Consider the following 57,671-nt stretch of genomic DNA (forward strand, 5'->3'; position numbering starts at 1 on the left):
GGGCCTCGTGACCGACCCAGAGGCGGGACGATACACCATCCTCACCGATATCCAGGGAATCGAGGACGCCCTCGGTGACATGGACTTCAAAGTCGCTGGAACACGTGATGGGATCACCGCCATCCAAATGGACATCAAGGTGATGGGTATTACCCCCGAGATCATGCGTGATGCCCTGGAACAGGCGCGCCGAGGACGACTCTTCATCCTCGACAAGATGTGTGAGGTCATCGATGCTCCGCGTCCCGAGATGTCGCCATATGCTCCGCGTGTCCTCCGCATCAAGATCAAGCCAGAGCAGATCGGCGAGGTCATCGGCCCGGGCGGTCGCGTCATCCGTGCAATCCAGGAACAGACCGGCAGCAAGATCTCGATCGAAGAAGACGGAACGGTCTTCATTACCGCGATGAACGAAGACAGCGCGCGGCGAGCAGTGCGAGAAATCGAGCGCCTCACGCGGATTCCGGAGGTTGGAGAGATCTTCTATGGACGCGTGGTCACCATTATCCCCTCCGGCGCCTTCGTCGAGATCCTGCCGGGCAAAGACGGTTTCCTCCATATCTCGGAGATCGCTCCTGGTCGTATCCGCTCTGTTGAGGACGTGCTGAAAGTTGGCCAAGAGATCAACGTGATGGTTATCGGTGTCCGGCCGGATGGCAAAATCAACCTTTCCCGAAAAGCGCTCCTCGAGAAGGAGGCCGTGGAGCGCGCTTCGGCCGCACCACCCACTGATAGTCACGGCAACCAGCGCCCGCCACAGCGTCCCAGCGCACCACTGCAGCAGCCCGAGCGCCGGCCTCCCCCACCTCCGCGCAAACCGGAGCAGCGGGGCCCCAGTCGACCGCAACGGCCTCAGGCCCAAGGATCAAGCAGGCCACCAGGCCAATATCGGATCGGTGATCGGCTCAAGCAAATCCTCCACGAGGACGAACCACATTGAACAAGCAGGTACGACAGCTCACGGTCGATCTTTCCTCAGGTCGACCGTGAGCTCTCTGCCGTCATGTACTCACTCGTTCCCGCTCAACACAACTTTGCTCGGTTGAGCGCAGCACCCGCTGTTGTATCCACAGGAGCGCGAGAGCTCCGAGAAACACCCCGAACCAGAGTGTTCCTATCCGGATGAGCACAGTTGCCGTTGCAGCCACCGCTGTAGAAACATCCGGGCGCAAGAAGACGAGGAGCCCCGTAATCCCCGCCTCGGCCGCTCCCAGCCCCCCTGGCAAGAGCGATAGAGCGCCCGCAATTGACGCTGTCGACAGCACGAAGGTCGCGAGAGCGAGAAGTTCCGCTTCTGGTCGTAGTCCCAATCCGACCAGGATGAGAAAGAGGCCGATACACTCGAGAGACCATGAGAACACACTCAGCCCGCTGACCAGGACGAGCCTCCGCCAGGAGACAATCGCACGCGCCGCGTCGTAGACAGCCTCAACAGTATCAGCCCTCTTTCGGATCACCGGTGCCCGCCCTGCGAACCGTAGAAGCGGTCGCACCACGCGTTCCTCTTGCAGGAGCCAAAGACCAAGGAGAACCATCACCGCGAGGATACTCAGCGGTTCCCATCCCCACCCTGATCCAACCGCAGCGCTTGCCAGCCCGAGCACCAACATTGCAATTCCATCGGTGAGCCGTTCCGCAGCAACAACCGGAACAAGCGGTGCCATGGCTCCACCGCCGAGACGTGACACAAGATATGCCTTGAGCCACTCACCAACTTTCCCCGGCGTAATCGACATGGCGAATCCGGAGAGAAAAACCGCAAGGCTCCAACGCCACGGAAAGTCTGTCACCCCAACCCAGCGCAGATACAACTGCCACTTGAGGAAACGGCATGCGTAATTCCCGACTGTTAGAAGCAAGACGACGGGGAGCATTTCCCAAGTGAATCCAGCCAGTGTCGGCAAGACCGTACGCACATCAGCCACGACGGCGAGCGCCGCTATGACAACGATGCCGAGCCCCAGCCCTACGAGCAAGCGCCGCCAGAGTGCTGCACCATGCATCGCCCCCGTGGCGACTGGCCCTGGGTTCACCTCTCTGTCAGACATCTGTGCTACCCTTGCCGAACGGTGTCGAAGACGACTGCGATCGGAGCAGACGATGCACAACGAACTCCGCGCCAAGTATGACCGATTGCTGGAGCGACTTCGCAGTCTCGGTTCGGTCGTGGTCGCATTCAGCGCTGGTGTCGATTCCACTTTCCTCCTGTATGCTTCACGACAAGCCCTTGGTGACCACGTAATCGCCGCGACTGGACTCTCGGAAACCTATCCCGAAGAAGAAATTGCAGAAGCTCGCCAGCTTGCAAGGGAACTCGGCGTCCGACACGTCATGGTACGGACCGAAGAACTAACGAATCCTCGATATACGATGAATTCCCATCAGCGCTGCTTCTTCTGCAAGAATGAGCTTTACGGCAAGTTACGAGAACTCGCCCGCGCCGAGGGATACGCCGCCATCGTCGACGGCACGAACGCCGACGATCTCCGCGACTATCGGCCAGGATTGCGTGCTGCGCAGCAACTTGGCGTACTTCACCCGCTTGCGGAAGTCGGCCTTACCAAACAGGAAATCCGTGAACTCAGCCGGATCTTCGGGCTTCGGACATGGAACAAGCCGGCTTATGCCTGTCTCTCCTCTCGCTTTCCGTACGGTACCCAGATCACCGTGGAGAAGCTGCGGCAAGTCGCCGCGGCGGAGCGCGCATTACGGGAACTCGGCTTCCGCGCTTTCCGGGTCCGTCATCATGAACAAATCGCTCGTCTTGAGCTCCAGCCAGAAGATCTACCGCGGGCAATCGAACGTCGGCAGGAGATTGTCGCCCGCCTGCGTGCCCTGGGATATGAGTTCATCACCCTAGATCTCGAGGGTTATCGTTCGGGAAGCTTCAATCGCACGTTGCCGAAGCCACTTCTGGTTCAGACAGGGGAGAGGGATCGCACGCTGTGACCTTCACGTCCGTTGACCACCCGGATGGCAGTGTCGAGTTCAGGGTTACCGTTCAGCCTCGTGCGAGCCGCTCGGAAATCGCCGGGATACGTGACGATACGCTCCTTGTCCGTGTGGCCGCTCCACCAATCGACGGCGAGGCAAACGCCGCTCTCTTACGGACGCTTGCCAACGCCCTGGATATTCCGATCCGACGCATTGTGATCGTTGCTGGTGAGCATCAGCGCCGCAAACGTCTCCGCATTACTGGATTTACCAGCGCGGAACTGCTCGCGCGGCTTGCGCAATTTCGCATGCAGCGCGCCTAGCGGTTGCGCCGGAAGAATCGCCGCACCAGCCACCAGGATGCTGATAAAACAAGCGTGACCAGCACCACCGCACGCATCACCTGGCTTGAGCGTGGTTGCGGCCGTCCACGCCCTACTCCACGTGGTGGCTGATACCACAGCATGAGCCACCACAGCTGCGCGACTTCACGCATCGCGCGCAAAATGACGCGGAGACTGCCACCGGACGGCTCACCGCTCAGTCGTGGATAGTGCCGAACCCCAACCTCAACAATTGTCGCCCCGGCTCGCTGTGCTTTCGCTAGGAGCTCCGTATTGACCAGCGCGCCATTCATCCGGAGATCGATCGCGCGTACAAGGTCACCCCGAAGAACCTTGAAGGCGCAGTCGATGTCACGGACCGCAATACCGAAGAGCAACCGCATGGCAACGTTGAAAATAGCGGCATAGACGAGCCGCTGCCACGGATCGCGCCGCCGCACCCGATAGCCGGCCACAATGTCCGCATGTGGAACAAACGGAGCAAGGTGCGCCAAGTCAGCCGGATCAAACTGCTGATCCGCATCCATGAACATGATTAAGTCGCCTTGGGCTGCCGCAAAACCCGAACGCAGTGCTGCACCGTATCCGCGGTTCACCCCGTGATGGACAACACGCACCCGAGGATCGTCCCGCGCCAACCGCTCGGCAATCTCACCAGTTCGGTCGCGGCTCCCATCGTCGACGATGACGATCTCGAACGCTTCGACGAGGGAAGGCAGTACCTCGAGCGACCGTTGCACCACTGCTTCAAGGTTCTCGGCTTCGTTGTAGGCAGGTAAAACCAGCGAGAGGCTGCCGCGGATCGGCAGCACTCCCGCTCCCTGGTCTTTCGCCGCTCCACCTTTCACTTTGGCATCTCCTGCAAAGCCCGATAGGCTGGGCGCGGACTCCAATCAGCCGCCACGACTGACCACGGATACTTCTCATCGCTCGGCTGGGCAATCGTGCTGAAGTTCAGATTCCATACCAACAGGACTCCAGCCCATGGCCACTGTGTTCGGGCAATCTGGAACGCCCGCACGAGATACTGGGCTTGCTGTTGCTCACTAATGAAGTTCCCATATTCGTAGCCTGGCGCCTGATTCGCCGTCGACCACCCAAACTCGGTCAGCCAGACCTGCTTGGCCGCGTCGCCATTCTCGATCATCACCTGCCGCAACTGCTCAGCTCGGCGGAAATAGAAGCTGGGATGATCAAGCCATCCTGGTCCCGGTCCAGGCCGCTCCGGCCAGAGCGCGTCCGGCGGATTCAGTGTTCCGCCTGGATGCGTTGCGAGGTGATCAAAATACTGCTTAATCTCGCCATTCTTGTAAGCATACGCTTGTCGGAGATACTCGACGTCATCGATCGCAATGGAAGGATCCATCACGCCTGTCGGTGTGAGTCCTCCGAATAAGACGATCGCCTTGGGATCACCCCGCTTCACTCCCTGATAGCCCGCCTTGAGGAGTGCAACGTAGCGTCCCACATCGACATGCCCACCAGTCTCGTACGCCAGGTTCTGCTCGTTCCAGATTTCCCAAGCCTGAACTTTCCCGGCATAACGCCGAGCCAGGAACTCCATGAGCTTACCGAATGGCGCTGGATCGGCCGGAATGCCTCCGTTTGGGTCAGCCCAGGTCGGCGCTTTGACCACGCTCACAACCACCTTGATCCCGTTCTTGCTCGTTGTATCGAGGATCCGATCCAACGCATGTGTATCGTACCGCCCTGGCCGAGGTTCAATGTCACGCCAGATCGCCTGGATACGTACCCAGGAGAATCCCGCGCCCTTCACCAGATCCATCGTCCGCTGGTTAAACCCATCCCCGTCGTTATCACCCCGCCAGGCGATATTGAATCCGTACCCGACATGCGGACCGTATTGTCTCTTCCGGATTGGGTCATACGGCGGTAGCCCGGAATCCTGCCGGGCAAGCGCCTCCGGCGGAGCTCCACGTGCCTGCAGGTACTCGCGGCCGAGCAGCCCCAAGAGGACCTCGTACGGCGTTCCCCTATTCTCCGGATGGTACTCGAACCGCGCCCGCTCGAAGTACTGGACCGCATAGACCTTTCCATCACCCGCTGGGGGCGCTGGATTCGGTTCAGAAAACTCCTCAGAGAGGGGCAACCCAAACACACGCCAGCCTCCAAACCGGTCCCAATAGTTCTTGAATCCATAGGCCAGCGAGTGTTGCGTCTCGGGGAAATATCTTCGCTCGCGGGTGTCCGGGAACCAGGCTATGGGCCGAAACGGCTCCTCATTCTCTCGGCCACTCACGCGCCAGGCACCAACCCGGACGAGCTGCACTTCGTCTTCGGTCCCCGCCTTCTCCGGGTGATACTCGAACACCGCCCGTTCGAAGTACTGCCTCCAGAATCCGTCCTGCTGGAACACGCCGGTGATCGGATAGCCGAAAATGAAGAGACCACCATTCGTCTCCCAAAAACGTCGGAACGGCCCCTGCACCCAGAATCCTGTTTCGGGAAAGTACCGCGGCATCTCGAGGTCCGCCGGCGCGCTCGGCGCTGCTGCTCGTGCGACATTGGAAGTTGTTCCCATCGGCAGCAAGCTGAACACGAGCCAGCCGACAACAAGAAGTCGCAGAAACTTCACCGGACCCCCTTCCCTTGGCCCGCACACCACACGGCGGTAGCGCGCTCATCGCCCCCGCGCCAATCGACCAGACAGGAGAGCGGTCTCCCTGGTCAACCGCTCCCCTCCATCCTCGATTGTCCTCATCCTAGCATCCGGCCACAGTTGGGCACACCTACCGATCATCCCCCTTCGGTAGCGCTTCACGGCTTGCTACTGACAAAACTGACCATCTCGTCCCAATCTCCAAAGTAGCGCCAGCCCAGTCGGAGAAGTTCCTTCACGGCACCAGTACCAGTCGGACGTCGCCGAGCTCAATCACATCACCATACCGTAAGCCGGTCGGCGCAGTCACGGGTCGTCCGTTCACTCGCGTGCCGTTTGTACTCTTTAGATCAGTGATCCACCAGCGACCATGTTCCCAGGTGAGCTGTGCGTGCTCGGTCGAGACGAATGCATCATCCAACCGGATCGTACAGGACGGATGCCGCCCAATGACCGTCACCGGGTCGAGCGGGAGCCGTGTCCCCGGCCGCAGTCCACTGGCACCAGGCGACTGCACAATCAGGTGACCCGGGGGACCGCCCGCTTCACCTGTCGTCCCCGCTATCGCGGCAAGTTCCCGGATGGTGATACGGGCAATCAGGAAAATAAAAAAGTAGAGGAGGAATGCGAAAACGAGACGCAAGAGGAGGACAAACCACTCGAACGGAAGTTGAATCAGCCACTCCATCGGCGTCGACTCAAGCTCCTGCTGTCGTGAACTCGAGCGCGACTGTACCGAGCGTGAGCCGGTCACCGTTGGAGAGCGGGGCTCGCTCCACCGCTCGGCCGTTCACCAGCGTTCCGTTGGTTGAGCCCTGATCGATCACCTCGAAATGTCCTTCGACAAACTCTATCCGCGCATGCCGCCGTGACACGTCCAACACTTCCAGCACAATATCGTTGTCCAGCGCACGTCCGATCGTGGTGACCTTCTTTCGAATCAGGAATGTCTGGCCAGCCAGCGGCCCTTCGAGGACACGCAAGAATGCCCGCGGCACGTTACCGGTATCATGCAGGACCCGATACACCTCAGTCCGCTGCCAAACTTGTCGGCTCGCAAACTCGTCGTACGGTAATGGAGCGATCTGCGCCTCCACTTGGACCTGGCGCCGCGGCACTGATGGATCACCAATCAGTCGCACGCGGACTTGATCCACGAACCCGTAGTCACGCTCCTCCGCGACATCGAGGAGCCACTCCTCGAGCTGGAGCGAGAGCGAGTCAGCGAAGTCTGCAAATTGAACAAAGTCTTCGGGATGCAACCGCACAAGGTAATCGTTGGGCACAATTGGGCCTTCAGGTGTTGCCAGCTGTTGCGAATCCATCGCGCGCTCAAGTCGCCGGGCGATCTCGGCCGGCTGCACCGTTGTCCGAAAAATGCGACCAACCGCTCCCTCCATCAACCGCTCGACGAAGTCCTCAAATCGTTGCAGTTTGCCCAACATTTCGCAGCCTCGTCGCTCCTTCGCGAGTATACGCCTCGTTCAGCCTGAGCTCTCCTCTTGACGTCGCCACGCGTGAGGCACCCGCGCCTGCTGCGTATCAGCAAGGAGACCGCCGTGTGCCAGTTGCGCAAAGAGCGCACGATCCAGGCGCTCGTCTGCCAGTGCATAAGGGAGCGCAAGGTCGAAGACCGAAATGCGCCCATACATTTCGCAGCTTGCCAAACCGAATACCGGCAGCGTATCAAGATAGGCAACCCAAAACATCGTCCCTGGATCCACTGGTGCTCCACGCACCGTCATCCGAGCTCCCAGCCGACGGAGCGCCCGCAGGAACGGATCATCCGGATCGAGCATGATCGAGCCGGCGGTCAGGACAAACTCCGTCCCGGTCTGCCGCCATGCGGTGATCCGCTCGGCGATCGTTGTAGGTTCGTCATGTGCCAGGCGTTCAAATCGCTCGAGTACTGCCCCAAGGCGCTGGAGCTTTTCACTGAGTGCACGCACCGCGACATCGACTGCAGCTGGACGGACGCGCTCACCTGCGAGTAACGCCACACGCCGCCGCCGGAACGGTGCCACTCGGACAACTGGCTGGTTTTCCAAGACCGCGAGTGCGCGTCCCAGCGCCCGCTCGGGCACAAAGAGCGCCGGTGCTTTCGCGATCGCGATGACCTCTCCGACATCGGCGACTCGTCCGTCCAAAACGGTTGCAACAAGCGCACGCCCGGTCCGTACCAGTCGCTCCAGTCGCCGTGTATCGACGCGGACAAGCCCGAGCTGCGCAGCCCGGACGTTCACTTGCCCCTGATGCGGTGCATCCAAAATCGTTCCCGGACCGGCGATCCTTTCAGCAATACGCTGTGAAGCCACATGCTGCTCGAGTTCACCCTCGTCTGGAGCCGCGATTGGCAAACGCGTACCCTCTGGAAAGACTCGCTGGTCCAGAACTTCCGTGAGCGGAACTCCGCGCCGGAACTGTTGACGCCCGTCCGCCTGGACAACGACGTCACGCCGGAGCACCGCTCCTTCCGGAATCGGATGGTCCCCTATGCGATACCATGTGCGGCGCATCAGTACGACCCCTCTCGCACATCACAAGAGCAAGCATAGCTGATTCCTCAACCGGTACACTCAGCAGCGCACGCGACGGGATCCCTGTCGCTCCAAGACCGCAGCGAAGGGAAAGCTTCCATGACGACGACGTTCGGCCACCGCCGCCCGATGTTGTCGCCGTCGATCTTGAACGCCGACTTCGCGCGGCTCGGCGAGATCGTCCGAGAGCTCGAGGAAGCCGGGGCGGACGCGATCCATCTCGACGTGATGGACGGCCGGTTCGTTCCGAATATCAGCTTTGGGCTCCCTGTTGTCACGGCTCTCCGGCAGGTGACGACGCTACCACTCGACGTGCATCTGATGATCGTCGAGCCTGAGCGCTACCTTGCTGCCTTCGCCGAGGCTGGAGCCACGGCGATTACCGTCCACGTGGAAGCAAGCATCCATCTCCACCGCACCGTGCACATGATCCACGAACTGGGTGTGCTCGCTGGGGTCGCCTTGAATCCGGCAACTCCTCTGGCAGCCATCGAGGAGATTCTCCCGTTCGTGGATTTGGTCCTCGTGATGACGGTCGATCCCGGCTTCGGTGGCCAATCACTCATCCCTGCCGTCCTCCGCAAGCTCGAAAGACTCCGCCGGATAGTCGACGAAGCCGGGTTACACTGCCTGCTGTCGGTCGATGGCGGTGTCAAACTCTCCAACATCGAAGCGGTCGTTCGTGCTGGTGCTGACGTTGTGGTGACCGGCTCTGCCCTGTTTCAGAGCGATCAAACACCTGGCCAGGAACTCCAGCGTTTCCGCGACGCACTGCAACAAGCGTTGTCTGGCTAACGGTTGGGTTGGTTCGTACAGACTGTTCATCCGAGTGATGATGAGCAGGACGGATTGTTCGGCTCACCAACGTACCAGTAGCCAAGTTGGAACAACAGGGCATCGACCGTCACTGATTAGGAATGGTTTGCCAGCAAGCAAAGCACCAAGGAGGGTCCGCTTGGGTAGCGCGTTGGATCAGAGGACCTCACGCGGGTAACGAGTCAGCGAGGAAGCGAAGAAGCACTCGTCGCCCGCTCTCTCACCGAGGACTTGTCGTCCAAAGCAGTGACGTGCTATACTGTCCCCTGCTGGTGGAACAACCACCAGTAGCAGCAACGAATCACGTGCGCCCGTAGCTCAGTGGATAGAGCGTTAGGTTGCGGACCTAAAGGTCGGGGGTTCGAGTCCCTCCGGGCGTACCGATATCGGTTCTTCGTCTCTGCACCTTCTACCACGCCGAGGGGTGTCCGAGTGGTTGAAGGTGCCGCTCTCGAAAAGCGGTAGGCGTGACGAGCGCCTCGTGGGTTCGAATCCCACCCCCTCGGCCCGCAGTACTTGGCTTACTCGCGGACCACTGTGGTGGGTCCGCTCGTTCTTTTTTCACCCCTCTCCGTCACCTTGAGTACCCACGGGCCAAAATCGGCTCCGGCCACCGGTTTCTCAGGCGCTCCCGAATCCGTGCGAGCCAGTGCACTGCTCACACCGACAGGGCAACGCGCAGGCTGCCCAGCCCCGGCTCAACAGAAGAGCTCTCCTGCGCCAGGACCGCTCGCTACGACTTTGCTTCCACAATGCCTCGAGTGACCGCATGTTCCTGCGTTTCCGTCTCCACCGAGTAGCTCACCTTGGGAAACGAGACCGTGGCTGCCCTCGCAGCAGCGACTCTTCTCACGGGCACCCGCCGTGACCATCATCCGGCTTCTCTTCTTCCAGGGAAAGGTACAGGAGAGCTGTACGCGCCACACGTGCGATGTCTTGAAACTGCACCGACCGAAGCCGGACAGCCCGCTAAGGCGCCGAAGCATTCTGCACCACCTCGTTTTCTTGATCACTGAGTAGCTGGCAGAGGGCCGCGCTCCCTTTCAGAGACTGCAGGCGTCAGCGTCGGGATTCGGATCACACGGATCCCACGGATCGGTGCCAAGGTAATATTCGGCACCGTCCTCTATTCCGTCCCAATCGGTGTCGACGAGGGTCGGATCACTGCCGTATTGCCAGATCTCGAATCCGTCGAGCAGGCCGTCGCCATCAGTGTCAGGATTGTGTGGGTCGGAGCCGAAACTGAGTTCCTCATCGTCCACGAAGCCGTCACCATCACTGTCTACACTCCCTTGCGGTGGTGAGGGGGCCCGACTATCGCTGGAAACTGGCAACACTTCAAAGGTCACTTCGTGGTACACAACGCTATGGTTGCCTGCATCGACCCAGCGCACCCTCCAGGTTCCTACCAGCGCCGCCGTTCCACCATACTCGCAGAGGTCGAACTGCGTCTGTGTTGCGCGGTCCGCCTCGACAGTAATCGGCCCCAACTCCGCAACATCGTCGGCCGGATTGATCACCTGCACGATCATCCGCCAGCTCTGTCCCGGCCGCCCGGTCGAATTGCGAATCCCCACCTCGACAACATTTCGCGCACCCGTGAAGCAATCCTGTGGCTGGATCGGCTGACTTGGCCAGGACGCAGCCCAAGCGGGCGGCACTGGCGCCGGCGTGGGTCGTTGCGCAGGCGCGGTTGGCGAACCAACTGGCGTCGCCTGCTGTTCCGCAAGCGGCGTCGACTCCGGGCGAGATGTGCTGGCAGCACGCCACCGTTGCACGTCTTGCGTGGTGACGGTCAGAGTGGCCTCGGCCACGACACGACGTTGGGAAGCTTCCATCCAACGCACCCGCCAGGTTCCCGCCTGGAGTCGTTCCCCTGCGACACGCGGTAGGTTCACTGGTGCCGGCAACCACTGTTGCTCCTGAGCCTGATAGCGTCCGATCTCGATTTCTTCACCGTTCGGATCGATCAAAACGAGCACAAATTCCTGGGTTGGACCGCCCCACCACAGTCCAACCACGACGACACCCGACTGGGAAAGTTGCGCACTTGCCTGTGCCATCGATGCGCCCACACTGGAGGTGGCGGTCACGGTTCCCTCATTCGTCATTGTCCGCGTTGCCTCATCACTCCTGGCACTGTCATTGCCGCGTGCAACGCACCCAACCACGATGAGTGCTGGGAGAAGGAGCAACAGCCAAAGTACCCGCTTGGCCGATCGCCGCCACATAGCCTCCTATCCCGCCCTTCGCAACGCAGGTGGTGGATTAACCAGCCGTAGCGTAAAAACTGACCGATACGGCTGTCAAGCGCTTGTCCGATGCGAGGAATGCGCTCCGTCAGCGGAGACAGGCATCCCAGCCGCCCCTCTCGTGCAATACCAGTCCAGAAAAGCCTGAGCACCTTGCAAGGTGGTCTTCACTCGTCTGGCGACCAAGCGTACTCTGTTCCGGACCCACCGTATCTCTGTCAGGTAGGTATCGCTCAAACGGGTTCCAAACTCTCCCGGACAGATTCAGGGGACAAACGTGGCCAAAAGCTCGTTGTCATCCCGCAGCATTTTCGCTGTCGGGACCAGCTTCGCACCCGATACCTTCATCGAAGCAACCTCTCGCGTCCACAGTCGGTGACACCACGAAACAGAGTTTCCAGGTGGAAGCCCTTGATACGAACAACCTTTGCCCATCTGTGCTTCTTGAGCAACTTGGTTGTTGCTCTCGTCCAGTCGCTCGCACCGAGTGTCCAGACGAGCGTTTGACCAACCGCTGCCGTCCCTTTTCGCCGGAGCAGTCTTACATCAGTGTCAGGCCGACTGTGGTTGTCATAGGAGAGCTAGCGAGCGGCGTGCTTCACGTTGCCGGGGAGTCGCTTCTCCGAGTAGACTCTGTTAGTGGCGCACATCGCCAAGGACTCGCACGGAAGGGTCGCATAGTGGTCGAGTGCGCACGGCTGGAAACCGTGTGGGGGCGGAAGCCCCTCGTGGGTTCGAATCCCACCCCTTCCGCCGAACGACTTTCCTGATAGAGACGGCATGGGCCAGGATAATCCGGCCCGCCATAGTCTTTTGGAGCGATGCACCGCCTCAGTAAGCTCGCGCCCAGATGACTTGGTAGCGCCCCAAAGCTCCGCACACGAGGCACGGCTCGTACTCTGTCGGCTGCTCGAACGGGATGCAACGGATCGTCGCCTTGGTCTCCGCCTTCACCCGCGCTTCACACTCGGCGCTCCCGCACCAGAAGGCGCGATTGAATCCAGCATTACTCGCCACACGCTCTTTGAGCCGTTCGTAGTCCCGCACATCTTCGGTATGGCGCTCCAGCATTTCGCGTGCTGCGCGGTAGAGACTTGCCTGAACTGCATCCAGTTCCCGTTGCACCGCATCGACAACGTTCGCCACCGGCACCGTCTGTCTCTGCCCGAGCACATCGCGCCGAACCAGCGTGACCTGATCATTGGCCACATCGCGTGGCCCGATCTCGAGGCGGATCGGCACGCCTTTGAGGTCCCAGTCGTTGAACTTCCAACCGGGCGTCTTGTCGTCACGCAAATCCGCATGGACACGCACGGCTCGCTGGAGCGTCGTCCGCACTCGCTCGACCGCTTCCTCGACCTGCCGGCGCTCCTCGTCCTTCCGCCAGATCGGCACGATGACGACTTGGATCGGAGCGACACGCGGCGGGAGCTTGAGCCCACGATCATCCCCGTGCACCATCACCATCGCACCGATCGTGCGGTGGGAGAGCCCCCAGCTGGTATTGAAGGCAAATCGGCGCTTTCCCTCACGATCCAAGAACGTGATCTCAAAGACTCTCCCAAAGTGGTCACCGAGATTGTGCGAGGTCGCTGACTGCAACGCCCAGTGCTTGCCACCCATCATGGCCTCGATGGTGTAGGTGCGCAGTGCCCCGGCGAATTTCTCCGACTCGGTCTTCTGTCCCGGAATCACCGGGATCGCAAGCTCAGTCTCTACAAAGTCCCGGTAGACCTCGAGCATAAGCCGTGCACGCTCCTCCGCCTCTTCGAGCGTTGCGTGCACGGTATGCCCTTCCTGCCAAAGGAATTCGAGTGTCCGCAAAAATGCCCGTGGGCGCTCCTCCCAGCGAACGACGCTGCACCATTGGTTAATCAGAATGGGAAGATCGCGATACGACTGCACCCAGCGTGCGAACATGGGGCAGATGATCGACTCGGAGGTTGGCCGTACCGCCAACGGCTCTTCCAGTTCCTTGTCGCCCCCCTTTGTGACCCACGCAACCTCCGGCGCGAAGCCCTGGATGTGCTGGGCCTCACGCTCGAGATAACTCTTCGGGATGAAAAGCGGGAAATACGCGTTCTGGACACCGGTTGCTTTGATCCGCCGGTCGAGCTCCGCCTGCATGTTTTCCCAAAGCGCAAAGCCGTACGGGCGGATGACCCGTGTGCCGCGCACTGGGGACTCGTCCGCGAGCTCAGCCTTCTGAATCACCTCGACGTACCAGCGGTCGAAATCATCTTCCTGCTCGATGAGTTCCTCAACGTATTTCCGCTCCGTCGTCATCGTTCGTTCTCCCTCGCGCGGGAACCACACCGCACAGTCCTGCACCGCACTCGCGTAGAATGCGCTGGGGCTTCGTCGGGGCACACCGTCTCGGCCTCGACGCAGAGTATACCTATGCGTTGGCGAGACGCGGGCGCGCAGGGAGCGCACCATGACCACGAGAATCCGTCGTATCGGAGTACTCACTGGCGGCGGCGATGCACCAGGGCTGAATGCAGCCATCCGTGCCGTGGTCAAGACAGCGATTCTCCGCTATGGGTGGCAGGTTGTCGGCTTTGCTGACGGTTACGAGGGCGCAATCCTCGGCCGCGCACGCGAGCTCGGCCTTGATGACGTACGAGGGCTCCTCGTGCGCGGTGGCACGATCCTCGGCGCCTCCAACCGTGCTAACCCTTTCCACTTTCAGCATCCCGAACTTGGTGACGCCGAGCCACGTGACCACAGCAGAACGCTCCTCGCCACACTCGAGCAGTGGAACATCGACGCCCTCGTGGTCATCGGCGGTGAAGGAAGCCTCACGATTGCCTATCGACTGCACGAGCTCGGGCTCCGCGTCGTCGGAGTACCCAAAACGATCGACAACGATGTGCGCGGCACCACCGCAACCATTGGATTTGACACCGCAGTCTGCACAGCTACGGAAGCCATCGATCGGCTTCATACCACGGCCGAGAGTCACCACCGTGTCATGCTTGTCGAACTCATGGGGCGCGATGCCGGCTGGATCGCGCTCCACGCCGGTGTCGCGGGTGGTGCAGATGTCATCCTGCTGCCGGAGCTCCCCTTTTCCCCAGAACGGATTGTCGCCGTTGTCGAAGCGAGACGGAAGCGTGGACGCCACTTCACGATCGTCGCTGTCGCGGAAGGAGCCAAACCGATTGGTGGCGAAGCTGTCTACGAGCGGCTCGGCCCGCTCCCCTATCAGCGCAAGTACGGCGGTCTTTCCGTCGTCCTACAACAGCAGCTGAGCACCCTCCTCCCCACGGAAGTGCGCGCAGTTGTCCTTGGTCACCTGCAACGCGGCGGCACTCCGACACCTCGTGACCGCACACTTGCCACTGCACTCGGCGCTGCCGCGGTCGAGACCCTCGCTCTCGGTGACCACGGAGTGATGGTGGCCGTCCGAGGACACCCAAGTGGTCAGGCAACCTGGGGCATCGTCCGCGTACCGTTGGCTGAAGTCGCCCGCGGTCCACGCCTGGTCCCGCTCAACCATCCACTGCTGGCTACAGCGCGCGATATCGGGATCAGCTTCGCTCAGCCGGACGAGGAGCAGGCGCATGGCTGAAGCTTCACTCCCTGTTGGCAAGCTACCAGCAGAGCTCCTCGCCGTCTTTCTTGGGCGCTTACCCCGCGATCCAAGTGTCGTCGTTGGTCCTGGCATTGGCCGCGACGCAGCGGTGGTACGGGCCGGCAGCGAGCTCCTCGTCCTCAAAAGTGACCCGATTACCTTCGCAACCGATGCCATCGGGTGGTACGCACTGAACGTCAATGCCAACGACGTGGCCTGCCTTGGGGCAACACCCCGCTGGTTCCTGGCGAGTGTTCTGCTCCCGGACGGTGCAACACCGTCACTTGCCCAGCGTGTCCTGGACGACCTTGCACGCGCCGCCCAGCACCTTGGGGTGGCACTTGTTGGTGGGCATACGGAGATCACTGCTGGTCTCGACCGCCCCATTGTCGCTGGGACGATGATCGGTCTTTTGAGCGAGAATCAATTGCTCACCCCAGAGCGTGCGCAATCAGGTGATGCCGTCCTCCTGGTGCGGGGGATTGCGATTGAGGGGACGGCGCTTCTCGCCCGTGAGTGTGCGGAAACGCTGCGCCAGATCCTTGACCCGGAGTTCATCTCCCGTTGCCAGCGCTTCTTGTATGAACCGGGCATCAGCGTCGTCGCTGCTGCCCAGTTGCTCCAGCGGACACTCGGTCCGGCCCTGCGATACCTGCATGACCCAACCGAGGGTGGGCTGGCCACCGGATTGCATGAGGTTGCCATCGCCTGCGGCACCGGCCTGGTTGTCGAAGAGCGTGCCATCTTCGTCTACCCAGAGACCCAGACGCTCTGCACTGCGCTCGGCCTCGATCCCTTCGGCCTCATCGCCTCTGGCGCACTTCTCGCAGTCGTCTCACCAGAAAGCAGCACGCTTGCTCTGGAGACCCTCCGCCAGGCTGGTATCCCCGCGACGCAGCTTGGTTGGCTCGACCCCGATCCCTCGCGCCGCGTTCTTCTCAGCGCCAAGGGCGAACGCCCGCTTCCTACATTTGCCGTCGATGAAGTGGCTCGTCTCTTCGCGAGCGGCGGTTGTTCCTAGGGCTCCTTCGGCATCGCCTGGAGCGCACGATACGCTGGACGCGGCGACCAGTCCGCATTCAAGACTGACCAAGGTCCCTTCTCGTCCTCGGGATCGACGATCGTCGAGAAGTTCAGGTTCCAGACAAACATGCCGGTCACCCAAGGCCAGCGTGTCCGTGCGATCTCAAAGGCGCGCACAAGATATTCCGCCTGCTGCTCCTCGCTCACGTACTGGCCGTACTCGTAGCCCGGCGCTGGATTTGCCGTCGTCCACCCAAACTCGGTAATCCAGATCGGCCGCGTATCGCCGTGCCGCTCCATCACTGCCCGCAGCTGCTCGACGCGCCGGAAGTAAAAGCTCGGGTGGTCCCGCCACCCTGGACCGGGGCCCGGATTGTCTGGCCAAAGCGTGTCTGGCGGGTTGAGCGTCGCGTTGGCGTGCGCACCGAGCACATCAAAGTAGCGCGTGCAGGCTCCACCTTCGAACGCATAAAACGCTTCGAGGTAGGCAACGTCGTCCATGGCGATGTTCGGATCGTTGACACCAGTTGGCGTAAGCCCCCCGAACACAACGAGTGCATCGGGATCCCCTGCCTTGACTCCCTCGTATCCTGCACGCAGCAGGGCACAGTACGGTTCGACCCGCACTGGACCGTGGAGCTCGTGCGCCAGGTTTTGTTCGTTCCAAATCTCCCAGGCGTGAATCCGGCCACGATAGCGTGAGGCTAAGCGGTACATCGCCTCACGGAACGTCGCCGGATCTTTCACAATCCCCCCTGCAGGATCGCGGGCCCACTCCGGTGCAGCAACCACTGAGGCGAGGATGGAGAGTCCAGCATCTTCGTACACCGGCAGCACCCGATCCAAAGGCCGAAAGTCCCACTCACCCGGCCGCGGCTCAAGCGACTCCCAGCGCACCTGGAATCGGATCCACCGAAATCCCGCCTGCCGTACCATGTCGGCTGTTCTCTGGTTGAAAGCGGCACCATCCTCATCCCCTCGCCAGGCAACGTTGAAACCAAAGACGAACGTCTCAGCCCCAGAGACTGCTCCCGAGGGCGTGCTCATTACCGCCGGTTCCTGGGGAGCCTGAGACGGCGCACTGTGGCCTGAACGCATCTCCCGCACCGCGGTTGGCGTCGGGTAAATGACAGGCCCGCGGCAGGCGATGACCCAACTGATCACCGCAAGAAGAAGCCCCACCCACTTGAGCCTGTGCACTCCACCCCCTCACCATTGCTCTGAGATCTTACTCGCCGACGCTTCCCGCACCAGGTTCTGTCCCTTGCGCGCCGCAAGACCGGCGCACCATAAGGTTCGGTGTTACCCACCCGACCGCCACCTCGTTGGGTGCTAGCCGTCCGCTGAAAGAGTCCAAAAGAAGCTGCGCCGCCTGGCGTCCGATCGCCCGTCTCGGACAGTGAACGGTCGTCAAACCCAAGAGTTCGGCGATCTCACTCTCGTGGTAGCCGACTCCCGCGAGATCCCTGGGTACGTCAAGCCCCAACTGCCGTACAGCACGTAACACGCTTCCGGCGTGTGTCTCACGCCCGACAACGATCGCGGTCGGTGGAACGGGTAACTGCATTAAGGAGTGCAATCCCGTGATACCACCCTCGACCCTGAATGGGGTCACGCGTTCATATTCCGCTCTTCGCTCAGGGCCAAGTTCCTGGAGTGCTTGTCGATCGCCCAGTAGTCGCCGACTTCTCTGTTTGTCAGCAAAGGGATCGCCAGGTCGATCGATCGCGGCCATCCTTCGGTGGCCCGAGCGGGCCACATGCGTTACCGCCAAACGCGCCCCTTCTACATGATCGACCACAATCAGCGACAGCGGGACTGCCGGATCGCCATCGGCGACGACTGCCGACCAACGCTCGCGTTCCAGTCGAGCGAGCCTGAGCGGTCTCACAACCAGGGAGGCAAGGAGGACCCCGTCGACCAGATCGCGTCGTACCGATGCGATGGTTCGAGATCCGTCCGCGGGACGCTCGAGCGTGCGCAGAATAAAGGCGTCGTTTGTCTCCAGGAGAGCCTCTTCGATGCCACACAAAATTTGCACAGAGAAGCAGCGTGTCCAGAGCGGGAGAACAACGAGCAATGCATCTGTCCGGCGCCGCAAGAGTGCCCGCGCGGCTCGCAGCGGCTCATCGCCAAGCTCCGCCATCACGGCATGCACCCACTCGCGTGTCGCTGCCGCCACTGCCGGATCCCCGTTAGGCAGTCGCGAAACGGTCGCGACTCCCACATCTGCCAGGCCGGCCACGTCGCGGATAGTCACCTGACTCGAGCCGCTACGCTTTGCCATGACCGGCTCCTGGTATCAGGAAACTTCCGAAACGTTTTACTTGACGAAGTCCGCCCCGACGTGTATAGTGGAAGGGGTTCTGCTCGTCAAGCGTGGCGAGTTGAACCAGTTGATCTGTTGCAAACGTCCTCCCTCCCCTGCCACACCCATCCCCCACCTCACCGTGCGGGCGTCGGCCGGAGCCGGCGCCCGCTAGTGTATCCTCATAGTAAGGATCGGCCGTACGGTGGAGTCGATGATGGTTGGAAGACACGAATACCAGGAGCTCACTGTCCTCGAAGCGGAAGCAATCGGCGAACCTGGCCAGCGTCGCTTCCGCTTGATTGCCGGAGTAGGCCTCGACCTCGTCTCGCTGTGGATGGAGAAGGAGCAACTTCAAGCCCTCGGCCTCGCAATCGAGCAACTTCTCGAACAGCTTCGGCTCGCTGGGTACGTGCAGTCTCGCATCCCCGAACGCCCAGCCGCACGTACGGCACCCCTGCCGCCCGATATCCCGGAATACGTCGTCGGCAAGATGGCGATTGGATACGATGAGGAGCGTCAGCGGATCGCGATCTTCGCCCATGACCTCGAGCAGGATGAAGACGAGGACCCGATCTTCGCTGGTCGCGCCACACTTCCCGCCGCCAAGGCGCTCGCCCATCAGATCGCCCGCGTCATCGCAGCCGGACGCCCGCGCTGTCCCCGCTGCGGGGCCGTCATCGGTCCCGAGGGGCATGTCTGCCCGCACGATAATGGACATTTACCGCTCGAGTGACCATCACCACCCGAGCGCACACCCTTCCGCTCGCGGATCCGAGCCGCCGCGCAGCACCCCGTCGTCACCGATCACAATCAGGTGCGCGTGCCCCATCAGCGACGACCACCGCTCCGTGACCGCAATCCGGTGTCCACGCCGTCTCAAATCTTCCGCTACCCGCTCCGCGAGCGGCGGTTCCACATACACGGTCTCACCCGCTTCCCCCGGCTCGCGTCGTGAGACCCAGCGCGCTGCTTCCACCGCTTCCTGCGGCTCAAAGCCGAAGTCGACGATTCCGGTGACCAGCTGGAGGTGGATGACCGGCTGACTGTGCCCGCCCATTGTCCCGAACACTACCCAGGGTCGCCCCTCACGGAGCAGCATCGCGGGGATCAAGGTGTGGAGTGGCCGCTTGCGCGGGGCCAGCACATTGGGTGAGTGTTCGTCCAACACGAAGCAGGCCCCACGGTTCTGCAACACAATTCCGCCAGCAACCAAGCCGCTGCCAAATGAGTTATAGAGGCTCTGGATCAACGAGACTGCACGTCCCTCACGGTCAACCACGCAGAGGTAGATTGTGTCTGTGTCCCAGCTCGGAGCTGGCGGAATTGCTGCCCGCTCGGGATTGATCCGTGCCCGGAGCTCCGCCGCGTAGGACTTCTCGAGTAACCGGCTGACCGGGACATCGACAAACGCTGGATCCCCGAGATACCGGTCGCGATCCGCAAAAGCGAGCTTCTTGGCCTCCAGGAAGAGATGCACCAGTCGCGGGTTTCCCCAGCCCAACTCGCTCACCGGGAAGCCTTCGACCATATTCAGGAGCTCTAATGCCGTCACACCTTGCGTGTTCGGTGGGAGTTCGACCACCTCCACCTCCCGGTACCGGGTCCGAAGAGGCTCGACCCAGTCGGACCGGTGCGCGGCCAAATCATCCAGTGCCATCACGCCACCGGCGGCACGGAGCGTCGCCACGATCTGCTCTGCGATCCGCCCGCGGTAAAACGCGTCCGGACCTTCTGCCGCGAGCAGTTGCAGGCTGGCTGCAAGTTCCGGCTGGCGAAGTACCTCTCCCGCAGCGGGAGGGTGTCCGTTCGGCAAGAACTGGCGCGCCGCAGCCTCCTGTCGGCGGAATATTTCTGCCTCCGCTGCGATCGCCCGAGCGACCTGAGGACTCACTGGAAACCCGCGCTCTGCGTAAGCGATCGCTGGCTCAAGAAGTTCCCCAAGCGAACGCGTACCGCAGCGTTCAAGCACGGTTGCCCAGGCATCGACCGCACCCGGTACCGTGACGCCCCACGGTCCTTTTGGTGGGATCTCATGGTAGCCACGGGCCCGGAGCTCCTCCGCCGAGATGCCCGCCGGCGCCCGACCGCTCCCATTGAGCGCCAGCAGCCTGCTTTCGCGTGGTTCCCAGATGAGGAAGAAGGCATCACCACCCACCGAGCACATATGCGGATAGACGACCGTCAAGACAGCGTTCGCCGCGACCGCCGCGTCCACGGCATTCCCACCCTGCTGAAGGACACGCACACCGGTGAGTGTCGCCAAATAATGCGGCGTGGCGACCATCCCCTCGGTCGCGAGTGTCGTCGGTCGCCCGGTCACAACCTGTGCCATCACCGACCTCCTGATCGTGGTCTCCCATCCCAGTGAGCATCGTAGCATGCAGGGAAGTACCGCCCAACGTGGTACGATTCGCCACCGGCGTGCATGGTGGCACGGAGTGCTTGGGCGTGATCGACGTCTGCCTGCTCGGTACCGGAGGCATGATGCCGTTGCCAGAGCGCTGGCTCTCAGCGCTCCTGATACGCTCCGAGGGTCACACGGTCCTCATCGACTGCGGCGAAGGGACCCAGATCTCCTGGCGCTACACCGGCTGGAGCTTCCGGGATCTTGACACCATTCTGCTCACTCACCTCCACGCCGACCACGTCGCAGGACTCCCTGGCGTCTTGTTCTCCCTCGCCTTCGCCGAGCGCGAGGAAACGGTGCGCGTCATCGGCCCACAGGGAACGAGACGCATCGTCGCCGCGCTGCGCACCATCGTCCCTGCACTTCCATTTTCGGTCGAAGTCCTCGAACTCCCCGGTTCAGCTGAACTCAACCTGCCGGGAGGACTCCATCTTCGCGCCCTCCCCGTCGCCCATCGCGTTCCTTGCCTGGCCTACACCCTCCACCGGCCGCGCGGACGCCGCTTCGACCCGGAGCGAGCGCGTGCGCTCGGTGTCCCCGTTCTGTATTGGAGACGCCTCCAGCACGGCGAATCCGTCGAGATCGATGGCCGCCTGATCACACCCGACGATGTCCTTGGTCCACCGCGCCGCGGCATTACCGTCGCCTTCGTGACAGACACCCGTCCGACGCCGGAGCTCCCACCCTTCGTCCACGATGCCGACCTCCTCATCTGCGAGGGCATGTATGGCGATCCGGAAATGCTTCCGCGTGCCGTCGAGCGCGGCCACATGCTGTTTCACGAGGCCGCTGAGCTCGCCCGTGCAGCGCAGGTGGAGCGACTCTGGTTGACCCACTTCAGCCCCTCACTCACTGACCCCGAGACCTGGCTCCCGACGGCCCGCACCATCTTTCCGGCGACTGAGATCGGCCCGGTGCACCGTACCGTGACGCTACGGTATCGAGACGAGTGACTCGGACGTGCCTGGCCCCCAGGGAGACACCGCTCTCGAGCTCACCACCTTGGCAGAGGTCGGCTGACGTTGTGGCAGCGCACTGGAGCCCCCTTCGTGGTGGAGCATCGGCTTCTCTGCTGTGTGCCGTTCCAGACACGAAGGCCGCCAATGGAGCGCCACAGGTGCGCCTCGCTGATCACAGCGGCACGACACGGTGGTGCCAGACTCCATGCTTCCCGGCTTCTCTGGCAATCGAGGGCACGGCACCGTCATCACCGTGCCAGCACTCCCGAAGGGGCACCGCACATCACCGAGGCGCTCGCGAGGGGCCTCTCTCCCCATCGTGCCCTCGGTGTCATCGCAATCACCGGGACAGGTCCGCAGCTGACCAGACAACACCTTCTTGCGCTCTTCGTCGCGGAGTGAGAAGATAGCACTCACGAACAGCTGTCTGCACCGTTGCGCGCGCTGGAGAGGCTCTCTCCGCTCATGGTTGGGCAGCGAGACATTTCGCAGTGCTGCTATCCCCGGCCGCCTCCACCTCTGTCAGTTCGGGTATCTCGTGACGCTCGTCGAGGAGGTGGGGAGATGGTGTTTGTCGGGACGCGTCGAGCTTTCATCGCTGCCACGGTGTCGTTTGTGCTCCTTGCGTGCCAGCGCCGCCCAGGGGAATCCGTAACAACTGTCAACGTGGAACTTGGGGACTATTACATAAAACCGGATAAGAGCGAGGTCCCGGCCGGGAAAGTCCGGTTTGTCGCCAAGAACGTTGGGCAGTTGGAGCACGAGCTGATTGTGCTAAAGACCGAGCTCGCCGCCGATCAGCTGCCCTACAACGAAAAGGAGCAGACGGCGGAAGAGGAACAGGCTGGCCAAGTACTCGGTGAGATCGAGCCGGACGAACTGCCCCCAGGCAAAAGTGCCGAAATGACACTCGACCTCACCGCCGGGCATTATGTCTTGCTCTGTAACCTCCCTCAGCACTACAAGAACGGCATGTACATCGACTTCCGCGTTCGCTGAGACAATCGACCTGTCAGAATCCGATCAAAAGGGCGGAGGGCTGGCGAGTTAATCACTGGGGGACCAGCAGGGTCTCATGGCGGTCCCCCTCTCCCTTCTACTCCGCGCCACGGAGCGACCATTCATGCAGGTGGCGTCACACGAAAGTCCACTTGCCGTCCGAAAAAGGACGCGTGAGCTTGAAAGCAGATCCCGAGGACAGTGAACCCAACCGGGATCTGCAGGATCGACCTTGCCACGACGAACGCAAGCACGGGTTCGGGGGATGAGATGCAACACGAGGCAAGCCATTCCGAAGAGGAAGCCGATTGATCACGTCTGCTGCCTGCTTTGCAACGTCACACAACGAGCGGCACACCAGAGATCCTTGCCACATGCGCTTCTGCTGGAGATTTCAACGACAGCGCAACCGCCGAGGTCTTGCGGTCATTGGCGTGCTTTCTTCTCTTCAGGGTACACGTGTTGACGTTCTCGCGCCCCGTCGTTATCGCTCCGCGTCGGCTGATCTTCGTTCCGTCCACCGCTGCCCCACGGGAAGAGCGCCGCAACGTTCCCACATGTTCTCCTGGCCAAGAGAGGTTCCGCCACTGTGCGCCAGCGCCGTAAGCAGGTCCCCGCGAGCGACAACGACCGACCACCAAGAGTGAAAAGTGGCCCCCCCTTGTCAGAGTACCTCCAATGCGAACGGAGCCCACACACGGCACCCGCGCCGGTCAATTCACCTGTCCACGCGCAAGCTGATAGAGCAGTGGATCATTGCGGAAGGCGTCAGACAGCACCTCAAGCCGGGCAATCTCTTCACCGACCCGGAGCTCTCGCCCGAGCACATCGGTCACCAGCACCTCGACAGCGGTGAAGACCTCGTTGGCAGTTGGAGATACGTCCGGTGGAAGGATTGCCATAATCCGCTCCAGCCGACCGGTCAAGCGCTCACGCAGCCGTTGGTGCTCAGCCACCGGCACTTCCATCTCGAGCAGGAGTTCGATCTCATAGAGCGCGCAGATGAGCGGCGTCAACCGCTCGAGCAGCGTCAGCGCCGCGGGGGAAAGGACCGGTCCCAGCACGTCACGGTAGGTCGTCATAGACTGTCCCTCCCCCAGAATACGACTTGGTGACTGACATGCCGCGGTAGGGCAAGACGCCGTTCCCCTCCAAGAACGGTCGTCTGGGCGGGAGTACCGCTTGGCCAGCAACAGGACGCGTGATTCGCACGATGTGAACCGGTTTTCCACTCTGCCTGGCCAAGGTTGCCCCGACCCCACACCGCTCACGCGGCCGCAGCAACGCCGTCCGTCCGCTGTGAGCATGACATCAGTATCGCAGAGCTGACGAACCACCGTGTGGTCGTCCAACGCAGCAGCGCGTGTTCGGCGAGCACGCCGACACATGTCACGCGGTGCCTGAGCCAAAACTTAGGCATCACCCAGCCCCGTTTCACCTCGCCACACGCCCCGCACCGCTGTCTGTCGAGGCCAGAGCGGTAAGTTGGCTCACGAGCTCCTGGGCAACCTGCGTCAGGTAACCAAGTCGCCCGTCTAGCTGCTCGCGTGATCGTTGCCGGAGCGAGGGCACGAGCTCGCGAACGGCGCGTGCATCCTCTCCGTCGATCCGGACCAGCCGGAGGAGTGGCGCCCACGGATACCCTCGCTTCGCCAAGTCCTGAATCATTGCACCACGCCCAAGGGCCGACTCGATCGCCGCCGCCTCCCGCAGAACCGCACGCGCTTGGGCTTCCAGTGCACTTCGGTGCACAGACCACAACTGCGCCTCGCGTGCCGCCTCACGCTCACGCTCAGCCGCACAGCGCGCAGCAAAGTCCTGTTCCGCCACGCGGACGGCAGTCTCTGTCCACGCCCCTGAGGCCGTCACCGCCTCACGAAATTCGCGCAGTGACGTGATCGGCACCGCTCGGTCACCGTCCAGCCAGTAATAGCCAACCCGCCCCGTTTCGTCCGTCAGCCGCAGGAGATGCGGTGGGAGTTCGCCAAGAGCACGCTCCAAGAGTGTCTCGAGCACCTTAAGACCGTACGTGAGAAACCGCAACTCCTCTCGACGCTCCTCGTAGGTGCGACGGTCCAGCGTGACGGTCACCCGCCCCGCATCGTCGAAGACGCGGTACACCCGTTCCATCCGCGGGTGACGGCGGAAGACATCGGCAACGGCTGGGAGTTCGAACAACGTTTGCTCAAGCTCAGAGAGCGTGACCGGTGGTGACCATCCTGTCACTTGGGAGGTTGCCGCGTCCGGTTCGAGCAATGTCCGCAGGAGGTCCTGCTCCTCGCGATGCGCGAGTTCCCGCTCGAGCTCCTCCAGGAGGTGCCTCAACTCCCGACGACGCTCGGCCTCCGGTGCGACCGCGAGCCGCCGAATGTCTTCGCTGACCCGTGTCAGGATCGGCTGCAGTTCGCCAACCACATTGCGGAACCAATCGATCCGCTCCCCCAAGCGCAGGTAGATCTCTGCTTCGACCGTATCGTCATAGAGCAGGTGCACGATCCGCACCACGGGATGGCGTTGACCGATCCGATCAAAGCGACCAATCCGCTGTTCGACCCGCATTGGATTCCAGGGCAAGTCGTAGTTCACCAGGACGCCACAGGTCTGCAGGTTCAGACCCTCGCTCGCCGCGTCGGTGCAGAGCAGTAGCCGCACGCGTCGTCCCTCACGGAACAACCCCGCTAGCTCCGACCGACTGATTGGCTCCCACCTGCCGTCTCGCCAGACCTCGCCCCCACGACCGGAATAGCAAGCAACCTGACTTCCGTAGATCGGCACCAAGTGCTCACGGAGATCAAGAAGCGTATCGTAGTACTCCGTGAAGACGGCGACCGTCTCTGATTCGGCAAAGAGGCGCTCCAGCAACTGCCGCAGGTGCTGACGCTTGGAGTCACCGCGAAGATTTTGGAGATCTCCGAGGAAACTGCGCAGGTAACGGATCTCTTCCTCCGTCGCCCAGCGATCAATATCACTGAGCCGTTCCTGGAGATCACGGTCGAGTTCCTCGTCAGACACGTCTTCTTCCGTCAGACCAATATCGGTACTGCGCCTCTCCAGGAACGCCAACCGTCGCTCCAGACTGAGTCGCACCGCCGCGAAGCTCGAGGTGAGCCGACGCCGGTAGATCGTCATCACAAAGCCCAGTCCAGGCCGTTCAGCCTCGTACCGTGCGTAGAACTCCGTGACGTATTCCTCTATCCGGTCATACAGTGCACGCTCCGGATCAGTGAGCGTGACCCACTGCACCGCAGGATCGCGTTCAGCGAGCGGTTCGCTGAGCAGCCCACTTTCGCGGTACCGGCGGAGCAATGACCGGGTGTGACGGAGCATCAGTCGGCGAACGGGTGTATACCGGCGCAACGCAAGCCGCAGTGCAGCCTTCGACTCGGCATCAAGTGTCCGCGGCGGGTCACTGGCTCCGTCCGTCGTCAACAGTCGCGCGATCTGCTTCCAACGGGCCAACCCCAAACGTTCTCGCGTGCCTGCGACGAACTCATCATCGAGGCCACCACGTACCGCGAGCTCCTCGCGAGCGAGCTGAAGAAGGAATGTCCAGTCCGGCTCCTCCCCGTCGGTACGGCGGAATTGCTCGAAGTAGCGCACAAAGTCTTCAGGACTCGCCCCCCACCGACCCGGGAGGCCGAGGAGTGAGAGGAGTTCCCAGAGCTCGCTTGGGTGCAATTGCATCGGCGTGGCTGTGAGCAGCCAGAGCCCACGTGTCCGCATGCTCAGCTCGCGTAACAAAGACAGCAAGCGGTTCGGATGCCCATCGGCGTCCCGCCGTGCGTGGTGCGCCTCGTCGACCAGCACCAAGTCCCACGGCTGGGCCTGGAGAAGCTTCTCCGCCCAATCGCGTCGCTTGGCAAGGTGGCTCGAGAGCAACAGCAGCGGTTGCGTCTCCAGGAGCTCCGTCAGCTCAATAGGAAAACTGCCTCCCTCGGCGGACCAGAGCCTCCCCGCATCGTAGCGCGGAACAGCGAGTCCTGCCTTGTCCAGGAGCTCCTCCTGCCATTGCCGAACCAGTCCTCCCGGCACGAGCAACAAGACCCGCTGCACACGCCCGCCGAGCAGGAGCTCGCGTAAGGCCAGTGCTGCTTCAATCGTCTTCCCCAATCCCACCTCGTCGGCGAGCAGGAATCGCTCGGGATACTTCTCGACCAATCGCTCGACAACGCGTCGTTGGTGTGGCCACGGCACAACCGGCGCTGTGGCGAGTCCGACCCAACGGGCACCGACGACGCGCGGTAGGTCAAGCAAGAAGCGCGCAATCGCCCCATTGGCGTCGGGTCCTGCCTGGTAGATCGCAGATTCCTCGCGCACTTCCGGCACAGGCACTACGACCCGTTCCAGCGGGTCGTAGAGCGGGGGCTCATCAGTTCGGTACTGCAGCAGGTGCTGGCGCACGGCATCCGGCAAGGGAAGCGTCCGCCAGCGCTGTTCCTCCCCCTGCCAGAGTCGCTCGAACTGCTGCGCAATACCCTCAAGGTACCGACGGGACTCATCCCAGGAAAAGTAGACAGCGAGCGCTTCGTAATTCTGTACCCACCCCGCAGCAGTCTCGTTGACACTCCCTTCAAACGCAACTTGGTCACCGGTGGCGTCGGTAAACAGACCGTATTTCACGTGGAAGTACGGCGCCGCAGCCTCTGCTGCCAGTGGTTGTCCACGTGGCCCCAACGGTAACACGACACGGATCTCGAGTCGTTGCTCAGCCGCGAGCCACGCCAGGGCTGCGAGTCGCTCCCGCTCCAAGAGTTCCTCAACTGTGGCCAACCCCTGCAAGAGCCGCTGCTCGACGACCGCGCTGAGGGCCTCCCCGTAAAGAATTGCTTCTACATCTTCCGGGCTGAGCGCCGCGCCGACCAACAAGCGCATGCGACCGCCGTTGGCAACCAGCCGCGCTACTCCGGCGGCCGCCACGGCAAGCGCCGAACTGGAAAAGAATCCGGTCGCTCGGTCATAGCGCACACTCCGCTCAAGCGCCGGCAAGTAGAAGCGGTGGAGCCGATCATCACCCTCGCCATACCGAGGGGCGAAGGGATAACTGCGTAGGTCTGGAGCGCCCGCTACCTGCATGCCTGCCGCGCCTCTCCCTCACCGACAACACAGCAGAAGCGTCATCCGGCACCATCCCGGTGCGCTGAGTCCCCTCACGGCGCAAGCGAGCGAACCCTCACGAGCGGGAAGTCCCGCATGGACCGCGGGGCGGAAGCCAGTGATCCAACCGTGCCCGTGACTCTTCCCCACCACGCTTCCAGGAGAGCGAGGGACGACCGAACATCCCGGCTCAGCCAGTCGCGCTGCCTTACCGCGCAGAGTGACCGCGAATACTTTGCCACGGCGCACGAGGTCTGCTCCACCCGTTCCAAAGGCTAGTCACGCCTGATGCCGTGGCGCCGACCCCCTGCACGCAGCAACCTGAGCCGCCATCCCCTGCTCAGCAACTCTCATCCGACACGAGCCACGCACCAACCTCCTGCAGCAGGTAACGGCCCCAAGGACGGGCGGACGCCGACATCGCGCTCGACGACTGCAATCCCGTCTGGGCAAACGACTCGCCCTTGCCAGAATATCCCGTGCCGGAACCTTGACTGCGTCCATTCGTACCAGGGGCGAGCGGGTCGACCTCACGTCGCACTACCGCCCCGGCAGCGGTTGCGGAGCAGCCCGGAGGCCGAGCCGGAGCCGCCTCCCCGTTGGGGTGTACGCGCTGCCGCCGCGTGGACGAGCTGCTCCTGGCCCGACAGATCCAGTCCCTCCAGCGCTGTGTTCCCGATACCGGCGCATCATGAAAGCCTCGGCTGCCTCAGCCGCACTGACTCGGCCGAGGGACTTACTCGGCGCTGTCCTCATCGTCCTCCGCGTCTGCTCCATCCTCGCCCAGCACCAGCCGCGCCTGGCCATACACGTGCTTTTGTTCCGGCTCTTGCGGCGGTGCGATATCCGGGTAGCAGTAGGCGCGCAGGGCCTCCAGCCACTCCGCTTCGGGAAGTTGCAGACGACCGTCCCGGCCGCGCTGCCGCGGGATCGCCTCCAGCAGCGCGGCAACGTAGGCCCGGAAGGCATTGTCCCGCCGCAGCCCGACGCGCTCCAGGTAACGCTCCGCCGCCCCCACACCGTCCTCTTCAGTCAGGACAAGCGCCATGTGCAGTCCGTCCACAAGGCGTGTCGGCGTCCCGTCAACCGTCACCGCCTTGCGCTGCCACCGTTCCTTGGGGGTAAGGAGCTTGACTGCATCGTTGGCCCTCTGGGCCAGACGCGCGCCCGACAGAATCTCGCGCTCCAGCTCCACACCGGTGGCTAGCGCCAACTTGCGGGCCTCGTCGAATGGGAACTCCCGTGCCTTGAGCATCTCCCAGCTCATCAAGTACCAGTCGCTGATCGGATCAAACTGCATCCGCTGCCCATGCAGGAGCCGCTCACGGACCAGCCCAAGCACCTCTTCCCGCGCCGCATCGAGCGCCGCCTCGGCACGGAGCGGGATAGGTCGCCCCTGCGCGTCGGCCTGACTCGTCAACACGGGCCAGCGCGCCGAGATGACGCTGAGCGCCGTCCCATAGGTCGCCAGCACCAGATCGATTCCGTGCAACCCCCACGCTGCCAGCTCTTGGGCACGGGACCGGACCCGCTGCCGCAGGAGCGGCTTGATCTCGTCCCACCAGACAGCCCCTTCACCTGATGGGCGCTTGCGGCAACTCAGCAGGATCGTCGAACGCGCAGCGTTCTTCTTGGCCTGGTGCAAACTGTGCTCTGACTCAGTGTGGACTGGCCAGGACGCAGTCACTTGGAAGCCCGCGTCGATCAGCGCCTGCGCCAGCGCGTCCCAGGCGTCGACTCTCTTGTGGGTGAACATGACCGTCAGAACGCCGTCTGAGCGCAGGACGCGGGCACACTCTTGGAAGATGGCGGTCATTTTGCGCTCGTAGTCCCGCCGTGCCAAATCCTGTGCCTGGCCGCGCCGACCCAGTGCAGCGAACCGTGCCGGGTTGGCCACCGCCTCGCTATCCTTCTCGGTCAGCGGGGCAGAGAACCAGTCCGGGTAGAGGTGCCCCACGGTGCGCTTGAGCCAGACATAGAAGAAATCAGAAAGCTCTGCGTACTGGACGTTGTCGTAGTAGGGCGGGTCGATGCAGACCAGGTGGACCGAGCCGTCCGGGAGATGGCGAAGATTCCGGGCATCGCCCTGGGTGATGCGCAGACGCTCGACCGGGGACTGACCCTGGCGCTGCCAGAGTGGCAGCCGGGCTGGCTGGGTCAGCTGGGCGATCCCACGGTAGGCATCGACCACCTGGTTGATCGCCCAGTCAAGCCCCTTACCCGCCGCCACCACCGCCATCTCGGCATAGCTCCACTTCATGCTGAAGTCATGGCGGTCAAAGGTATTGGCAATGGTACTGTGCCGCGAGTGCCAACACGACAATCGTGAGTTGTAGTTGGCCAGCTTATCCACCGCCAACGCCAAGTAGGTCAGGACGGCCCGGGCGCGGTCGGCCGGCAATGCGGCGAACAACTCCGACTCCAACGCCCGTAACGCCTCGACCGTCGTCCCGAGCGCGAGCAACTGTCGTGGGTTGAACAGATCCCGCCAGCGGGTCATGCCGTAGCGGAGCGGTTCAGCAGTCTTATTGCCGAGCGGGATCTCCTCATCCGGCAGCACGTCGCGGGCCAGCCAGATGGGAAGGCGGCGGGCCAGCTCGGCCTCGGCGGCCGCCGCCGCAGCAAGGTCAGCTTCAGTCGGCGGACGGAAGTCGATACCCCGCGCCGTCTTGACAACGACGGCATAGAGTTGCTGGCCCATGCGACCGGCCTGCGCCTCCCGCTTGATGTAGTCCCCGTCGACCACCTGCCCGGTCCAGGGAGAGACGGCGTCGCCGCGGCGGATGGTCCCCTGCTCCGCGACGCGGTCGGCCTCCGCACCGCGCACGATCTCGAAACGACACTCCGGCCAGTCAGGCTGGCAAAGGAGCCGCACCGCGACATGGGCACGGTTGTCTCGCTGGAGCCACCAGTTCGGGGAGAGAGGAATCGGCTTCCCGGTCTGGGGACAGGCGACGGTACGGGCCCAGAGGTAGGCATGGACGAGACCGTTCGACTCGCGGGGGTAGATGACTTCGAGTGGTGGCTCCAACCGCCCGATAAGACGAGCGCTCCACTGCAGAATCTCTTCGGCCAGAGTTTCACCAAAACGGGCTGGGTAATCAAGCGTAGCGCACAGGATAACAGCGGCAACCGGATTGAGCTCGTTCGCATGCACCGTTAGCCCGATCCGCAATGATTCGAGGGGTATAGAGCCACCACCTGCTGTAGGGTCAAGCACCGTAACAAGGTCACTTTCCCAGTGATCTGCAAGCAACTGCACCAGAGCAGCCAGCTCCTCTTCAAGCGGCGAGAACATGAACGCGCGCTTGTAACCGAATGCCCCGTACGCGAGCCGCTCACCGCGGGCGTCGGCCTCGGCAATCCTGGCGCGGGCAGCGACCGGATCGCCATGGATCCCCAAGAGCCAGCGGAACCAGCTGTGGTAGGCCTCGCGAGTGGGAAAGCGCTGCCGCAGCGGCTCTGGCCAATCCGGCCGCCAGGCTGGTAAGAGACTCGCCAGCACCGCCGCCCGACTGACCACCAACGGCCGCCGCGCCCACCAGACGTGGAGAAAATAGAGGGGCGGCAAAGCACTGCTCGCCGACCGCTCGCGCTGCGCCTCGATGCCCAACTCCTGGATTGGCAGCCACTCCTCGATTAAGAGAGGCCCTGTCTGCACCCTCGTCGTCGCCCCTGCTTCCTCACCGTGCCTCATGGCGCGTCCCTTTCTTATCCTGACGCGGAAGCTCCTCTGCCGCTACTGCCCGGCAGCACTCGGTGCGGCTGTGTCTTCCAGTTCCGCTGCGCTTCCCCGTGGCCACCGTGCCCGATGCGCGGGCTGCGCGCGGAGAGCCGCTCGCACCCGCCCGCGGTCGATACTGCACCACTGTTCCTCGATCATCGACCCAGGAGCGAGCAGCCAGGCCGCTATGGGGTTGCCCCCACCAGAGTGCCCAGCCCCCGATCGACGGCCGTGTCAGCCGATAAACACCATCACGGTAGCCAGCCCACCATAACCAGCGCGGTAAGGCCGCTGGCACGGCAACCGGCTCGTCCACGGCCAATTCCCCGACCAGTGGGATCTCCTCCGCACGGCCATCCTTCCTCTGCAGACGCGCCAGCGGCCCGTCCGGCCCCGGCACAACACTCAGAAAGACACCCTGCGCCTGCTGCCTACCCGTGAGCCGGATCGCACGTCTGGCTGCCTTCGCCAACGATGCCGAGTCGAGGACAGCAACCAGCGGGCCGGAGGCAAACAAGAGCTCTGCAGCCGCTTCTGGACAGGGTCGCACCGCGGCCCGCCACCAGAACGGGAGAGAGGGGGAAAGAACGCCGCCGAGCATCAGGCTCGCCGGGCGGCGACGCCTACCGAAAAGACGCGCGAGCAGTGGCGGTCGTACCCGCTCAAGGATGAACGCCATCCCCCACGGTCTGAGGTTCCGGAAGCACCCTTCCGGCCAGGGGCCGTCACCCGGCCACCACACCGCGAGATGACGCCGGCCCACCCAGACGCCATGCTCACCCCACGGAGACGGACCGGGTGCCACCAGCACGACATCGTTGCGCAGGAGCGGCAACTTGAGCATCCGGCGCGCTCCCTTCGGTTCCTCTAAGGCCCCTCCTCGGTGTCCGGCGCGGTCGGATCGATCCCAGTTGACAACTGATCGCCACGGTCCGCAACCTGCGGCAGCTTCTTCTTTGCCGAGCCGTGCCCCCGGTGCTGTGTCAGCGGCTCCTCACAATGCCGCACCACAGTCCCATGCTCATCCTCGATATGCTCAAAGTACCAGTCGTTCTCCCGGTCAATGATCCGATGGATTCTGTGCCACTCCCCGGTCTTCTGGAAGCAACTCTCTCCAGATCGAACCTCACGATACGGCTTGTCCCGGCCTGGCTTCCACTGCATCAGGACCACCCGCGCCTTCAGATCCAGCGTCACGCTGTCCGAGACAGAGATCTGCTGATGCCCCGAGCCGCACTCGGGACACGCACTGTGGGCTGGAGAAAGAGGCGCGCCGCAGTTCATGCATCGTATCGTTGGCTGAGGACCATCCTGAGAGGAGTGGTCTTGTGCACTCATTGGCATCGAGCTCTCCGGAGAGTCCGTCCCTGAGTCCGCGTCCAACCCTCTCACGCTGCGCTGCTCTCACTCGCCGGCCAGCAGGATCCGTAGTGCGCGGCGTCCGCGGCGCGCGCGACCTGGCCTGGTGCATTGGGCGTACCAGTAGTACGTCTCCTCATCCGCCAGCTGCCGCACCCCTTCAATCAGCCGCACCATCCGCTCTACCCGACGCAGAGGCCGCAGTGTCAGGAAGAGCACACCGAAGCGCGCTCCCAGTGCATCGGGCAGTTGCACCCGTCCGTTGCGCTCCAGTTCCTGCACCTCAGCCCGACCGAGCCAGTACCGGAGATCGTTCTCGGCAACGGTCAGCGCTCGGCCAGAGAGGGATCCCACCCGCTGACGCTTGAGCCGCCGACGGGCACGCCCGTCCGCCGCCCGCTGCTCCACCTGCCATAAGACCACCTCGCGCCTCGTTGCTCGTTGTCGCACGGTGAGCTCAAACCAGCGTCCCGTACAGTTCCCCGTCATGTGGTTTACTCCCGATACCCTTGCGCCGTGAGCAGCACTTTCCCTAACGCGGCAGCCAGTTCGCCTTCACCACACCGGACCAGCTGCTGGGTTTCCACAACGGTGAGTTGTTCATAGCGAAGCTGGAAGCGGGCAGACAGGTGCCGAGCGTCGGAGAGTGGTGCTTCGAAGAGGCTCCGATAGCGCAGGTATTGCTCAGGCGGACCAGTGAAGGTCAGGTCAAGCTCACCACCCTGCCCGAGTGTGGCCGTCAAGGACGCTTCAAGCTTCGGCTCTAGTTGCCCCAAGGAACGGAGCTGATCGACCCAGAGCCCAAAGGCCCGCACCTCACTCGCCTCCGCGGTCTCAAGGTGCAGCGTGAGATTCGCGAGGAGCGTCAACTGCCGATCACGAATCTCATCCAGGAGACCCACAAAGACTTGACCGACAGTGCCTTCACGCTTGATCCATTCCTCGATTTGCTGCTCCGGTCGTGGCCGAACTTCTTCAGCACAGCGACACTGCTCTGTCGGCTCGCCACAGACAGGACAGTACTGGGTAACCACTGGGGCGGGACTTTTCCCGGGACGGACGACGGGGAGACCAGCCCGTTCCGCCGCTTCTGGGGTATAGACGAACGTATCATCCGCCAGCCGGATGCTGGGTTCTCGGCCAGAATGTGCATCGTACGCTTCCCTCGCGGCCGCATCATAATAGACCCAGACGTCAGCCCGGATTCCCAATCGGATGATCTCGCGCAGCGCATTTGCCGCGTCCGCGAGGATGGGCAGACCAGTGTAGCGAGCGAAGGCGCGTCGCAGCTCAACGGTGGAAAGGTACTCCTGCTTCCCAAACGCACGCTGCTGCACCAAGGCAGGAGCGGGAAGGCCTTTGCCAGCCTCGGCGTGCCGAATTTTCTCGAGTTCTCGTAATCGCTCCTCAATAACCGTGGTCTGGTTCTTTTCGACCGTCCCTTGATCGCGGATGGGCAGCATCTCCCGTTGGAGCGGTACGCTGTTAATCGCCGCATCCCCCTGCGGGTAATACAGAAAGCGGTAAGCACGCAGGATCGCTATCCGTAGTTGGAGCTCCTCGTCGCCCCTTCGTGTCTTCAACTCTTGCTGTTTCTGTTCGCTAAGTAACGGGTCTCGCCTCGCGAGCAGCCGGTCCAATGCGAGCACCGTTCGCGCCCGTTCCACAGCCGTGCCAACAGCTCCTCCATCCGCCACAAGGAAGACCACGTTGTTACGGTAGGTACGGAAGCTGTTCTGTCCCGCCTGTTCGAACAGCCGCCGCACGAGCTCCGGCACTGTCTCTTCGTCTGCCGTCGTCGTTACCGCATCGAAGTGAAGGATCACCAGTCTCGGTTGGTCGGCGTCATCCGGGAGCTCGGCCGGGTCGCTCGGAAAGAACTCCGGCTTAAGCACGCTCGGCTTGAAGATCGCCTCAATCCGTTGGCAGATGAACTCTTTTGCCTGCGTGACAGGAACACGCGCTCGCTCTTCGTCAATGATCTTCTGGAGCTGCGGCTCAGTGGCAAACCAATATCGATGATGCCCCTCGTCCGTGGCCAAGAACCAGCACTGCCGCCGCAGTTCGTCGAGCACGCGGGCAAGCGTGTCGGGTTGGTCATTAGGACGCAGCGTTGCAGCAAGAAGCGAGGGCGGGTCGATCCCGACGACGCCGGCGCTCGCCAAGGAGTGCAGGAAGATCGTGGTCGCCAGACGTTGGGCTGGACGCAAGTCGCCATATGCCAAATCAATCGCCTCGGCGTGGGACGGTGCCTTGGGATCACGGGAAGCGATATCCGCTTCCGCAACCTGCTTGAAAGCCGGCCGATCCAGGCGGTTGGTCAAGTCTTCCAAGATGTCCGGATCACCCAGATCGACGTCAGCCGGATGGATCAGCCACAGATGTGGTGGCTTCCGGTTCCAGAGGCGCCGCACCACGCGCGCCAGAAGTCGCAGGGCACCACGAGTCCGCTGAAAGTTCGGGATCGAACCGACCCGGGTATCTAGGACCTGGACAAGCTCCGGATGGAAGGGATAACTGCGCGCAATGCGCTCGGCATACTCCGCCATCGTGACCGCTGGCGGCAACGACACCTTTTGCCCATCCCATCGACGCAAGGCCTCGAGATAGGCCTGCGCCACCTCCTCGGCCGCTCTCTGGTCAACGTATTCGAAAAGACGATGGACCACGATAGCGGGGATCTCTTCCGGCTCGGCCGGGGTCAACAACCGCGCACTTCGGGCAATCACCGAAAGCGCTTCACGGAGCCGTTCGGTCCCTTCGGCAAAGGCATCGGTCGAGGACGCCATGGTGAGCACGACTAAGACATTCCGCCGTGCTGCCGCAAACTCGAGCAATGCATGCAAGAAAGCGATCGTCTGGTCGGCCAGCGTCCCCTTCCCGGTTGCAGTTGGGACTGCCTCGGCCACGACGACATAGCGTGCCAGCTCATCCAGAAGGATGAGGACCGGTCGCTCACCAAACAATTGCTCAAGCGTCGCTCGACCTGGCGCTGCCTTCGTGCGGTGGTCAGACTCCTCCACCAGGCGATACGCTTTTGGGCCTCCAAGCTGGTAAGCAAGTTCTCCCCAGAGCGTATACGTCGTCACCTCGGGATGTGGCACCCCCTGGGTGGGATCAAGATCGGTGCCCACGACCGCAGCCACGCTGACCGAACCGCGTTCTGGCAACGGCATCTCACCGACAACCCGGGCTGCCGCTCGCTCACCACGCGCGGCATGGTAGAGGGCAATAAGCGCGTGCGTCTTCCCGCCACCGAACGGCGTCTCAAGGAGGAGGACGCCATTGGCAGATGGATCGCTCCCGGTCAGGCGACCGAGTGCCTCGCGCAAAAAGGTTCGTAGCTGCATCGTTGGATACGTCTGGCTGAAGAAACGTTCCGGGTCTTGGTACACCGGTTCGGCCGTCCCCAGAACCACGCTTGCCAGACTCGCGGCAAACAAGTCGTCACGGAGCTCGCCGCTGAGCACTTCCGGCCGTGGGACACAGGCCTCAAAGATCGTTCGCATCGCACTCCCACTCCCGCCTTGTCGACCATCGCTTCCCACCGCCACTGACCACTGAGTCCGCGGCCAGCATGGAGTTCGCCACGAGAGCACCGAGCTTGGTAAAGACAGCATATACGACGACCAGGCCATCGAGCACAAGGACGCCCCACTGCCGTCCTTGAGTCGTTCCCGGTCGCACGATTGAGCCGCTCAGGATCTTTTCCGAACCAAGGCGCACAGGCTCGGTGCGTCTCAACGCGGTGCGAGTTCGCCCGCGCCGCACTCCCTCTCCCACACGCTCGGCCCAAGACACCAGTTGGAGGAGCCCCTTGCTGACCGGGTGACCAGCAGCCTGCGCCGAGTGATCACACGCAGCGCACGGCCGCAGGAGCTTTGAACAACCCCACTCTTTCATTCCCATCTGCACCCGAGAGAACTCCCGGTCAAAGCAGTCCTCCTCGTGTTCTCCTGACCACCTTCGCGCAGAACCGCTCCGGCTCCACTGTGATCCATTCTTCGCTGCAGACCTCAGGGAGTCAGGCGGAAGAACGTCGTGACATACCGGTCAGCCAGGAACGGGTCATCATACATCAGAAGACCTGCTGCATCCGACGAGAGTACCTCCCAACAGACGTTGCCGCGGATTGTTCCGCCGGTAAATACCTCGCGGTCGCTAATTTCGTCCGGGATCACTCCACAGCTGTGCTCGAACGTGCTGTAGGAGACGTTCGCCGGACCGACCGCACGCAGGCGGAAGCTCCCGTCAAAGCGCGCCGAGCCCTGACCGCGATACGTCGCTTCGACCGTTGCGATGAAGAACTGATGTCCTGCAGCCGGCGGTTCGTTGAACATATTCTCGCGCAGGACGAGCTCCGTGGCGTTCGGGATCACCCCGACGACGCGCACCTCCCAGTTGCCGTAGAGAATCGCCGACTCTCCACGCGGAATTGGGTTGTTGCGGCTCCCCCGATCGGGCGCAAGTTCGTAGCGCCAGCGATAGTAGTGCTGCCCCACATTCCCCGCCTCCACTTGCCATCCGGGGGGATTATCGGGCGTGTAGGTCAGAACCCGCCGCTCGAACACTTGAACGAGGACCTGCTTTGGCTGACCACCCACCCGGACCGTCGTCCAATAGGCTTCGGTGATCGGGAAACCCGTTGCGTAGAAGGGATTGGGGAAAAGCGGCCCCTCGCGGAAGAGCCCGTACTCCGCGATCAGCCCGCGGCTGTTCATGAACGCCCAGAACGGTGAGGCGACCGTGTGTTGGGTCTCCGGGACCAGAACCGCAGCAGTCACCCGATAGCGAGCCAACGCGGGATCCTGTCCAACTGAGCCGTTCCGATCGATGGTGGCCGTGATGACCTGTCCAGTCGGAACGGGAGGAGCGCTCAGGAGGGCACTGAAGCTTGCGTAGGTCGGCGCATCTGGATCGTCTGGATCACCAGCCACCGGGATCTGGGCCGGGCCGTAGTCTTGGAATGTGTTGTCCCCATATTGCCGCCGTCCAGTGACCAGTTCCTTGGCCAAGAGCCCATTCGTGACCCGCCATGGCGAGTCGTACGGCTCATGCTCGTTCAGCTCCATCCGCGTCTTGTCAAAGTACTGGACGGAGCGTGCCCCATCTTCGGCCTCCACATAGCGCTCCCAGAGCGCCGGAGTGAACGGTCCTGGCCCCCACATCCAGGTCCGCGCTGCTCGTCCGGCCTGCACCGGGAGATCAGTGCGTTCCCACGTCTTCCGGAACTCGTAGTGCCCAAACTCCACCTGCTGCGCCTGCACCGGCGCGATCCCTTGGACAGCAACAGCAAGAAGCATCGCGAGGAACAGCGAGAGTCGCCGCATTGCTACACCCCCTTAGTGAATCTCCCGTCCCTACTTTGAGCACGGCACGGGAATAGAGGTGTTCCCACGTCGACGGCAGCTCCCGGACAGTGCCACCGACCCACGATCGCCCGATCACGGGAGCGGACCAACGGTTTGCAACCAACCATCGCTTGGAAGGAGCCAGGGCGTCTCAATGCTCAGCGCCGCTGCCACTTGGTGGAACGTGCTCGTGGGAAGGGGCAATCTCGCGTGACGCTGCGCCCCACTCCGGCACCGAAGCCAGACGAGGCCTCAAACCCACGTGCTTCGCTTGACAACACTCACCGCTTTTGCTACCGTCCCGTCCGAGAAAAGAGGAGACGGCCGCGGGAGCTCGGGGAGCCGGGCTGAGAGGGTGGCCCAACCATCTGCCACCGACCGTGGAACCTGACCTGGGTAATGCCAGCGGAGGGAAGGCCGGTGTGCTCACCGCCACTCTTACCCTGTCTGATCTCACCTCCCTTTCGCTTCACCAACTGAACCGGGGTGCCTGTCCGCCCTCCACGCAGAACCTCTCCTCCTGGCGAGACGCACATCAGCGACGCGCGGCAGGAGGACGCCGGTGACGAGTGGTCCTCTCCCCTGGCGGGTCGAGCTCCGCCACGTCACCAAGACCTTCTACCGCGGGCGGCAGGCACTCACCGTGCTCGGACCACTCGATCTCCGCGTTTCCGACCGGGAATTCGTTGGTCTCGTCGGCCCCTCGGGATGCGGCAAAAGCACGCTGCTCAACGTGATCGCCGGCATCGAGCAACCGACCAGCGGCGAGGTCTGGCTCGACGGCGAACCCGCACCGGAGCGACTCGGTCGCGTCGCTTACATGCATCAGCGCGATCTCCTTCTCCCCTGGCGGACCGTCCTTGACAACGCCATCTTGCCGCTGGAACTCCGCGGCATACCCCGTCGGGAAGCGGCGGCACGTGCCCGTCCTTGGCTTGAGCGTTTTGGACTCGCGGAGTTCACACGCGCCTACCCCGCACAGCTCTCAGGCGGCATGCGTCAGCGCGTCGCCTTTTTGCGCACGCTCCTGGCTGACCGACCGCTCATCCTCTTGGATGAACCGTTCGGTGCACTCGACGCGCTCACGCGGGCAAGTCTGCAGGAGTGGCTCCTCACCCTCTGGGAAGAGTTGGATCGCACAGTGATCCTCGTCACCCACGACGTCGAGGAGGCGCTCTTCCTGAGTGATCGCGTGCTGGTACTCAGTCCACGCCCCGGCAGGATCGTGCGCGAAATCATGGTCGATCTCCCGCGTCCACGTCCCTATGAGATCGTCACCGACCCTCGTTTCGTGCGACTCAAGGCCGAGATCCTGGCCGAGCTTCGAGCCCGCTCCACCCTGGAGGTACCGCTCGATGGCACGTGACCGCTTGCTTGCTCGTGACCGCATCGTACCCCTCCTCATCCTCGCCGCAGTGCTGTTGGTTTGGGAACTTGCCATCCCCGTCTTGCAGGTACCACGCTGGGTCCTTCCCCCGCCGAGTGCAGTGGTGCAAGCGCTGATCCGCGATCAGCGACTCCTCCTGCACCACCTCACAGTGACTCTGGAGGAGGTCGGGTTGGGACTCGCCTTCTCTGTGCTGCTCGCCATCGTGCTCGCCATCGGCATTGTCAGCTCCCGACTCGTCGAACGCTCGGTCTACCCATTCGTCATCGCCTCGCAGGCCGTGCCGATCGTCGCACTTGCGCCGATCCTCCTCATTTGGTTCGGCTACGGCCTCACTCCCAAGGTGATCGTGGTAGTTCTGGTCTGCTTTTTCCCGATTGCCGTGAACTTGGTGGATGGGTTACGTGGCGTCGATCCGGAATTTGTCGATCTCGTGCGGAGTTTTGGAGGGACATCCTGGCAGACGCTCCGCGTGGTCCGCATTCCGGGCGCACTACCGGCTTTCTTTTCCGGTCTCCGCGTCGCCGCAGCGGTCAGTGTCATTGGCGCCTTGATCGGTGAATGGGTCGGCTCATCGGCAGGACTCGGCTATTTGATGATTCGTGCTGCCTCGCAGTTTTACACCGATCGCGTTTTTGCGGCTGTGCTCGTGAGCGCTGTCGTCAGCATCGGTCTTTTCGGGTTCGTGAGTGTGGTTGAGCGCTTCGCGCTTCCCTGGCGCAGGCCAGCGAGAACGGAAACGTGAGAAGGAGAGGAGGAATTGAGGATGGTTCCCGCGCAAACGATGACGCGGCGAGCCTTCCTTGGACTCGCCGGTCTTGCTTTCATCGGCGCTTGCCGCCAAGCACCTTCGCCAACTGCGGCGCCGGCATCACCGACCGCCAGCGGAACGTCTCCGGGTGCGACCACGCCAGTCACCACCCCGCGCGAAGCCGTCAGCGTCGCACTGGATTGGTACCCGTGGTCGAACCATACTGGGCTTCTCATGGCACGCGAACGCGGGCATTTCCATGACGTCGGACTGGATGTGACATTGCAAGTTCCAGCGAACCCGGAGGACGTATTGAAGTTGGTCGCCACGGGCAGAAACACGTTCGGTATTAGCTATCAGACGGACGTGCTCCTAGCACGAGCCGAAGGGATCCCGGTCGTCTCGATCGCCGCGTTGGTGCAACATCCTCTCAATTCCGTTATGGCACTCGAAGGGAGTGGGATCAGTCGCCCTCGCGATCTCGCCGGGAAAAAGGTTGGGTATCCTGGGTTGCCCAGCGACGAGGCCTTACTCGCAACCATGCTCGAATTTGACGGCGCACGATTAGACGACGTCACACTCGTCAATGTCGGCTTCGAGCTCGTCCGCGCCCTTCTCAGTCGGCACGTTGATGCGGTCATCGGAGCCTATTGGGTACACGAGTCGATCCTCATCGAGCAGCAAGGAGAACGGCCGGTTATTCTGCGTGTTGAGCAGTGGGGTGTCCCAGACTTCTACGAACTCGTGATGGTCACAAGCGAGCAGGAACTGCGGGACCACGCGGAGCGCGTGCAGCGCTTTGTCCGCGCGATGATCCGTGGATACCAGGACGCGCAGGCGGACCTCGTCGCCGCGGTGGACCTCCTCGTCCGGGAGTACCCCGATACCAACCGCCCGTTAGAAGAAGAAGGGATCCGGCGGCTTGCCCCGCTCTGGACAGAGGGGGTTCCAATCTTCGGCTGGCAGGAAGCGAAGCGCTGGACCGACTATGCGGCTTGGATGCAGCAGCGCGGCCTGCTGAGCGCCGAGGTCGACCCCAATGCAGCGTTCACCAATCGCTTCGTGGAAGCGGCACGATGAGTCCCGCGGGCTACCTGCCCATTGGGCAACACACTCACCGCTGGCGCAGTTTTTGACCGTCGGTGCTCGCTCCTCCGGCTTGGTGCCGGCCCAAGATCCCCAGTGCGCACACTCGGCTAGACGGCTCGTCAGCACAATCTGCATCGTTCCGTCTCATCCAAGCCGTCGGCAGGGCTGGGGCCGAGCCGAGCCGGCCCAGCCCCAGCAACTGCAGGGAACGGGTCGGATTACTGCAAACTCTTGATGTACTCCACGAGCGCGGAGAGGTTCTCCTCCTTCTGGAGCTCGGGGAGATACGGTTGGATGAAATTGGCCATCGAACCCTTGGGATACCCTGCGACGATTTTCGCATCAGGGTTCAGGATCGACTCGCGGAGGTACGCGTCGTCCCTTGTCACCGTCGAGCCATCGTCCAGCTTGACTTGCTTCCCGTAGATCCCATTGAGTGCCGGGCCAATTCCCGCTTGGCCGGTCGTACTGTGGCAGGTGTTGCAGGCGTACTTACCGAAGAGTTCCTTCCCTCGCTGGGCAAGCTCTGCATTCACATTCGGCGGCGCTGCCTTTTGCTCCTCTTGCCGACAGGCAGCGAAAGCACCGAGAGAGACCACGACGAGAAGGACCAGCAGAACACGCGACACGACCCTCTCCCTCCGAACGCAACCCTCAACGTGACGTGGAGCACCTCTGTGCCCCTCGATCACCGACCCTCATGGCACAACAAAACGTGTCTCACACGAGACCACGCGGTGGCGGTGGATCAGGAGAATCGCTCCTTCCCTCCGCCCAGCTGACGCACCACGGATGCGGGGAGAGAGCACAAAATTCAGCGAGTTCGCGGTGTGCTGAATCAATGCACGCTACCAGTGCCTGAGCCGAGACGCGTTCGTCTCCAGCTGTCAGAGCGACCTCGTCATCCGGCGAGACGTCGCGACCAGACACCACGTCGACAGCATGATGATGGTGGTGGGGATCGAATCCCCACGCAGAATGCGTGTGAGGTGTCTCGGCACCGCACTGACAAACGATGACCGGCTGTGTCACACCGAGAAGGGCGCCGAGAAGTAGGCCGCTTGCCAACAGACGAAGTACTCTGTGGATAACCACACCCCAGCGAGGCATCGACAACCCAGCCTCACATTTACTATCTAGAGGATAGCGATCGTGGTGCAGTTGTCCATCGGGATTTCTTTGGCATTCTCCTCATCCACCGTGCGGCAAACAGTCACCGCTCATCTCCGGCACACGGGGCTGCGGCGAAGACCCCTTGGACCGACCGCATCGTCCGAGAGAAGGCCACACAGCACTGGCTAAGGAGAGGTCAAAGAGGGCGCTATAGATGCACGTTGCACGACCGGACCAAAAGAGTGTGATCCACCACAGCTCCTCGACAGCACGCAATACCGTCAGCTCACCGGGACGGACGTGTGCCGCTTCTTGACGAGCTCGGGACCGCCACGGACGCGATACCGTCAGCTCACCGGGACGGACTCTCGGCAAGCCGCCACGCTCACCGCGCTCTCTCGTGCCGGCGAGAAAGCAATCTCAAGCGATGTGAGATCGTGGCTCGGTCATCTCCTGGCATCCGCTCCTCTTCTATCGAGAGAATCTCGACGTGTCTCTCTGTGCAACTGACACCCGAGCCTCGCCGATCGTCGTAGAGCGAGCTCGTTGTCATGTTGACTGCTCACGCTTGTGCTCGGACAGTCTGTCGATTTCTCAGCGAAACTGCCGAGCCCGTGATGCCGAACTACGTCGAGCGCGAACAAGGAGCAATGATGAGCACACACCCCGCGCCATCGCTCACCCCAGAGCGAGCATCGCCTCGAGCGCCCGGCGGGCCGGCTGCGCAATCTCTTCCGGCACGGTGATAACATGCTTGAAGTCACGCAGCGACTCGTAGACTTTCTCGAGTGTCACACGCTTCATGTACTGGCACACCGCATCCTCCCGCACCGGGATGAACCGCTTGCCAGGTGCCTTCTTGTATAGCCGGTGCAGGATCCCGACCTCGGTTGCCACCACGAACTCCTGCGCCGGCGCCTGGGCGGCGTAGCGAACCATCCCCTCGGTCGAAAGCAACTTGGCATCTGGCCGCAGGAAGATACAGGTTGAGCTACAACCGCACTCAGGATGGATGAGAAATTCAGCATCTGGATGTGCTGCCAGCTGGGCTTCAAGATCCTCGCTCCGAATCCCCGCATGCACATGGCACTCGCCCAGCCACACATGCAGTTTTCGCCCGGTCAGCCGTTCGACATGTGCGCCGAGAAACATATCGGGGATGAAGAAGATGGGTCGGTCTGCCGGCAGGCTCGCCACGACCTCGACCGCGTTGGCGCTCGTGCAGCAGATATCAGCCAGCGCCTTGACGGCCGCGCTAGTATTGACGTAGGCCACGACAATCCCATCCGGGTGCTGCTCGCGCCAGGCACGGACATCCTCGGGAGTGATCGTCTCGGCCAACGAGCATCCTGCCTCCAAGTCTGGCAAGAGCACCGTCTTCTCCGGGTTTAAGATGGCGGCAGTCTCAGCCATAAAGTGCACGCCACAAAAGACGATGACGCGCGCATCGGTCCGTGTTGCTTCACGCGAGAGCCCCAACGAGTCGCCAACGAAGTCAGCGATATCTTGCACTTCCGGCCGCTGATAGCTGTGGGCCAGGATGACTGCCTGACGTTCTTGCTTCAGGCGCAGGATTTCCTGGACAAGTTCCTGTTGCTCCATACCTGTCGCTACCTCCATGACCGTGACTGGATCGAAACGATCTCCAAGCTGAAGTCCAAAGCCCGCGCTGAGTGCGTGAGCGCACCAACCGAAATCGCGTCCACCCCCGTCTCCGCGATAGCTCGTACCCGCTCGAGGGTGACACCGCCTGAGGCCTCAATCTTGGCACGTCCGGCGACCCGCCGGACCGCCTCCCGCATCGTGTCCAGATCCATGTTGTCGAGCAGGATCCAATCAGCACCAGCCGCGAGCGCCTCTTCGACTTCTTCCAGCGTGGTGACCTCCACCTCGATGACCAGCGGATGCGGGGCCGCAGCCTTGGCTCGTCGTACCGCCTCGGTCACGCTACCGGCAGCGCGGATGTGGTTGTCCTTGATCAGGATCCCATCAAAGAGCCCAAAGCGATGATTCCGACCGCCACCGACACGGACTGCGTATTTCTCGAGGACGCGCATGCCCGGCGTCGTCTTTCTGGTATCGAGAATGGCCACGCCAGTTCCTTCGACCGCCTCCACAAAGGCACGAGTCAGCGTCGCGATTCCTGACAGGCGCTGCAGAAGATTCAGCGCCAAACGCTCCGCACTCAGGATGCTGCTCAGCCGCCCGGTGAGCCGCGCCACTGTCTGGCCGGGCACAATTCGAGAACCTTCAGCAGCACAGGTCTCCCAAGACAGAGTGGTATCGAGTTCCTGAAAGACCGTCATTGCCACCGGCAGGCCACAGAGAACACCTGACTCCCGCACAACGATCTCGGCAACACCAAACGTACCGGGGTCCACGACGAGCAACGTGGTGATGTCCCCGTGACCGATGTCCTCTACCAGCCAACTGCGAATCTGCTCGCGTAGGGTCATTCTGGGTAACGTGGTCTCACCCATTCTCGTACACCCATCAAGCACAAGATCTCAGGAGTGCCACTCAGCGGTGGTAGCAACAGCTGATGCGAGTCTCGCAAGCCGAGACGCTCTCGGATCAAGCCCCATGACACGCTCTCATGCGGACGAACACGGGGAGCAGTGTCCGGGCGTACGGTGTCTCTCGCGGCGCCGCAACACCGTTGCCGCTCCGTTTGATCAAGTGTACCGAGACGCGGCGACTGAGTGGACTCCGAACCCGCTCACCACGTGGGGCATCCTCAAAACCAGTGTCTCGACTACTTGCAATTGCAAGGGCTTCTCGGTAGGGGAGTCCCGGGGCATGCTCAAACCCAGTGTCGCGACTACCCACCCTCCTCCGCGACCAACCGTACAACCCGGTTGACCAGTAACGGAGCAAACACGTTGTCGACATCTGCAGAACGATCTTCTTTTATCTCGCCTGGCAACGGCGGATCGGTTCTCAGGGTGCCACGCTCACCGCGCAGCCTTGCGTCCCTGAGAGATTCCGTAAAAGGCTCCAATGAGAACACTGCTGAAGACACCAGCGAGAACAAGGACTGTGAGCGAGCGGACGGTAAGGTCGCTGCCTTGGCTTCGGAGCTGCTGAAGCAACAGGGTTAACCCGGATACCCAGAGCAGCGCGAGTGCCACGGCCATGAGCACGAGGGGTCGCAGCGACTGCCAGCCATCCCTCCATGACCACCGCACGTTTTGCCCTAGCCGAAAAGCGCTGCGGAGACGCTCGCGCTCATATATCCACCAGCCCGTTGCCAAGACGACCAACGCGTACAATCCTCCCAAAAGACCCAAAACTCCTGCGACTGCACCGCTTTCTGTCTCCAGCTGGTATGTGGTGAGAGTAGCGAGCAGGGTAGTCACAGCGGCCACGACGATGAGGCGCAACGCTGCCGCACGATTAGGAAACTGCTCAACGGAAGCCAGGGAAGTCGCTGCTATCCTCAAGGCTTCCTCAACCTCCCTGGTCAGCGGTATCCATTCAGCGGTACTCATCTGTGCTCCCAAAAGCTCAGCCAGTGCCCCGAAAAACTTCTGCGCGCGGTGTTGCCAAAGAAGCGTAACCAGTCGCGACCCACGTTGCACGGATCGCAGTGCCACGCAGCCGAGGCCGGCTGCTTCAGCACACCCAGGGATGATAGCGACTGCCCCCTCGATGGACACTCGTTCTTCTCTTCGCTCAATGAGCGGCCACAGAGCGACCAGGGCAGGACCAACTTCACAATAGGACACACCGAGGCGATCCCACTCGCGGCGCAGCTGTTCGAGCGCCGTGTTCTGGTCATCTACCACCAGACACCGAGCAGCAACCAATTGGACAGCCTGAGGCCGACCGCGGCGAGTAAGAAACCAAACCGGAACGAGGAGCACGCCCGTCGCCGCGACGATGACCCAGAGGAAGAACCAGAAAAAGATGAGATCAACCAGGCGATCCTGTGTTGGGGGCCTCGATCCCACTAAGCCCGCCACCAAGAACCAGAGTGTCAAAGCGGCCAGCAGATGAAGCCACGCGAAAAGTGACCACATCGCCACACGCCGTGTTCGCGACGAAAAAAGGGACAGAAGTGACAGCGGTGGTAGCCAGGCCAGGAAAATGGCCAGGGCAGAGTACTCCGACGGAGCGCTCGCCGAGTCTCGGGAATGTTTCTTCCCTGTATCCCGCTGCGGCCAACGCGACATCATACCTTCGGTGGACAGCAGCGCTGGCACGGTCACAAACGATACAGCGCGAGTATATGTCGCTGCGTTTCCGGTGTCTCCTCACCGTCGAAGCTTTCGCTTCACATTCAGACGTGTACGCGCAGCCGGAAAGACGACGGTGCCGGACAAGACGTGACACCATACCGTTTGGCTCTCTTCCCGGAGAGATGGCCACTTTGTGAAGGAGATACTCCATCACGACATCGGGTGAGGAGTTACCATGGATATTCTGCTCATTCAGCTCTGCTCGAGCATGCTGCCCACCTGTCGTGATTTGCCGATGATTGCGTCCGCAGTCATCCACCCACAAGACGCTGCTGCTCAATCAGCCTGGCCAGGTTACATGGCACGACGCTCAGGTCAACCAAGGGGCGAGCGAACGAGCGGCTCGTGCCGCGACAGCCACTGCAAACGCTCCTTCGTTGGTCAGTTCGGGACTTTTCCCTATTCCGGACCGGCCTCCAGGTTTGCAACCGACAAGTCTCACCACCGTAGTCCCACGCACCCGCTTCTCCATGCTGCAGCAGGGGCTCGGAGAGGCGCACGGTCCACGGAGTCCAGCCCCAGACCGGTCAGCACGATCTTCAAACATCCACGACGGTGACGCTTCATCATGACGTCTCCGCCACCACCGCGGCGAAGTTCGGAGCAGCCCTGGAAATAGTGGTCAGGCAAGTGTCGTCAACGGCAAAGTTTCGGTATGGATCCTCAGGAAGTCCTCAGGCGCGGTATCATGATGCCCCCTCACCGAAGAGGACAACCGAATTGCAATCGGTGACAGGCTGTTCACGAACGGCGACCATCTTGGTTGCCCGCTCTTGAGCTCGCTTCTCCACATTCCACAAATGGAGAGGAACCACAAATGGCCTTATTGTTATCTCCGGAATTCACACGGCTACTCTATGCTCCCATGCCCTCTGCTTGCACACCCGACTGCACCTCATAGTCACACAACCTGTCCAGAAGTCTGAGTCGATCGAATTTCTGCAGGCCGCACACACAGCTAGCGGCAACAAAGCCATTGAAGCCATCTACCTGGCTTCAACGAGCACAAAGGCAAGATCGAGTGTCACACGCTGTGTATTGAGATTGTGCAATTCAATCGCACCGCAGTATCCGCCTATAGTGCCAGTAGGGACACTGTTCAGTTGGTTCCAAACACCTTGCTGACCACTCTTCTCAGCACCAACCCAGCGCCGCTCGGACTCAACATGGTCCAGCTGGACGTCGCAATGGCAGTAGCACAGGCGGGAAGTGTAGCCACGAGCGCAAGCGCACTGAAGACGTCGCTGTCCCTTGGTGCAATAGTGAGTTGCATGCACCCGTTTGCACGCACTGCCACATTTGTGACGTCACTTGGCACTTGCGCCGACGGCGGCACCGCAACCAGGCAATCAAGAGTGAGCGGTGTCATGCTCACCTCCAACGGCGCTGAGGCAGCCGGTGTCACCCTGGTACCTGGTGATGCTGCTGGAGTCACTGCGGGTGGCATCGTGATCGACGTCATTGCTCCGCCCCTCGAAGCTGACTGCGTCGTTGCAACTGGCATGGCCATCGTCGACGGCGGAGTCCTGGCCACAACCGGAGCTGCAGACCGTGTCATCACAGCACTTGGGTAAGGCCCTGGCGTCGCTGAGCGTGGTGTTGCACTTCGCAGGATGGACGGCGCCAGACAGTCGCCGATGATCAGCTCGAGGAGCACGAGCGCAACGGCACTCGACCAGCTGTACTGTGCTCCGCTCCCCAACGCGCTCCCTCTTGCCGCCGTGATACCCCCGCTTCGAACACACAAGGAATCGTGGAAAGACGTACCGCGAGCCGGGCGAGACGCGTACCTCAGGGCAGAATCCTGGATACGACTCGCGTGCCCGGCCTGGCCTCTGCCTTACCCTGAGATTGGAGATGCGACGTCACAAGGGTACGGTGGCCTGTCCCTCCCTTTTGCATGTCGCTCAAGACTGTTTGGGGACATCCGAAGGCAAACTTCCACCTGATTCGGACGCGGAGGGACCAAAGGTGGAATAGCGCTCAAGCTAGTTGCCGATCGTCCGAGCTCAATCCGTACGCGGAGGGACCACAACCTGCCGAAAGCCCGAGGAGGGGAAGACTGGAGCCGGTGGTCGGATTCGAACCGACGACCTGCTGTTTACGAAACAGCTGCTCTACCGCTGAGCTACACCGGCCTTGAGAGCCCACGCCGGGACTCGAACCCGGGACCTCAATCTTACCAAGATTGTGCTCTGCCTCCTGAGCTACGTGGGCCCAGGCTTAACACTACCCGTCAGTATAGCCAGTTCCTGTGACTGGTGCAAGACGTGTGCCCGCGTAGACCGGCCCGAGTCGTCTCGCGCTGGTCTTTCCGTATCGTCGACACTACACCCCCCGAACGCGCACTTCCCCGCCACTGCAGTTGTCCCCAACACCAGTCGATTAGGATTCCTACCCGCCTCACCTCAGCGAGCCTTAGGCACGTTTATTGGGCAGCCGCTCACCGGCTCCTCTTATCACTCCGTCGTGTGCCATCCTCATCTCAGGAGAAGCGACTGCCGCGCATCGGCAGCATGCAGACCAGTGCTTGCCTACTCCACCCGAGAAGCGTCAGGGTGACGGTCTGCAGCACCCTGAGCTCAACATGAGATTCCGAGCACCGCCGCTCCCCGCACGCGTCCCGTGCGGAGATCCTCGAGTGCTTGATTTGCGTCCGACAAAGGATACAGCTGTACTTGGGTCCGTATGGGGACTTGCGGAGCCAGCTGGAGGAACTCTTCGCCGTCCTGCCGTGTCAAGTTGGCGACCGATCGGACGACGCGCTCTTCCCAGAGCAGCGCGTACGGGAACGACGGGATATTGCTCATGTGGATCCCGGCGCAGACGACCACGCCACCCTTCTCCACTGCCCGCAGCGCTTGCGGAACCAACGCCCCGACTGGCGCGAAGATCAGGGCAGCCTCAAGCGGCTCAGGTGGGAATTCGTCAGATCCGCCAGCCCACACAGCACCAAGAGAGCGAGCAAACGCTTGTCCCTCCACATCACCCGGGCGCGTAAAGGCATACACGGCGCGCCCTTGCCACACTGCGACTTGCGTCAGGATATGAGCCGCTGCACCAAAGCCGTAAAAGCCAAGTCGGCGTGCCCCCGCAGCGAAGCGCAGCGCGCGGTAGCCGATCAGTCCAGCACAGAGAAGGGGTGCCGCTTGCTCATCAGGATAGCCATCCGGAATTGGGAAACAATAGCGCTCGTCGGCGACTGCGTACTCAGCATAGCCCCCGTCGAGTGTGTAGCCGGTGAAGCGGGCGCGATCACACAGGTTCTCGCGCCCGCTCTGACAAAATCGACACTCTCCGCACGTCCACCCAAGCCACGGAACACCAACGCGCTGCCCAATCTGGTAGCACTCGGCACCGGGCCCCTTCTGAACCACTTCCCCAACGATTTGGTGTCCAAGGATTAACGGGAGCTTCGGGTTCGGCAGTTCTCCATCCACAATGTGCAGATCAGTACGGCAGACTCCACAAGCACGAACACGGAGGAGCACCTGCCCCGGACCAGGCTCGGGAATGGGAAGCTGGCGCAGAACAAGCGGTTGTCCTGGCCGTTCCAGGATCATTGCCCGCACGGCTACAACTCATCCTCCGGCACAAAGGCTACAAAGCGGCAGAACGCGGCCTCGCCGCCTTTAAACCGCCATGGGAAACAGCCCACCATGACGCGTCGATCCAGCACCTTGTCGATTTCACCCCCCGCGTTCTCAATGTGAATGACACCATGGGGGAAAAGGTGAAAGTGCATCACTTGGTAGTCTCGGTCCGGCAAAAGTTCGTCGATCCGTTTCCCATGTTTTGCTTCAAGCTCCGGTATCAGATCTGCGCGGATTTTCCGAATCACTGTGTTGAACGGGTGATCTGCCGATGCACAGTCAACAGCCAGCCAAGCGATCTTGCGCTGGAGCACCCACTCTGCAAAAGCACGCGTTGGGCCCGGATGTTTGATGAAATATCGTGTCTCGTCTGGCTGCCGGAGTGCAGGGTCAGTGGCCCAGTCACTCGGGTAATAATGGTGATACCCTGTATGGATCACCAAAATGTCACCCGGTTGAATGGTGATTCCGGTGTCTTGCTCCCACCGTTCAAAGTGTTCCGGCCCGTAAACGTCGTAGTCACCAATGCCGTAGCGTGTCAGATCGACGATACACGCCCACCCCACCAGCTTACTCAGGGGGATTGAGGCGATGTCCTCACCACCAGTAATAAAGTGCAGCGGGGCGTCCAGGTGGGTCCCCACGTGCAGGGTCGAGGAGATCCACTGCCCACCAGCTCGCTCGAACGCCACCCGCTTGATCCACTTGACTGTCGGGCCCTCGTAAAGGGCAAAACCCGGCGTGTGAATATCCCAGTCTTGAGAGAGATCCAACACACGGCAGCGCGCGAGATCAACCACCATCAGTCTGACGTCCTTTCCCCGATTTCACTTTCGGGAACGGTTGGCAAACCGTTCCCATGGTCCTCCCGCCTCCAGGGCGACACCGCTGTTGGGGAAGGAAAAGCTTTAGGCGGGAGCCCCGCTGCTCTCACTCTTCAACAAAGGCAACGGCACGACAGAACGCTGCCTCACCACCCTTAAACAACCAGGGGAAAACGCCAAGCGTCAGTCGGCGGTTATGGAGCTCCTTCCGCCCTATCTCTCCACCAAGATTCTCGACATGAATGCAGTCATGCGGGAAGAGCGCATTGTGTGTCAACTGGTAGTGTTCCTCGGGAAAGAGCTCGTTGAGCTTCTCGCCAAACTTCTGCTCGCAGATCGCACGCACGCGCTTCCACTGCTCAAGACCACCACGCCCGAGGAACCGACCAATCGGCAGATTCATTGGGTGATCGGTTGAGACCATATCCACACCCCAAATTTTGATCTTCTTCGCAATCAGCCAGTCGACGATCGAGGGGTGCGGGCCAGGATGGCGGAGCAAGTACTTTTCTTCGTCCGGCTGCTCACCGAACTGGGCATACCGGTGCCAGCCAGTGTGGATGAACAGAATATCGCCCTCGTGGACTTCTACCCGCTCCTCAATCATCTCCGGCGTGAAGATATCGAGTTCGTCGAGCACATCCGAGAGATCGACGATGACCCCCGGACCGTAGAGCCACTCGAGAGGGATCTGATCGATCGTCTTACCGCCCGTGATGAAATGCCGCGGCGCGTCAAGGTGCGTCCCCATGTGGTTTGAGGTCATGATGTACTGGGCGTTGACCCCATGCTCCGCCTTGCGCTTGATGTACTTCACCTCGAACGGCGGATAGAACGGCCAGAATGAGACCTCCTGATTGAGCGGCTGCGAGAGGTCGTAGAGTTTCACGGTACCCATCGCACTCCTCCCTTCCCCTTCATCAAAACCGGTTCTGAATCCTCCACAAGCGATAGCTCATCCAGGCTGAAGCAAACCCGCCGACATGACGACTGGGAGGGTCCCGATCAGCGCACGGGATCTCTTGCCCCTGCCGTCACGATGACTCGGGATGCGTCATCCGCCAGAGCTGGTCAGGATCGAGCGGCATCCGGGTGATCCGCACGCCGAACGGTCGCAGCGCGTCTTCGACCGCCGCGGCCACGACCGCGGGCATCGGGATGGCCCCTGCCTCACCAACCCCTTTCACCCCAAGTGGATTGAGGGGCGACGGCGTTTCTTGATGCGCAATTTCCATCCGCGGGATCTCCATTGCCGTTGGCATGAGAAAGTCCATGAAGCTCGCATTGAGCAGTTGTCCGTTATCGTCGTAGTGAAGCTTCTCGTAGAAAGCACCTCCGATCCCCTGGGCGATCCCACCGTGCACCTGCCCCTCGACGACCATCGGGTTGATCATCTTCCCGCAGTCGTGCACGACCCAGAGCTTTCTGATGTGGAGCTGACCCGTCTCGATGTCGACCTCGACGAGCATACCCACCGCTCCACTCGCCCAGGTCGCGTGTGGTGGCGAGTAGTACTCCGTCGCTTCGAGAGACGGTTGCTTTCCTGGCGGAAGTGTCGGTCCCGTCCAAGGGCGTGGTCGCACAACCAAATCTCCGGCATAGGCATACCGCAACGGATTCGCAAGCTGTGCAAGCTGTGCCCAGGTAAAGCCCCGCTCCGGCGCACCCCGAACGTAGACTCGTCCATCTTCGACCACAAGGTCCTCTACCGCAACCTCCAGCTCCTCGGCAGCAAGTTGCAACCCCTGTTCGCGGACCTTGCGCGCTGCAAGGGCTACCGCACTCCCGCAGACCACAGCGCTGCGGCTCGCGTAGGTGCCTGAACCGAACTGGAAGTGCGCAGTGTCCCCTTCGAACACCTGTACCGATCCGACCGGCACCTGGAGCTCCTCGGCGACGATTTGCGCAAGGACTGTCTTATGCGCCTGCCCCTGCTGCGGCATACCGGTCGCCACATATACCTGACCCGTCGGTTCAACGCGGACCGTGGCGCCTTCGTAAGGGCCGATCCCGGTGCCCTCAACATAGCACGCAATTCCAACGCCCACGAAGCGGCCTTCCGCCCGCAGGCGCGGCAGCTCCTCACGCACCAGCCGGTCATAATCCATTTGCTGCAGTAAGAGATCAAGCATGCCCGGGTAATTACCACTGTCGTAGCGAGTCGGCGCCCCGTCTTGGAAGATCAGGCCGACATCGTACGGAAACTCGTGCGGTTGGATGAAGTTGCGTCGCCGTACCTCTGCGCGATCCAGCCCCAGTTCGTCAGCCACGCGATCCAAAAGGCGTTCCATCACAAAGGCAGCATGGGGGCGCCCAGCACCGCGATAAGGACTCACTGGCACGGTGTTGGAATACACAGCGCGGAACTCGACGTGATAGTTGGGTACCTTGTACGGACCAGGGAGTTGGCACGCCGTGATGATGGGGACGATGATCCCATATGGCGTGTAGGCCCCTGCGTCGTGCAGGAAGCGGTCGCGAATCCCGAGGATGCGCCCCTCGGCGTCCACCGCGATCTCCGCGTCGTGGATTTGTAGACGCTCGTGATTGGTACCCACGAAGTGTTCCAAGCGGTCCTCAGTCCACTTGATCGGGCGCCGCAAGGTGAGTGCAGCGTAGGGGACCAGCACTTCTTCTGGATACACCATGATCTTGCAGCCAAAGCCGCCCCCGACGTCCGGCGCAATCACCCGCACCTGCGTCGGTGCGAGTCCAAAGAGTGCTGCCAGTGCATTGCGGATCACGATCGGCGCCTGGGTCGTGTCCCAGACTTCGAGCACACCCTCCACGTCATTCCACACGGCAACGATGGCCCGGGTCTCGATCGGCATCCCAGCACTGCGCTCGATGATGAGTCGCTCTCGGAAAACATGCGCCGCACGGGAAAAGGCACCCTCTGGATCGCCGACAATGCCGACGTAGTGCGCCGCAACGTTGGTTCCGAGTTCCTCGTGGACAAGCGGTGCACCAGGCTGGACGGCACGCTCGATGTCCACGACCGGCGGAAGCTCCTCCCATTCCACCACGATCGCCTCCACCGCGTCCTCGGCAAGGTAGCGACTCTCCGCGATCACCATCGCCACCGGCTCGCCGACGTGATTCACCTCGTCCTTGGCCAATGCATAGCGTGTGTATGGATGGGTGAGATCCGGATGTGGGATCAGCAACGGCATGCGCCGCTGGCACGGCCCGATGTCCGCATACGTCCAGACCGTGACCACACCTGGCATCTCGCGCGCGGCACTGACATCAATTGACCGGATCCGCGCATGCGCAAGCGGGCTACGCAGGAACGCCACGTGGAGCTGTCCAGGAAGGTCGATATCGTCCGTGTATCGTCCACGACCAGTGAGCAGCCGCGGGTCTTCCGCACGCTTGATCGGTTCTCCAAAGATTCGGGTCGGCATGGGAAAGCCTCCTACCCTTACGATTGTCGCATGAGCTGTGCCGCAGAGAGTGCCGCTTCAACGATATTCTGGTAGCCGGTGCAACGGCACAGATTCCCAGAGATCGCCTCACGAATCTCCTCTTCGGTCGGATTGGGATGTTCGGCAAGGAAAGCTTTGAGGACCATAAGCATCCCCGGCGTGCAGTATCCACACTGCAGACCATGTTTTTCCCAGAATGCGAGCTGCAGCGGATGGAGCTCCGACTCGCTTGGCGCGAGCCCCTCCACTGTCTCAATCGCATGCCCGTCCGCTTGCACGGCCAGGAAGAGGCAACTGCGTACCGGCTCTCCATCAAACAGGACGGTGCAGGCACCACAGACCCCATGTTCACAACCGACATGGGTCCCGGTCAAACCAAGTTCGTGGCGCAAGAAGTCCGACAACAGCAAACGCGCTTCAACCTCACGTTCATACGGGACACCATTCACCACCACTCGGATCACCCGACGTTCTGTTCCCACGGCTGTCATTGTCGCGCTCCCTCCCGCGCGCGCTCCGCCGCCAGGGCCAGGGCCCGCTCTGCTAACACACCAGCCACGTATCGCCGGTACTCTGCCGAAGCGTGGATATCGCCAGCTGGATCGATCTCACCACGCACCGTTGCCGCTGCCGCTCGCCAAGTCTCTGCAGCCACCGGCTGACCACGCAGTGCAGCCTCAGCAAGACGAGCTCGTACCGGCCGTCCACCAACACCGATAAAGCTCAAACGTGCCTCGGTGACCGTCGTGAAATCCTCCGCAAGGCTGACGACTGCTCCCACTCCAACCAGCGCATAGTCGCCATGCCGGCGCGCAACTTCCAGCCACGCGGTACCAGTGCGCGACGGAAGCGATGGAAATCGCACTTCCGTCACGAGCTCATCGGGCTCGGCAGCCGTCGTTAACAGATCGATAAAGAAGTCCTCCGCTGGCACGAGGCGTTGCCCGCGCCGGCTCGTGAGCTGAACCGTTCCATCGAGTGCCATCAACACTCCGGGGAGCTCGGCAGCTGGATCCGCATGCGCGACGCTGCCACCGACCGTTCCTCGCGTCCGGATCGGAAGATGCCCCACCCAGCGAATCGCCTCGGCTAAGAGCGGTGTGTGTTCGGCAACGAGCGGCGACCGTTCCACAGCACGATGCCGTGTCATCGCCCGCACCACGAGCGCACCGTTGTCGAGCTCAATCCCGGACAGCTCGTGCAGTCCGTTCAGATCAATGAGAAGGCTCGGCCGTGCCAGGCGCATGTTCAACATCGGGATCAAGCTCTGGCCACCGGCGAGCGGTTTGGCTTCGTCAGCCATTTCAGCCAGAACCGCCAAGGCCTCCTCCAAACTGTGTGGCGCGTAGTACCGAAAGCGCGGTGGCTTCATCGCGCATACCCTCCACTCACGCCCTCATCGTAACCCAATCGGTGCCGCTCCAAACCAGCGCTGTACACTCTCCAGTGATAGGGAGAACCCTGCAGTGCTGCTGCAAGTCGATCTGGTTGCGAGTCCTATCTCGCCCCTGATGAAAGGTACACCGCAGACATTCAGAGTCGCGGCCACCTATCCGCGGGCAGCGTATCTCACCGACACTGCTCACTGGATATCCTTGGTTGTCCCCGGCGCCTCGCTGCCCCCTGACGGTATTCGAATTGCGACCCCCATAGACCTTCGAGTTCTTTTCAGCCACGTCGATGAAATCCGCATCGGGAATGGTGCATTGGCGTTCCCGGACGAAAGACGGCTGTCGATCTCCCCGCGATGTCGCCACTGGAACCCGAAACCCCGCCTCACTCGTTCTTGCAGGCAGGAGCTCCACGCAGCCGCTTGCCAAATGGTTGAGGATCTGCTCGTCACACTCCCACAGGAAGACCCGAGTGTTGGACTCGTCCTCCACTCTGCTCTGTCGATTTTCGATGAACTCACCCGTGCCCTGGCCAACGGTCACCAGAGCGAAGTCATCACTCACACACGCCACCTCGCGGGACTCGGGCCGGGCCTCACACCTCTCGGTGATGATCTTCTTCTCGGCTGTTCCCTGGCCTTGACCATATTGGCACAAGAGCCAGCTCCGGACCATGACTGGCTGGCACTTCGCGGGCTGCTGGCACGCATTGCCGCTCCAGCGACAACCGCCCGGAGCGCGGCCTGGCTCCGTCAGGCGGGGAATGGCGAATTTGCCCGCGAACTCGCAGCCTTGGCACACGCGTTGTGCGCAGCCAACGCCCGCCTCATCGGCCGGCTGCTTAAGCGTATTCTGACAATCGGTTCGTCGTCTGGTTGGGCAACCGCGTACGGGGTGAGCCGGGCACTCTGTCTGCTCCTTGATCACAAAGGCGGACGGCCGCTTTGGCACCGCGGGGCTGGCTGAGCGGCTGGCGAACACGTTCAGACCGCGGTAAATCAGCGCCCCCGAACGGCCTCCCGGGAAACCGCGTACCACGTCGCCCCCACAATGGAGAAGCAGCAGATTGCGGAAAAAGCAAAACTCCATGCCACCGACTCCTCGCCGATGGCGTTAACCACCACGCACAACGTCACTTGCCGAAAAAGCCGAGAGGAGCTCCTCTCGAGCTCCTCTTGCCCTCGGACGACGGCAGGAGTATAGTCTGAATCGGTTGAGGCTGTCAACGCGGCCGAGGAAAGCGCATCAATTGAGGGGAGCGGACCTCTAGTCCTTTCAGCAACACAAGCCAGAGGTCGTCTGATTCACGGCCAGCCCTGTGGACCTAGCCCCGGGTTGGCCGGGTCGCTTTTTTCTCGGATCGGCATAAGGGGGGCCAAGATGGTCGTACGCGTTCACGTTGAACCCAACGCGTATTTCGACTCCGTCGCGCTCATGGCTGTGGCGGCGGCGGTTAATCGGGAGCCAGGTGTAGAGCTTGCCGCCCTTCTCATGGGGACAAGTCCAAACCTCGAACTCCTTCGCGACTCAGGCATGTGGGATGCATG

General features: G+C 61.9%; 45 protein-coding genes, 5 tRNA genes and 1 riboswitch (2 of these 51 cut by a window edge). Of the genes, 18 read left to right on the forward strand and 32 right to left on the reverse strand.

Translation table 11 applies throughout. The annotated features are described in order from the left end of the window. Positions 1-940, forward strand: partial view of a polyribonucleotide nucleotidyltransferase gene (gene pnp, locus NET03_RS11460; RefSeq protein WP_252129063.1) — the end only. 1,427 nt of this gene lie to the left of the window's left edge; the window shows 940 of its 2,367 coding nt (coding positions 1,428-2,367); its start codon lies off the left edge, out of view; the stop codon is at positions 938-940. A gap of 61 nt (positions 941-1,001) precedes the next feature. Here the strand turns inward: pnp and NET03_RS11465 are convergent, their stop codons facing one another. Continuing rightward, positions 1,002-2,048 carry a lysylphosphatidylglycerol synthase transmembrane domain-containing protein gene (locus NET03_RS11465; protein WP_252129064.1) on the reverse strand — a complete coding sequence of 349 codons (1,047 nt, stop codon included), beginning with the start codon at positions 2,046-2,048 and terminating at the stop codon, positions 1,002-1,004. Between the two features lie 52 nt (positions 2,049-2,100). On the opposite strand from NET03_RS11465, the gene larE reads away from it, so the two are divergent. Together larE and NET03_RS11475 are read left to right on the forward strand one after the other, a co-directional pair. Then, a complete protein-coding gene (larE, locus tag NET03_RS11470; RefSeq protein WP_252129065.1) occupies positions 2,101-2,949 on the forward strand; it encodes an ATP-dependent sacrificial sulfur transferase LarE in 849 nt (282 codons plus the stop codon). After that, positions 2,946-3,257, forward strand: coding sequence for a DUF167 domain-containing protein (locus NET03_RS11475; RefSeq protein WP_252129066.1), 312 nt, complete (start codon positions 2,946-2,948; stop codon positions 3,255-3,257). Before larE ends, NET03_RS11475 begins: the two co-directional genes overlap by 4 nt. Here NET03_RS11475 and NET03_RS11480 read toward each other — a convergent pair. The 5 genes from NET03_RS11480 to NET03_RS11500 all read right to left on the reverse strand — a co-directional run bounded on the left by NET03_RS11480 (position 3,254) and on the right by NET03_RS11500 (position 8,414). After that, positions 3,254-4,126: a glycosyltransferase family 2 protein gene (locus NET03_RS11480; RefSeq protein ID WP_252129067.1), complete on the reverse strand. Its 873-nt coding sequence runs from the start codon at positions 4,124-4,126 to the stop codon at positions 3,254-3,256. The genes NET03_RS11475 and NET03_RS11480 overlap by 4 nt on opposite strands. Further along, entirely contained in the window at positions 4,123-5,874 is a 1,752-nt protein-coding gene (locus tag NET03_RS11485; RefSeq protein ID WP_252129068.1) for a beta-galactosidase, read from the reverse strand. The genes NET03_RS11480 and NET03_RS11485 overlap by 4 nt, the downstream gene beginning before the upstream one ends. Positions 5,875-6,133: 259 nt before the next feature. After that, positions 6,134-6,586: an FHA domain-containing protein gene (locus tag NET03_RS11490; protein ID WP_252129069.1), complete on the reverse strand. Its 453-nt coding sequence runs from the start codon at positions 6,584-6,586 to the stop codon at positions 6,134-6,136. A 10-nt stretch (positions 6,587-6,596) separates the two neighbouring features. After that, the gene (locus NET03_RS11495; RefSeq protein WP_252129070.1) at positions 6,597-7,343 is read right to left on the reverse strand and encodes an FHA domain-containing protein; all 747 of its coding nucleotides are present in this window, start codon (positions 7,341-7,343) and stop codon (positions 6,597-6,599) included. Between the two features lie 39 nt (positions 7,344-7,382). Next, the gene (locus NET03_RS11500; RefSeq protein ID WP_252129071.1) at positions 7,383-8,414 is read right to left on the reverse strand and encodes a molybdopterin-binding domain-containing protein; all 1,032 of its coding nucleotides are present in this window, start codon (positions 8,412-8,414) and stop codon (positions 7,383-7,385) included. A 120-nt stretch (positions 8,415-8,534) separates the two neighbouring features. On the opposite strand from NET03_RS11500, the gene rpe reads away from it, so the two are divergent. From rpe to NET03_RS11515, 3 genes are all read left to right on the forward strand, one after another. Further along, on the forward strand, positions 8,535-9,230 hold the full coding sequence (gene rpe / locus NET03_RS11505) for a ribulose-phosphate 3-epimerase (protein ID WP_252129072.1): 696 nt from the start codon (positions 8,535-8,537) through the stop codon (positions 9,228-9,230). 328 nt (positions 9,231-9,558) lie between these two features. After that, a tRNA-Arg gene (locus NET03_RS11510) sits at positions 9,559-9,631 on the forward strand. Between the two features lie 38 nt (positions 9,632-9,669). Continuing rightward, positions 9,670-9,757 (forward strand) — tRNA-Ser (locus NET03_RS11515). Between the two features lie 537 nt (positions 9,758-10,294). On the opposite strand, the gene NET03_RS11520 is transcribed toward NET03_RS11515, so the two are convergent. Further along, entirely contained in the window at positions 10,295-11,482 is a 1,188-nt protein-coding gene (locus NET03_RS11520; RefSeq protein ID WP_252129073.1) for a thrombospondin type 3 repeat-containing protein, read from the reverse strand. Between the two features lie 687 nt (positions 11,483-12,169). On the opposite strand from NET03_RS11520, the gene NET03_RS11525 reads away from it, so the two are divergent. Continuing rightward, positions 12,170-12,256, forward strand: a tRNA-Ser gene (locus NET03_RS11525). Between the two features lie 78 nt (positions 12,257-12,334). On the opposite strand, the gene proS is transcribed toward NET03_RS11525, so the two are convergent. Continuing rightward, complete coding sequence (proS, locus tag NET03_RS11530; RefSeq protein ID WP_252129074.1) at positions 12,335-13,789, reverse strand: proline--tRNA ligase; 1,455 nt, start codon at positions 13,787-13,789, stop codon at positions 12,335-12,337. Positions 13,790-13,940: 151 nt separating this feature from the next. Here proS and NET03_RS11535 point away from each other — a divergent pair, with 151 nt between their 5' ends. Further along, on the forward strand, positions 13,941-15,077 hold the full coding sequence (locus tag NET03_RS11535) for a 6-phosphofructokinase (RefSeq protein WP_252129075.1): 1,137 nt from the start codon (positions 13,941-13,943) through the stop codon (positions 15,075-15,077). After that, positions 15,070-16,101, forward strand: a complete 1,032-nt coding sequence (locus NET03_RS11540; RefSeq protein ID WP_252129076.1) for an AIR synthase family protein — start codon at positions 15,070-15,072, stop codon at positions 16,099-16,101. Before NET03_RS11535 ends, NET03_RS11540 begins: the two co-directional genes overlap by 8 nt. Here the strand turns inward: NET03_RS11540 and NET03_RS11545 are convergent. Together NET03_RS11545 and NET03_RS11550 are read right to left on the reverse strand one after the other, a co-directional pair. Beyond that, positions 16,098-17,303, reverse strand: a complete 1,206-nt coding sequence (locus tag NET03_RS11545; RefSeq protein ID WP_252129077.1) for a beta-galactosidase — start codon at positions 17,301-17,303, stop codon at positions 16,098-16,100. The genes NET03_RS11540 and NET03_RS11545 overlap by 4 nt on opposite strands. 28 nt (positions 17,304-17,331) lie before the next feature. Beyond that, the gene (locus NET03_RS11550; RefSeq protein ID WP_252129078.1) at positions 17,332-18,390 is read right to left on the reverse strand and encodes a LacI family DNA-binding transcriptional regulator; all 1,059 of its coding nucleotides are present in this window, start codon (positions 18,388-18,390) and stop codon (positions 17,332-17,334) included. A 235-nt stretch (positions 18,391-18,625) separates the two neighbouring features. On the opposite strand from NET03_RS11550, the gene NET03_RS11555 reads away from it, so the two are divergent. After that, positions 18,626-19,147 carry a DUF3090 family protein gene (locus tag NET03_RS11555; protein ID WP_252129079.1) on the forward strand — a complete coding sequence of 174 codons (522 nt, stop codon included), beginning with the start codon at positions 18,626-18,628 and terminating at the stop codon, positions 19,145-19,147. Positions 19,148-19,150: 3 nt separating this feature from the next. Here NET03_RS11555 and ggt read toward each other — a convergent pair whose 3' ends face one another. Next, on the reverse strand, positions 19,151-20,746 hold the full coding sequence (ggt, locus tag NET03_RS11560) for a gamma-glutamyltransferase (protein ID WP_252129080.1): 1,596 nt from the start codon (positions 20,744-20,746) through the stop codon (positions 19,151-19,153). Between the two features lie 116 nt (positions 20,747-20,862). Between ggt and NET03_RS11565 the strand changes: the two genes are divergently transcribed. Together NET03_RS11565 and NET03_RS11570 are read left to right on the forward strand one after the other, a co-directional pair. Then, positions 20,863-21,774, forward strand: a complete 912-nt coding sequence (locus NET03_RS11565; RefSeq protein WP_252129081.1) for a ribonuclease Z — start codon at positions 20,863-20,865, stop codon at positions 21,772-21,774. A 570-nt stretch (positions 21,775-22,344) separates the two neighbouring features. Beyond that, complete coding sequence (locus tag NET03_RS11570; RefSeq protein ID WP_252129082.1) at positions 22,345-22,779, forward strand: cupredoxin domain-containing protein; 435 nt, start codon at positions 22,345-22,347, stop codon at positions 22,777-22,779. A 713-nt stretch (positions 22,780-23,492) separates the two neighbouring features. Here the strand turns inward: NET03_RS11570 and NET03_RS11575 are convergent. The 9 genes from NET03_RS11575 to NET03_RS11615 form a co-directional block, all read right to left on the reverse strand. Continuing rightward, positions 23,493-23,861: a hypothetical protein gene (locus NET03_RS11575; protein WP_252129083.1), complete on the reverse strand. Its 369-nt coding sequence runs from the start codon at positions 23,859-23,861 to the stop codon at positions 23,493-23,495. Positions 23,862-24,213: 352 nt separating this feature from the next. Beyond that, positions 24,214-27,852 carry a DEAD/DEAH box helicase gene (locus tag NET03_RS11580; RefSeq protein ID WP_252129084.1) on the reverse strand — a complete coding sequence of 1,213 codons (3,639 nt, stop codon included), beginning with the start codon at positions 27,850-27,852 and terminating at the stop codon, positions 24,214-24,216. Positions 27,853-28,609: 757 nt separating this feature from the next. Continuing rightward, positions 28,610-31,570, reverse strand: a complete 2,961-nt coding sequence (locus NET03_RS11585; RefSeq protein ID WP_252129085.1) for a DUF1156 domain-containing protein — start codon at positions 31,568-31,570, stop codon at positions 28,610-28,612. Then, entirely contained in the window at positions 31,557-32,441 is an 885-nt protein-coding gene (locus NET03_RS11590) for a hypothetical protein (protein ID WP_252129086.1), read from the reverse strand. The genes NET03_RS11585 and NET03_RS11590 overlap by 14 nt, the downstream gene beginning before the upstream one ends. A gap of 23 nt (positions 32,442-32,464) precedes the next feature. Then, positions 32,465-32,761 (reverse strand): hypothetical protein, encoded by a 297-nt coding sequence (locus NET03_RS11595; protein ID WP_252129087.1) that lies wholly within the window; start codon positions 32,759-32,761, stop codon positions 32,465-32,467. A gap of 240 nt (positions 32,762-33,001) precedes the next feature. Further along, positions 33,002-33,445 (reverse strand): DUF7680 family protein, encoded by a 444-nt coding sequence (locus NET03_RS11600; protein ID WP_252129088.1) that lies wholly within the window; start codon positions 33,443-33,445, stop codon positions 33,002-33,004. A gap of 5 nt (positions 33,446-33,450) precedes the next feature. Further along, on the reverse strand, positions 33,451-36,465 hold the full coding sequence (locus tag NET03_RS11605; protein ID WP_252129089.1) for an ATP-binding protein: 3,015 nt from the start codon (positions 36,463-36,465) through the stop codon (positions 33,451-33,453). Then, positions 36,449-36,871, reverse strand: coding sequence for a hypothetical protein (locus tag NET03_RS11610; protein WP_252129090.1), 423 nt, complete (start codon positions 36,869-36,871; stop codon positions 36,449-36,451). Before NET03_RS11610 ends, NET03_RS11605 begins: the two co-directional genes overlap by 17 nt. A gap of 101 nt (positions 36,872-36,972) precedes the next feature. Continuing rightward, on the reverse strand, positions 36,973-38,286 hold the full coding sequence (locus tag NET03_RS11615) for a hypothetical protein (RefSeq protein WP_252129091.1): 1,314 nt from the start codon (positions 38,284-38,286) through the stop codon (positions 36,973-36,975). 337 nt (positions 38,287-38,623) lie between these two features. Then, a riboswitch (TPP riboswitch) is annotated at positions 38,624-38,739 on the forward strand. 130 nt (positions 38,740-38,869) lie between these two features. Here NET03_RS11615 and NET03_RS11620 point away from each other — a divergent pair. Genes NET03_RS11620 through NET03_RS11630 form a run of 3 tightly spaced genes read left to right on the forward strand, consistent with a single transcriptional unit; the run spans position 38,870 to position 41,525 of the window. Next, on the forward strand, positions 38,870-39,673 hold the full coding sequence (locus NET03_RS11620) for an ABC transporter ATP-binding protein (protein WP_252129092.1): 804 nt from the start codon (positions 38,870-38,872) through the stop codon (positions 39,671-39,673). Next, positions 39,663-40,439, forward strand: coding sequence for an ABC transporter permease (locus tag NET03_RS11625; RefSeq protein ID WP_252129093.1), 777 nt, complete (start codon positions 39,663-39,665; stop codon positions 40,437-40,439). Before NET03_RS11620 ends, NET03_RS11625 begins: the two co-directional genes overlap by 11 nt. Positions 40,440-40,460: 21 nt before the next feature. Beyond that, positions 40,461-41,525 (forward strand): ABC transporter substrate-binding protein, encoded by a 1,065-nt coding sequence (locus NET03_RS11630; RefSeq protein ID WP_252129094.1) that lies wholly within the window; start codon positions 40,461-40,463, stop codon positions 41,523-41,525. Between the two features lie 227 nt (positions 41,526-41,752). Here NET03_RS11630 and NET03_RS11635 read toward each other — a convergent pair whose 3' ends face one another. The 4 genes from NET03_RS11635 to NET03_RS11650 form a co-directional block, all read right to left on the reverse strand. Further along, positions 41,753-42,163, reverse strand: a complete 411-nt coding sequence (locus NET03_RS11635; RefSeq protein ID WP_252129095.1) for a c-type cytochrome — start codon at positions 42,161-42,163, stop codon at positions 41,753-41,755. Positions 42,164-43,325: 1,162 nt separating this feature from the next. Then, entirely contained in the window at positions 43,326-44,249 is a 924-nt protein-coding gene (gene nadA, locus NET03_RS11640) for a quinolinate synthase NadA (protein ID WP_252129096.1), read from the reverse strand. A gap of 8 nt (positions 44,250-44,257) precedes the next feature. Next, positions 44,258-45,127 carry a carboxylating nicotinate-nucleotide diphosphorylase gene (gene nadC, locus NET03_RS11645; protein ID WP_252129097.1) on the reverse strand — a complete coding sequence of 290 codons (870 nt, stop codon included), beginning with the start codon at positions 45,125-45,127 and terminating at the stop codon, positions 44,258-44,260. A gap of 474 nt (positions 45,128-45,601) precedes the next feature. After that, a complete protein-coding gene (locus NET03_RS11650) occupies positions 45,602-46,669 on the reverse strand; it encodes a hypothetical protein (RefSeq protein ID WP_252129098.1) in 1,068 nt (355 codons plus the stop codon). A gap of 1,586 nt (positions 46,670-48,255) precedes the next feature. On the opposite strand from NET03_RS11650, the gene NET03_RS11655 reads away from it, so the two are divergent. Then, entirely contained in the window at positions 48,256-48,462 is a 207-nt protein-coding gene (locus NET03_RS11655; RefSeq protein WP_252129099.1) for a hypothetical protein, read from the forward strand. Between the two features lie 489 nt (positions 48,463-48,951). On the opposite strand, the gene NET03_RS11660 is transcribed toward NET03_RS11655, so the two are convergent. The 8 genes from NET03_RS11660 to NET03_RS11695 all read right to left on the reverse strand — a co-directional run bounded on the left by NET03_RS11660 (position 48,952) and on the right by NET03_RS11695 (position 56,105). After that, a tRNA-Thr gene (locus tag NET03_RS11660) sits at positions 48,952-49,026 on the reverse strand. Positions 49,027-49,032: 6 nt separating this feature from the next. Next, a tRNA-Thr gene (locus NET03_RS11665) sits at positions 49,033-49,105 on the reverse strand. Positions 49,106-49,470: 365 nt separating this feature from the next. Beyond that, entirely contained in the window at positions 49,471-50,460 is a 990-nt protein-coding gene (locus tag NET03_RS11670) for a zinc-dependent alcohol dehydrogenase family protein (RefSeq protein ID WP_353655822.1), read from the reverse strand. 2 nt (positions 50,461-50,462) lie between these two features. Beyond that, positions 50,463-51,284 (reverse strand): cyclase family protein, encoded by an 822-nt coding sequence (locus tag NET03_RS11675; RefSeq protein WP_252129100.1) that lies wholly within the window; start codon positions 51,282-51,284, stop codon positions 50,463-50,465. A 127-nt stretch (positions 51,285-51,411) separates the two neighbouring features. Continuing rightward, complete coding sequence (locus NET03_RS11680; protein WP_252129101.1) at positions 51,412-52,203, reverse strand: cyclase family protein; 792 nt, start codon at positions 52,201-52,203, stop codon at positions 51,412-51,414. Positions 52,204-52,339: 136 nt separating this feature from the next. Beyond that, on the reverse strand, positions 52,340-54,712 hold the full coding sequence (gene cutA / locus NET03_RS11685) for an aerobic carbon-monoxide dehydrogenase large subunit (RefSeq protein ID WP_252129102.1): 2,373 nt from the start codon (positions 54,710-54,712) through the stop codon (positions 52,340-52,342). A 17-nt stretch (positions 54,713-54,729) separates the two neighbouring features. Further along, the gene (locus NET03_RS11690; RefSeq protein WP_252129103.1) at positions 54,730-55,224 is read right to left on the reverse strand and encodes a (2Fe-2S)-binding protein; all 495 of its coding nucleotides are present in this window, start codon (positions 55,222-55,224) and stop codon (positions 54,730-54,732) included. Beyond that, a complete protein-coding gene (locus NET03_RS11695) occupies positions 55,221-56,105 on the reverse strand; it encodes an FAD binding domain-containing protein (RefSeq protein WP_252129104.1) in 885 nt (294 codons plus the stop codon). Before NET03_RS11695 ends, NET03_RS11690 begins: the two co-directional genes overlap by 4 nt. Positions 56,106-56,553: 448 nt before the next feature. Here NET03_RS11695 and NET03_RS11700 point away from each other — a divergent pair, with 448 nt between their 5' ends. After that, complete coding sequence (locus tag NET03_RS11700) at positions 56,554-57,090, forward strand: oxamate carbamoyltransferase subunit AllH family protein (protein WP_252129105.1); 537 nt, start codon at positions 56,554-56,556, stop codon at positions 57,088-57,090. Positions 57,091-57,504: 414 nt separating this feature from the next. Next, positions 57,505-57,671 carry the 5' portion of an acyl-CoA synthetase FdrA gene (fdrA, locus tag NET03_RS11705; RefSeq protein ID WP_252129106.1) on the forward strand. The gene runs 1,378 nt beyond the window's last position, so the window shows 167 of its 1,545 coding nt (coding positions 1-167); it begins with the start codon at positions 57,505-57,507; the stop codon falls past the right edge of the window.

This window comes from Thermomicrobium sp. CFH 73360 (assembly GCF_023806465.1).
GTDB lineage: Bacteria > Chloroflexota > Chloroflexia > Thermomicrobiales > Thermomicrobiaceae > Thermomicrobium.

What these genes read in the sequence shown, in the direction of transcription:
- NET03_RS11675 (WP_252129100.1), bottom strand. Translation starts at nt 51,284, where the DNA reads ATGGTGGTTGATCTCGCGCGCTGCCGTGTGTTGGATCTCTCTCAAGAC.
- NET03_RS11680 (WP_252129101.1), bottom strand. Translation starts at nt 52,203, where the DNA reads ATGGGTACCGTGAAACTCTACGACCTCTCGCAGCCGCTCAATCAGGAG.
- NET03_RS11615 (WP_252129091.1), bottom strand. Translation starts at nt 38,286, where the DNA reads ATGCGGCGACTCTCGCTGTTCCTCGCGATGCTTCTTGCTGTTGCTGTC.
- NET03_RS11585 (WP_252129085.1), bottom strand. Translation starts at nt 31,570, where the DNA reads ATGAGGCACGGTGAGGAAGCAGGGGCGACGACGAGGGTGCAGACAGGG.
- NET03_RS11655 (WP_252129099.1), top strand. Translation starts at nt 48,256, where the DNA reads ATGCTCACCTCCAACGGCGCTGAGGCAGCCGGTGTCACCCTGGTACCT.
- NET03_RS11630 (WP_252129094.1), top strand. Translation starts at nt 40,461, where the DNA reads ATGGTTCCCGCGCAAACGATGACGCGGCGAGCCTTCCTTGGACTCGCC.
- NET03_RS11595 (WP_252129087.1), bottom strand. Translation starts at nt 32,761, where the DNA reads ATGCAGTGGAAGCCAGGCCGGGACAAGCCGTATCGTGAGGTTCGATCT.
- NET03_RS11605 (WP_252129089.1), bottom strand. Translation starts at nt 36,465, where the DNA reads ATGCGAACGATCTTTGAGGCCTGTGTCCCACGGCCGGAAGTGCTCAGC.
- NET03_RS11590 (WP_252129086.1), bottom strand. Translation starts at nt 32,441, where the DNA reads ATGCTCAAGTTGCCGCTCCTGCGCAACGATGTCGTGCTGGTGGCACCC.
- NET03_RS11580 (WP_252129084.1), bottom strand. Translation starts at nt 27,852, where the DNA reads ATGCAGGTAGCGGGCGCTCCAGACCTACGCAGTTATCCCTTCGCCCCT.
- NET03_RS11550 (WP_252129078.1), bottom strand. Translation starts at nt 18,390, where the DNA reads ATGGCAAAGCGTAGCGGCTCGAGTCAGGTGACTATCCGCGACGTGGCC.
- nadA (WP_252129096.1), bottom strand. Translation starts at nt 44,249, where the DNA reads ATGGAGCAACAGGAACTTGTCCAGGAAATCCTGCGCCTGAAGCAAGAA.
- NET03_RS11570 (WP_252129082.1), top strand. Translation starts at nt 22,345, where the DNA reads ATGGTGTTTGTCGGGACGCGTCGAGCTTTCATCGCTGCCACGGTGTCG.
- NET03_RS11500 (WP_252129071.1), bottom strand. Translation starts at nt 8,414, where the DNA reads ATGCGCCGCACATGGTATCGCATAGGGGACCATCCGATTCCGGAAGGA.
- NET03_RS11540 (WP_252129076.1), top strand. Translation starts at nt 15,070, where the DNA reads ATGGCTGAAGCTTCACTCCCTGTTGGCAAGCTACCAGCAGAGCTCCTC.
- NET03_RS11555 (WP_252129079.1), top strand. Translation starts at nt 18,626, where the DNA reads ATGATGGTTGGAAGACACGAATACCAGGAGCTCACTGTCCTCGAAGCG.
- NET03_RS11650 (WP_252129098.1), bottom strand. Translation starts at nt 46,669, where the DNA reads ATGTGGTCACTTTTCGCGTGGCTTCATCTGCTGGCCGCTTTGACACTC.
- NET03_RS11700 (WP_252129105.1), top strand. Translation starts at nt 56,554, where the DNA reads ATGGTTGAGGATCTGCTCGTCACACTCCCACAGGAAGACCCGAGTGTT.
- cutA (WP_252129102.1), bottom strand. Translation starts at nt 54,712, where the DNA reads ATGCCGACCCGAATCTTTGGAGAACCGATCAAGCGTGCGGAAGACCCG.
- NET03_RS11495 (WP_252129070.1), bottom strand. Translation starts at nt 7,343, where the DNA reads ATGTTGGGCAAACTGCAACGATTTGAGGACTTCGTCGAGCGGTTGATG.
- proS (WP_252129074.1), bottom strand. Translation starts at nt 13,789, where the DNA reads ATGACGACGGAGCGGAAATACGTTGAGGAACTCATCGAGCAGGAAGAT.
- NET03_RS11695 (WP_252129104.1), bottom strand. Translation starts at nt 56,105, where the DNA reads ATGAAGCCACCGCGCTTTCGGTACTACGCGCCACACAGTTTGGAGGAG.
- NET03_RS11625 (WP_252129093.1), top strand. Translation starts at nt 39,663, where the DNA reads ATGGCACGTGACCGCTTGCTTGCTCGTGACCGCATCGTACCCCTCCTC.
- ggt (WP_252129080.1), bottom strand. Translation starts at nt 20,746, where the DNA reads ATGGCACAGGTTGTGACCGGGCGACCGACGACACTCGCGACCGAGGGG.
- NET03_RS11690 (WP_252129103.1), bottom strand. Translation starts at nt 55,224, where the DNA reads ATGACAGCCGTGGGAACAGAACGTCGGGTGATCCGAGTGGTGGTGAAT.
- NET03_RS11490 (WP_252129069.1), bottom strand. Translation starts at nt 6,586, where the DNA reads ATGGAGTGGCTGATTCAACTTCCGTTCGAGTGGTTTGTCCTCCTCTTG.
- NET03_RS11575 (WP_252129083.1), bottom strand. Translation starts at nt 23,861, where the DNA reads ATGACGACCTACCGTGACGTGCTGGGACCGGTCCTTTCCCCCGCGGCG.
- NET03_RS11535 (WP_252129075.1), top strand. Translation starts at nt 13,941, where the DNA reads ATGACCACGAGAATCCGTCGTATCGGAGTACTCACTGGCGGCGGCGAT.
- nadC (WP_252129097.1), bottom strand. Translation starts at nt 45,127, where the DNA reads ATGGGTGAGACCACGTTACCCAGAATGACCCTACGCGAGCAGATTCGC.
- larE (WP_252129065.1), top strand. Translation starts at nt 2,101, where the DNA reads ATGCACAACGAACTCCGCGCCAAGTATGACCGATTGCTGGAGCGACTT.
- NET03_RS11520 (WP_252129073.1), bottom strand. Translation starts at nt 11,482, where the DNA reads ATGTGGCGGCGATCGGCCAAGCGGGTACTTTGGCTGTTGCTCCTTCTC.
- rpe (WP_252129072.1), top strand. Translation starts at nt 8,535, where the DNA reads ATGACGACGACGTTCGGCCACCGCCGCCCGATGTTGTCGCCGTCGATC.
- NET03_RS11465 (WP_252129064.1), bottom strand. Translation starts at nt 2,048, where the DNA reads ATGTCTGACAGAGAGGTGAACCCAGGGCCAGTCGCCACGGGGGCGATG.
- NET03_RS11600 (WP_252129088.1), bottom strand. Translation starts at nt 33,445, where the DNA reads ATGACGGGGAACTGTACGGGACGCTGGTTTGAGCTCACCGTGCGACAA.